The following is a 46,892-nucleotide window of genomic DNA, read 5'->3' on the forward strand; positions in this document are numbered from 1 at the left end:
GACTTGACCAACAAGTTGGCCCATTCTAGTGATTTTGAAAGCTGTTTGTTTTACTGTTTCCGCAACAATATCAAATGGTTCGCCTTTTACTTTTTCGATGGCGCGTTTGACCACACCTGGGCCACTGACGCCGACATTGATAACGCAGTCCGCTTCACCGACACCGTGGAATGCCCCGGCCATAAAAGGGTTATCCTCGACTGCATTTGCAAATACAACGAGTTTCGCGCAACCTAGGCCTTGCGTATCTGCTGTTAAGTCCGCAGTTTCCTTGATTACCTCGCCCATTTGGCGGACAGCATCCATATTGATTCCGGTTCGGGTTGATCCGACATTAACCGATGAGCAAACCCGTTCTGTTTGCGCGAGTGCTTGTGGAATCGAGCGAATCAGGATTTCGTCGCCTTTCGTATAACCTTTTTGAACAAGTGCGGAATAGCCGCCAATAAAATTCACGCCAACTTCTTTTGCTGCGGCATCAAGTGTTTTGGCAAATTCTACGTAGTCAGTATCGGCACTTGATCCAGCGATAATCGCAATCGGTGTGACAGAAATTCGTTTATTAATAATTGGAATGCCAAACTCAGATTCAATCGCTTCACCAACAGCCACTAAATTGCGCGCTTTGGTAACGATTTTTTGATAGATTTTCTTTCGAGCTACTTCGCCGTCGCCGTCCATACAATCTAGCAAAGAAATTCCCATTGTAATCGTCCGGATGTCCAATTTTTCTTCTTCAATCATTCGTATCGTTTCTAAAATTTGATTTGTTTCCATACTAGAATCGCCTCCATCCTAAAGTTTGTGCATTGCGTTGAAAATTTCTTCACGTTGAATATGTATTTTTACTTGGAGGTCCTCGCCTTTACCGGCTAATTCTGCTTTTACTTCATCAAATTCTTTCGTGATTTGGCTAATATCGCACATCATCATCATCGTAAAATATCCATCCATAATCGTTTGAGATACGTCCACAATATTGATGTTCAATTCTGCTAGTTTGTTACTAACACCCGCGATAATACCCACATTATCTTTTCCAATTACAGTAAGTACAGCTCTCACATTCAACACTCCTTTAGTTCGTTAATACGTTCCATTATAGCATAAAAAGTCTAAATCTTGTGAACAATAAAGCAAAATTACTCTACTCGCCAAGAAGTGCAATATGACGCCATTGGCAAGCTATTTTCAAGTGTAATTAATTTACTTTGACTAAGTAAAAATGCTTTGAATTTTTCTGGCAAACCTAAATCGGCTTCCAATTCATTCGTGATAAAATCCTTTACATAACTAATTTCCCAACGGCTATCTTGCATTTTTTCTGAGAAGATACTTGTTTCCGCGCCCATTTTCCAGTTTTGGGATTGGATAATTTCTTGCATATCTATTGGTGTGATGAACGTTCGAATGTTCGACTGGGTGTCTTGTTTGAATGCTTCGTAGGAAGATTGGGTTAGCACGGCTAGCATGTGTGATGTTTGTTTCACGTCGGTAATTCTCGTATCCCATTCCGCGTAGCAAACCCGTTTCGCCCACTTGCTTAGTAATACGAGCATTTGGATTAACTCTGCCTTGGAGCTGAAATACCACGAAGCATGCGATAAAACCGCCACATCAAACGCTTTTTCTAGAAAAGTAATATCGCCCTTTAAAATATCCGTCCCTAGTTTAAAATCAATTTGCGCACCGAGCTGGGATTTTTTCAAATGATCGGTCGCATCACCAATCGTAAATGGAGCACCGTAAGTTCGAGGAGCAATATCAATTCCTTGAACAAAACCATCTTGCCCAACTGCATTAGCAAGTACCGCGGTCGTATCGCCTTGCCCACAGCCAACTTCCAGCACCCGGTCCCCCTTTTCCACTTGCCAAAAATCGACCAGTTTGATGCGATGCTCTGTCTGCGTCCGCTGAATTTCTTTGTCATTTTCGTTTAATAACATACAATCGACTATTTCTTCTAAGTTCATGGTACTCCCCCAATCAAAAAAGTAAAGTTACCCTCTAATTATAGAAGGTAACTCTGATTTTCACACGTCATATTCCAATTCTTTTGTCGCTAAATCAATAAAATCAAGCGGTGTCTTCACTTTTTCGCTATCAAATTGGCTTGTTCCAATCCGTAGTTCTAGTTTCACTCGGTACTTCGCTGCGAAATCTTCGGTGTTGGCTTCAGCAATACGGCTTTTAATTCGGTCGGCAACTAATTTCCCGCCCGGTTCGTCTGTTAGAAGCAAGAGCCCCCAGGTCGCATCATCCTTATCTAACAAATAAAGTACATCACTCGTCCGAATACAGGATTCTAAAATCGCCGAAATATCTTGCAGAGCCAACCGCATTTCTTCTTCGCTTTGGAACCGTTTCAGCTCGCGCCAGTGTCGTACTTTAATAACCATGAGTGATAACGGCAAATCGTAACGGCGCGAAATGCTGGAAAAAATCCGCTCATCATTTTGGAAAGAAACGATATTTTTTAGTAGCGTTTCTTGATCAATCGTTCCTAAATATAAATTTTGCTGCTTGATTTTCGTATTTTCTTCTTGCAGCCGCGACGTATGTCTTGTAAACATCGCACTCGCTACGGTGAAAAGTGGCGTGATAATCAGCCAATAATAGCTGCCAACGCCATACGCAATTTGATTCGCCACAATTTCATAAATAATGTAAGTCGCATAAATGAAAATGTAGAGGACATTTAAAATCAAGCCCAGTGTTAAATTCGTAAAATAGGTGATGATTACAAGCAGAAAAGTAATATTTAAAAAGATAATGTTTCGCAAATATTCATCCGGCGTATTAATCATAAAGCCAATCGTGATGAAACAAAGCAAGATGAAAAATAAAAAGCCGATATCTGCAAATAAGTTATTCGTCATTTTTTTCATTTTTTATTTCTCCCTCACTTCCGGCGATATTTACGTAAGATTAGTAGGACTGCGACAATTAGGATAACAATGGTTAGTAGCGCGAATGCTCCAAACACGGTTACTTCTTTGTTATTACTAATTTTCGTCCCAAAACTTTCTTCTTTTGTGTCGGATGCTTTTTTGAATCGGTAAGAATGGATTGTGTTGTCAGTATCAACAATGGCGCCATCTCCGTAAATTTCTGCTAAGTTGGCTTTTGTTGCGATTAAATCAGAACCTAGCTCGGTTTGTTTTGCGCCCGGGCCAGTAACTGCGAGAATCGGCATGCCATCTGATGTGATTAATTGTACGCTGCCAAGTTGTTTGCCGTAATTTTTTTCGATTGAGATTTTTTCATTGGAAAGGAAATAGCTTCCTGATTTATTGTACTGGAAATATAGGTCGTTATTGGCGTTTTTTATGACAGGGTTGTTGTTCATCGTGCCAACTGCGATAATATTCGAGCCTTCTTTCGGCTTTTTCCAGTTTGTAGCGTGCATCGCAGTTAGGTTGCCTCTATTTCCGTCATGGAAGCGACCTAGTAGATTGAAAATATTTGCTAATGAATTGGTATCTTCGGTTGTAAGCTCATCCGGAACAACAACTACTGCATTGTTAAAGTCGCCATCCGCAATGAATGGATATGGATATTGTTCAAAAAGTAAATCTGTTTCTTCGCTTGTATTCAAGTTAATGACAGATTCTGGTGTGATATATGCCCACGGAATTTCGGAATCTGCAATAAAACCACAATAATTATTCGTTAGTACTAAATCGAAAGCCACAGTAACTGAAAAATCACCTTTTACATTTAAATCGCTTGGAATTTGGAAGGTTACTTTATCGTCATTCGCTTTTTTAGCGGAAAGTTTTTGGCTGCCGATTGGTTTGCCGTTCACTAAAATCGTTACTAACGAATGCTCGAAATCCAAATTTTGCGCGTATCTGAAATCAAGCGATACTTCGGTTCCAGTGGAGGCGCTTCGGTTGGCTGGCATGCTGATAAAGTAATCTTGGGTGATGTGGCCAATTCCCTTTAGTTTATCGCCAGTTGTTGTTAGTTTGGTGTTTTTATCAACATTAGTCGCCGGTGTATCGATTTTTTCGTCCGTTGTTAGCCATTTGGTATTCGTTCCAAGTTGGCTCAAGTAATTTTGGTTGGCGATTAGTTTACCAGCTTTTTTAAGTGCATCGTTTGATTTGGACGTAATCACTAGAGTGTTCGTACTTCCTACTGTCACTACTTGGAAAAGTGCTTGCTTTTCTAGTTTTTTATCGTCTTGTATTTGGGATTTCAGGTCATTTGGCAAATTGTCATAGCTTGAAAAAAGAGTGACATAATTTTTGCCATCGCGCGTTCCAGCTTCTTCGTATTGACCAAAAGCGATATTTTTATCTTCTAACGTGTTCGCCGCAGAAAAGCCAGAAAGTCCTTCAAGTGCTGCGCCAAGTTCCGCGTCGCCTGCTTTGTTCGAAACAGCTACTACGCCTTGTCCACTTTTCACCGTATCAATGCCAGTGAATCGCTCGCCAAAGTCCGCAATTGTGTTTTGAAAAGCTTTATCAGAATAAGATACGTTTATCGCACTCGTTTTATCGAATTGCAACCAGTTTGCCGGCGTGTCATCAATTGTACAACGGCCATCTGGCAAATCAGTGTAGACAAAACTTTCGATGGATAGAACGTTAACCCCTTTTTTTAGCTTATCTTTCGGAATTTCGATTTCAATTTGTCGCGTTCCTTTGTCGGTTTTATCTGGCTTAAAAGAGTAGAACGCAACATCGTTTATTTTCAGCGTCATAGTAGAAACTTCTTTTTCGCTCAGCTGGGTAATTGTGTAAACAAGCTTCACATTTGCGCTCGACACGTCCCAGTAATTTTCCACCGTGAAGTTTTGTTTGGTTGTTGTGAATTTTCCTTGAGCGGTTTTATCTGTTCCAAAAACTGTTTGATAATTTTTATCTGCTGCGAAAACGTCTGGCCTATACAGAAATAGTACGGCGAAAACAAGCAGCCCAATTACAGCTAATTTTTTCATTAGGCACTCTCCTTTTTAGAAACGCTCGGTTTTATACCATTTGGTTTCCCTTTTTAGTACAGTATCTTTTAAGAAAATAAAGAATCCATATGCGGCGACCACCATCCAAAGTTGGCAATAAGTCACATACATCAACATAATAAATAACACATTCGAAAAACTAATTTCCCCTTTTTCAGTGGTGAGCGTAATAAAAGTCCCTGCAACAAAAAGTAAAATAGCAAGTAACCAAAGCGCTCCGCTGAGGCCAGCAAGTGTTGTATGTACAAGTCCAAGCGCATATAAAACAAGTAAAATATCACTAACAATCAAGGAAGTTAATAGTAAAAAGTAAATCGATAAAAAGTACAAAATATCAAAACGAACGCGTCTACCTTCTCGTTTGAAAAGTAGCGGAACGTTTTTCAAAATCACGTAGATATTGCCCTTTGCCCATCTGGAGCGTTGTTTAAACCAGACTGGCAAAGTTTGTGGTTCTTGTTCCCAAGTGACGGCCTTCGCTTGAAATTTAATCCGGTAACCCATCATATAAATCCTGAAACTGATTTCGGTATCTTCGGCGACAGCTTTCACGTCCCAGCCACCGATTTCTTCCAAGAGCGATCTTCTCACGATAAAATTGGTACCCGGGATTGTGCATAGTTTGAATAGCGCCCATCTGCCGGCCTGAGCCATCCACTGAAAGCTTAGCGTTTCGATATTAATGAAGCGTGTGAGCCAGCTGGCGTTTCGATTTCGCGTCCTGAATTTACCAATAACCGCGCCAAGTTTCGCATCATTCGTAATCTCGCCAACCAGAATCCTTAACGCTTGCCGTTCTGGCGTATTATCCGCATCGTAAATCGCCACCAGTTCACCGCGACTTTCCGCAAATCCGATATTGAGTGCATTCGATTTCCCTTTACCACCCGTGATGTTATCGGTATTAATAATTTTCAACAAGCGTGTCGGATTTTTCGCTTGAATGGCCGCCAAAAGTTCTGCGCTATTATCCGACGAATTATCATTGATGACTATAATTTCATAGCGATCAATCGGATATTCAAACGCCAACAGCGACTCCACTGTTTTCACAATAACTTTTCCTTCATTATGGGCCGGCACCATGACAGAAACAAATGGTACTTCCGCTGGTATTTCCGGGACTTTTCGCGCTTCATTTTTCAAATAATAAACGTACCCCGAAACAATCAACACGATATTAATCAACAACAGTCCCCAAATACATACCACCGCGAATAATGCTAAATAATCTGCAACAACCATTTATTTCACCTCATTTCATATATTTTTTCATGTAAAGTCGGTACCCAAAAACAAACAAAATCCCAATAATACCAAGCGAAAGTACAATAACTATCGTGAAAAAGGTATTTTGATAGCCGAAAAACCCTTCTAAACTCCCCGCTTGTTTCACCGTTTTCGCATGTGTTTTAATATATTTCAAATCGCCATCAAGTGTCACAGATTGATTATTGATATACAGCGAACCAGCGCTTGATTCAATCGTATCTTTGCTCGTTTTCACCCTGTGATCTTGAAATCTAAAATCACTAATATTTTCGCCAGCTAGTTTGTCCGCAGCTGCATTTATTTCCTTCTCATTATTGAAAAACGAATAAGTGACCGCAATATCGACCGGGAAATTTTTTCTATCCGTCAGCGTTGCGTAAAAATCACTCGCCACGCTATATGGTGACTTTTCAAATGCGCTGCCGTTGTTTTTTTTCGTCGTATAGATAACTTTTTGGTTCGGCAGTAAAATCCCCGTATTAAATGGAGCAAAGCCTTCAACGCCATACACTTTATCAAAATTCCAGTATAATTCCGCTGTAACCCCAACCGGCACCACATCATTTTCCGCGAAGAAATGCACGGATTTCTGGACGATGCTCTCCAGTTCTCCCGGCGGACTATCTCCGTATGTAACTACTGGAACATTCATCATAATAGTGCCGTTTTTCGCCTGAACATACCGCAAAATCTCCGCATAATTTTTCGCAGCTTGGAAATCTTGATTATAAAAAACCGGCCCCGCACTCACAATAAAAGGAATCCCCTTTGCATAAAATGTATCGGCTGTTTTTTTAAGTAAATCAAAATCAACAAACGGGTTCACATCTGTGATAAGCGCATATTGGTTGGATGTTGTTTTAATCTCGAACACAGCTTTTAATAAATCCATCAATGCAAATTCGCTCGTATTGTCGGCTTGAAACATTGGCGCGTAAGCATAGTTGCCAGCTCGAACGCCGTACGCAGCTTTACCATTTTCCGCCGCATCCATTTCGCCAAACCCTTCTCCTTTAAAAGAAGTAATGAGATTGGTTTCATTGATGAGTTGCGGTTTCCCTGCCAGGCCTGCTTCCGTTTGAAAAATGATAGAAGTATCTGTAACCGGCTTAGTTTTCAGCTGCAATTTATCTGCTAAAAATGTCGGTGGGTTTGCGCCAATATATGCAATTTGCGCCTTGCTTTTAGCTAATTTATCCGCCCATTCAGCTGTTAAGCCATCGTTTTTATTTTGCAACACGATAATTTCGCTCGCTTGACTTAAATCTGGATTTTCACCCCAAGAATAAATCGTCACCCGTTTGCCCAAACTATTTAACATTCGAAGTAGCGAGTCGATATTCCCCTCGTTAGCCGTTCCTTTTGCCAAACTATCATAAAAAACGATGACATCACTATTCGCTTTTGCCGCAACAGGACGTTCACTTACCATTAAAATGACGAGCGCAAGCAGAAGACTAATCATGATTTTTTTACGCATTCCGCTCACCTCGTTTCTTCAAATAAACCTCGAGTAGTGAAGCCGCACCAATTAATATCGTTAAATCAAAACAAACATTAAATAGGAAATTATGCTTCGTCAAATCCGCTTCCCCGTCACCAATAATCGTCACCAAAATCACCGCAAACCCGGAACCAATCAGCAAGACAATCAAATCAAACAGTAGCGTCCCACGAATATTCTTCTCCCGGAAATGTTTAAACGCACTCACCCCATAACAAATCAGAAAAACTAGCGCCCATAAAATTAAAAACGTAAATTTCGCCGGAGCAAATTTTTCTTTCATATCACTATAAGCCGAGAAAAAATGCGTTTTCTCTTTAAATTTATACCCCGTCGCCTTTTCAAAATTCCCCATCTCAAACGGACGAATCGAAAAACTATTTTGCGCCGACAAATCGAGCATTTTCCCGAATTGTTTCGGATTTTCCAAATAATAACTTAAAACCGTGACAAAATTATAATTAGGATAAAATTCCTTTTCCATCAACGGCGAATCCAAATCAACCATTTTATATTTTTGATAAAAATTCGTTCCTTTAAGTAAAGCGAATTCCGAATTCATCCCCATTTCCTCAAGTGATTTCTCCGGATTTTCCGAATCAAGCAACACCCCACGAGTCATGGTTTGATACTGATTTATCGTCACAAACTCCCCGGGAATAAAAGCGTACATCACTACCCCGCTCAAGAAAATCACCAAAAAAGTCGCCGCAGCGGAAATCCGAAACGCCCGATTTTTCCGAATAAAAAATACGAGGATCCCGCAAACCGCAATAACAACTGCAATCGGCGCGTTCTGCTGTTTAGCCGTAATTAAAATAAGTGATGCCACAAAAATCAAACCTAGCATCGCATAATCATTATATTTATGCTGATATAAAAGCAAAAATCCCGCCGAAATATACAGCATCATAATCAAAATAAGTCCTTCACTGAAAAACGAGTTAAAATAAGCTGTATAAGCCGTATCCGCAAAAATAAATACCGTAAGCGCCGCAACGACATACCCCGGCCAGCCTTTCATTTTCGCCGTTAAACCCGCCACCAACAAATAAATCGCCGGCAAAAGAAGTGCTAATTGTAACCCGCCTAAAAAACGTACATCAAAAACCGTGGTTGACCAAAAAAGCTTATTTAAAAGAAGCGCTATTTGGATAAAAATACTTTGCGACGAGTAAATTGCCACTTGATTTTCATTAAAATACTGATAAATCCCAAACTCTTTCACAAAATGCCCAAATTGAAGCGCATCATAATTCGTATTATTCACAAATAATCCATTGCTCGAGAATATCCGGAAAAAGTCTCCATTGTCAGCCATACCAATATACGGCGGCACAAACAGCGCTATAATCGTGATAATAAAAACACAAATAACCGCAAATATTTGCGGTGTTAGATGGTGCCATAGCCACATACTAATGGATTTAATTTTTCCCCTCATGATGCTATCCCCTTCATATTCTCGATATACCATTGTCACAAATTCGACACATTTATATTTCATTATACGAGAATGTTGTCATTTTTTCCATGCTTTTATTCATTTTGTTAAAAGTTGTCGGCTACAACTTATTTTCTTTCAACACTTTTCCACCAAAAGAGTTATAATAAACACAAAATCATGCTTGACTCTCACGCAGCGTCATACTTTATAGTAAAAACAGAAGGAGGAATCATTCATGCAAACAAAAGAATTAGCTGAACTCACTGGTGTTAGTGTGCGCACACTCCACCACTACGACACAATTGGTCTACTCGTCCCACAAAAAGACGATTGGAACGGCTATCGTATCTATTCAGAAAAAGACGTCGACAAATTACAACAAATTCTTTTCTTTAAAGAACTCGATTTCCCTTTGAAAAAAATAAAACAAATTCTTGATGATCCTAACTTTGATAAAGAGGTTGCGCTAGACTTGCAACGCCATTTATTACTAGAGAAAAAACAGCGAATCGAAGCAATGCTTACAACACTCGACCAGACCATCAAGAACGAAAAAGGAGAAATAACAATGACAAACAAAGAAAAATTCACTGGTTTTGATTTTTCTTCCAATCCATATGAAGAAGAAGCAAAAAAACTTTGGGGCGATAAAGTAGTAGAAAAAGCCAATAAAAAAGTTACCAATATGACTGAAAAAGAACAAAACGCCTTAAAAGAGAGCTTTGATGCCGAATTTCGCCATTTAGCTGCTGTTCGAAATTCCAAACCCGAATCCGAAGAAGCCCAACAAGCCGTGGCTCATTTCTTCCACTACTTGAACGATACCCATGGCAACATTTATTCCTTAGAAGCCTTCGCAAACCTTGGAGAAATGTACGTTGCCGATGAACGATTCACTAAAAATATCGACCAATTCGGTGAGGGACTATCCGCCTTTTTAAAAGAAGCAATGCACATTTATGCAAAAAATAATTAAAAAAAGCCACGATTTCCTATCAAGGAATCGTGGTTTTTCATTGGAAAAGTTGAAAAAATCCACATAAAAGAGGATTGGCGTAACGAATAACGGGGTAAATAGTATAAGATTTCATTAATAAGTAGCACTACTATAGAATAAGAAATACAAATACATTTCAAGGGAGGAACTTATGTTTAAACACATCTTACTTTCACTAAATGGGTATAAGATATCCTATTTACGAAATGATGTCATTTCCGGAGTTGGTGTTGCTGCACTGACAATTCCCGTTGCAATGGGCTATGCACAAGTAGCCGGGCTACCGCCTATTTATGGCTTATATGCGTCATTTTTACCGGTACTTGCCTATGTTATTTTCGCCAGTTCGCCGCAACTTGTTTTCGGGATTGATGCAACGGCAAGCGCAATCGCAGGGTCGATAATTTTAGGAACAGCCGGACTTACAGCTGGATCTAAAGAAGCCATTACGCTCGCCCCAATTCTCGCATTCTTTTGTGCCGTGTTTTTAGTTCTTTTCTCCGTATTAAAATTAGGACGGTTTGCAAAATACATATCTGCCCCTGTTCTTAGTGGATTCATTTCTGGACTTAGTGTTTCCATTATAATGGGTCAAATTCCTAAGATAATGGGCCTAAAAGAAAGCGGAGATAGTTTCTTCTCTAGTCTAGGCATTATTTTCGGACAGTTTTTCCAGTCCAATTGGATTTCATTTGCCATGGGTGTCGTGACCATTATTATCGTTATTACGTGCAAAAAAGCTATTCCAAAAATCCCGATGTCGCTCGTCGTTTTAATCCTCGGGACGATGGCAGCTTATTTCTTCAAATTAGATCAATATAATGTTGATATTGTTGGTAAAATCCCCGTCGGATTCCCGTCATTAGCGCTTCCAGATTTTGGCGCTAGTTCATGGGCGCTTGCTATCGGTGGTGGGTTTGTCTGTGCTATCGCTACATTCGCCGGTTCGCTTTTACCAAGTGAAAGTTTTGCGATGCGTAACAAGTATACAATCGATGATAACCGCGAACTATTTGCTTACGGTATTTCCAATTTCGTCGCTGCCTTTTCTGGATGTTCTCCTGCCAGTGCCAGCGTATCAAGAACTGCCGCCAACGAACAATTCCGTGGCAAAACACAAATGGTTTCGATTGTTGCCGCGGTCATTATCGCGCTGATTGTTGCCTTCTTAAGTGGCTTACTTTACTATATGCCACAACCAGTTCTTTCCGGTATCGTGTTCGCTGCGTTAGTTGGGATTATTGATGTGGATGTATTAAAAGGATTGTTCCGCGTTTCTCGTCGTGAGGCAACTGTTTGGATCGTTGCTGCACTTGGAACACTTTTAGTTGGAGTAATTTTCGGGGTACTACTTGGAATTTTCCTATCATTCATTAATGTAGTAAGTCGTTCAATGAAATCACCAATTGCGATCCTTGGCGTGATTGACGGACGTCATGGTTACTTCGACTTAAAACGTAAACCAGAAGCAAAACCAATTCCAAATGTCGTTATTTATCGTTATAGTGCATCGCTCTTCTTCGGGAACTTTAATAAATTCGCAGATGGCCTAAAAGAAGCTGTCCAAGAGGATACTAAATTAGTCATTTTCGAAGCTAGCGCGATTATTAATATCGATACAACCTCTACAGAATCAATGAAAGACTTGCTAAAATGGCTCGACGATAAAGGTATTGAATATTACTTCGCCGACCTCATCGACCATTTGAAAACAAGCTTTAGAAAACACGATCTTGGCTATATTATCGATGACGGCTACACGAAGAAAACCGTGGAAGACGCACTCGATGCTTATAACGCCAAACAAAAATAATAAAACGCTTAGCCGGGCCTAAACTCGACTAAGCGTTTTTCATTTTTACAAAAGCGCAAAAATCCGCGGACTAATTAACCGCACAAACGGCGAAACGATAAAGATTTGCAAAAATAAAGCCACAAAATAATTGCGTAAAATAAGAACGCCTAAATGACTCCATTCGCCTTGGTTTACAATCAGGCTAAGCGTTGACATAAGCACACACATAAACGTAACCATTAATAATTGCATCATAATGATCTTTTTAAATTTCGAAGCATCTTCACTAACCAAAAGGGCGTGCAGACGATACACAATTTTTCCGACAACAAAAAAGTCTAATAAAAATCCAATAAAAAGAAACGGGACAAATGCTTTTAAAACAATCAATAAAGAATCTGTACCAATACCATTTTCAAGAAAGATATTATAAGAGCTCATGCATAAAATCATCAAAGAACACATAATAAGTGTAAAAACGACCTTCTCTTTCATATTACTGTACATAATTTCACCTCCAAAGAACTATCGTAGCAAATTAAAAAATTCTTCGTAAGTGACAATTTTGTTACAAAAAAAGTTTTGCTCGGAAATCCAAGCAAAACTGGCTTTTTAGATCTTCTCATTATCAATCTGGGTTCTTATTTCCCGGGCAATATTTTCAATCGTATATAGCGCCGGCAATTGGGACGTAATATTCGCTTCCTGGTACATTTCTTTATTAATATAATAAGCAATATTCGCGTCAGAAAGCCTCGCAATAGTTGATTTCGCGCTATTAGTAATCGAGATCACTTTACAATTTTGTGCCTTCAACTGGTGAATATAGCGAATAATATCCTCATTTTCCCCTTCCACCGAAATCGCAATCATGCAGATTTTATCCGATAATTTGCTCGATAAATGGTAAAACGGGTGGTTGAGCGGATCTTCAATATGTAGTGCCAGCGTGAACAATGACGAAAAATAAATCGCGCCATATTCAGCAATTACACCCGAGGAACCAACTCCCGCAAATAACACGAGTTCGCGGTCACGAAGAATTTCGACTGCTTTTTGAATTTGCGCTTTAAACTCCGGTTGTGCCGTGCGTTTCAGAAAATCAATATAAGTCGTCTCATCCGCCATATCAATTTGCGCCAACTTCTGCTCTTCCAAATAAAGCTGCAACTTCACGCGAAACTCCGAAAAACCATTACACCCAAATTTTCGGCAAAAACGCAGAATTGTCGTCGTACTCACGTGCGCTTCCGTTGCCAAATCGCGAATTCGCATATACACAACCTTATCTAAATTCGCCACAATATAATTATAAATGTCTAATTCCGTATCATTTAATTCCAAATTCTTATCCAAAAAAAGCATTTCCGCACCTCTTTTCGCTTTATTTTACCATGTAACACCTCGTTACTCAAATGTGACAAGTTCCTATTTAGAAAATCCTTACCTAAACCTAACCAAATACTAGCTATTTCTCCATAAAATTCCTATACTATAACTGTGAGAAGAAAAGGTGATACCAAATAAGTAAGCCTTTTCAAAAAAATATCCTTGGAGGTATAAATAAATGACTAAAGGTATTAAAATCGCGACTATTGGTGGCGGATCAAGTTATACACCCGAACTAATCGAAGGATTTATTAAACGACAAGACGAATTACCAGTTCGTGAACTATGGTTAGTAGACGTAGAAGCTGGTCGTGAAAAATTAGAAATCGTTGGTAATTTAGCAAAACGCATGGTAAAAAAAGCTGGCGTTAACATGGAAATCCATTTAACACTCGACCGCGAAGAAGCTTTAAAAGACGCTGATTTCGTAACAACACAATTACGTGTAGGTTTATTAGATGCACGTGTTAAAGACGAACGTATCCCGAATTCATACGGCGTAGTTGGTCAAGAAACAAACGGACCAGGCGGCATGTTCAAAGGACTTCGCACAATCCCAGTAATTTTAGATATTTGTAAAGATATGGAACGCCTTTGCCCAGATGCTTGGTTAATCAACTTTGCTAACCCTGCTGGAATGGTAACAGAAGCAGTTCTTCGTTACAGTAACCAAAAGAAAGTTGTCGGCTTATGTAACGGCCCTATCGGTATCGAACGCAATATCGCTGAAACTCTTGGCGTAGACGTTTCCGAAATTTACGTAGAGTTCGTTGGTCTAAACCACATGGTATTCGCGAAAACTGTTTACCATAATGGCAAAGACGTAACAAAAGATGTTGTTTTCAAAATGACAGAAGATGAAGCTGGCTCAAGCCTTAAAAACATCAACGCAACTGGTTGGGACAAAACGTTCTTACGTACCCTAAACATGATTCCAATCGACTACTTGCGCTACTACTGGCAAACAAAACAACAACTGGAAGACCAAGCTCGCGCATACGCAGAACATGGTACTCGTGCAGAAGTTGTTAAAAAAGTAGAAGCTGAACTTTTCGAGCTTTACAAACAAGAAGAACTTGCTGAAAAACCAAAACAATTAGAACAACGCGGCGGCGCTTACTACAGTGAAGCAGCATGTAACCTAATTAACTCTATCTACAACGACAAACGCGACATTCAAATCGTTAATACTCGTAACAACGGTGCCATCCTTGATATTGACCCTGATTCCGCAGTAGAAACAAACTGTGTTATTACTCGCCAAGGCCCAATTCCACTAGCAAGCGGACGCCTTCCAATCGCTATCAACGGCATCATCCAAGAAATCAAAACTTTCGAGCGCCTAACAGCCGAAGCAGCAGTTACTGGCGATTACGACAAAGCCCTTTTCGCAATGACAATCAACCCACTAACTCCAAGCGAATCTGTAGCTCGTGAGATTCTTGACGAAATGTTAGAAGCGCATAAAGAGTATTTACCGAATTTCTTTAAATAAGTAGAATGTAGATACAGATCTTTTTAAGTTAATAGTTTTTTGAAAGAGGCATCTTGTGTTGCCTCTTTTTTATGTAATTTCTCACTACTTTAACTTACCATTTCGAGCTTGGGAACAGCGTAAGTTGAGGGATATTGCTAATTATCGAAATGGAAAAGCTCACGAACAAGTTGAAGATGAAGATGGGAAATATACAATTATCAATTCAAAATTTATTTCAACTAATGGAAAAGTTCAACGATATACAAATGAACAAGTTGAACCAATCTTTGATGGAGAGATTGCCATGGTGTTAAGTGACTTGCCAAATGGTAAAGCACTGGCAAAACTCTTTCTTGTGAAAGAAGATGGTAAATATACTTTAAATCAACGAATTGCTGGTATTACTCCAAATGAAAATATTGATCCAATATTTTTGAATTTCAGAATGAATCGAAATAATTATTTTCTAAAATTCGATAGTGGTGTTACTCAAACAAATCTATCAAAATCACAAGTTGAAAATTTTATTGCTTTATATCCAACTTTTGATGAGCAATACAAGATTGGTCTATTTTTTACTCAGTTAGATGACACTATCGCTCTTCATCAGCGTAAGTTAGATGCTTTAAAGCTGATGAAGAAAGGGTTCTTACAGCAAATGTTCCCTAATAATGATAAGGAGATTCCTAACGTGAGGTTTACTGATTTTGATGCTATGTGGGAACAGCGTAAGTTAAAAAGTATTACTGAGAAAATTACTAGAAAAAATAAAGAACTAGAATCTACTTTACCCTTGACAATATCAGCTCAAGATGGCTTAATCGACCAAAATGAATATTTTAATAAAATAGTTGCAAGTCGAAATATTAGAGGTTATTTTTTAGTGAAAAATGGTGAATTTGCATATAATAAATCTTATTCGAAGGGATATCCTTGGGGCGTAGTTAAGAGATTGGATAATTATGATATGGGAGTACTATCAACTCTATATATTATTTTTAAACCAATCAAAATTAATTCAGATTTTCTTACAAAATATTTTGACTCGACTTATTGGTATCGTGCAGTATCACAATTTGCTACAGAGGGTGCCAGAAATCATGGCTTATTAAATATAGCTGCTTCAGATTTTTTTGAAATAGAGCTAAATATACCATTGAATAATGAGGAGCAGAAGAAAATAGGATTATTTTTCCAACAGTTAGAAAATATTTTAATTCTTCACCAAAATAAATTAGAGAAACTAAGTATCCTCAAAAAAACTTATTTAAAAAAAATGTTTATTTAAAAACTAACTCCTAAGATAATAATAAAAGGTGATTAACTCATCTATTTATTATCTTAGGAGGTTTTTTATGAAAGCGAAAAAGAGAAAAGAACAAACATTTCATGAGTATTTTAAAGAATGGGTAGATCTTTATAAAGTTGGAGCAATACGTTCAATTACCCTGCAGAAATACTACGTAACAGAACAAAAAATTCAAGAACTTGCACCAGATTTAAAAATAAAGGATCTAGATCGTTATACTTATCAGCAACTGCTAAATAGTTATGCACTTACTCATGAGAAACAAACTACCATGGATTTCCATCATCATCTGAAAGGAGCTATTTTAGATGCTGTAGATGAAGGTGTGATCAGTCAAAACCCCACAAGAAAAATTGTGATTAAAGGAAAAACACCTCGACCTAAAAAAGCAAAATTTTTAAATCAATTTGAAGTACAAGCGTTATTAAAAGAATTAAATTTAAAGGAGGATATAAATTGGGATTGGTTTATTCTATTAATCATTAAAACTGGGCTTCGATTTTCAGAAGCATTAGCTCTAACCCCTTCAGACTTCGATTTTTCCAAACAAAAAATTATTATTAACAAAACCTGGGATTACAAAATGGTTACTGGTTCTTTTCAGCCGACAAAAAACGAATCTTCCAATAGAAAGATTCAAATTGATTGGCAATTAGCAATGCAATTTTCTCAGTTAATTAAAATGAAAGATTCGGATAAACCGATTTTTGTTAAAAGCAGAGTATTCAATTCTACAATTAATAATCGTTTAAAGGTGTTGTGTGAAAACGCAAATATACCAACTATCACAGTTCATAGTTTACGACATACCCATGCTTCTTTACTGTTATTTGCTGGAGTTTCAATTGCAAGCGTTGCGAATAGGTTAGGGCATTCAAGTATGACTACTACTCAGGAAACATACATTCATATTATTCAGGAATTGGAAAATCAAGATAATGATAAAATTATACGGCATTTATCAATGCTAATGTGAATTAATAAACCCATCTAATCTTCAGCAATTAGATGGGTTTTTATTATATGAACATTCTTTGCAAGTAAACTTTTTTTAGAGAAGAAAGTTTTTCTAATTTACTTTGATGAAGAGTGATAATATTGTCAAGTAGTTTTAACGAAACGCCGATTCTCTCTTGTTCTATTCTGTTCAATGGTTTGTTAATATTTTTTTCTAATAAGTCTGATTTAGTTATCCCTTTAATTGTACTTCCCTGAATATTGTTTAATTCTCTTTGAAGCATTATATATATAGAATAAGTACCAAAATTAGAATCTACTCGTAAGTTAGAAAGGGATAAAAAATCTTGACTAGTCGTGTATTCAAATGGAATAAATGCTAATTTCCCTACACCCACTCTAGTAACTATTGCAATTGAATTAGCCGGAATACACTTAGTTGCTGAGCTTTTTACAGCTGAACCTGTAACATGTTTTTTAGGAATTATATTAAATAAACTATCTATTAATAAATCACCACTTTGTATCCAAGGGATTCTTCCTTGCCAATATTCTGGCACATTAGTCTTAGGGGTCCCCCCTCCATAAGTGTTTCTTGCAAAACTTGAAATCTTACACCGTTCCCATTTCTCATTAAAATCAGCGAATCGTAATCTAGGAACTTTCTCCTCATTATTAGGAAACATTTGCTGTAAGAACCCTTTCTTCATCAGCTTTAAAGCATCTAACTTACGCTGATGAAGAGCGATAGTGTCGTCGAGTTGCTTGAAGAAGGTACCGATTTTTCGTTGTTCTTCAACATGTGGAAGTTTAAATTCAATATTTTTAACTACTTTACTATTCAATTTGGGTTGTGCTGTTCCTGTGTTGTATTTCATATAATCTATTTTTTCTAAGACTTGAACTAAAAAATAGTTACTTCCATCTATCATCCTCATAATGTGAGCATGATTATTTAACCAGAACTTTCCTTGGGTTAAATAAGCTACTGGATAATTCCTCATAGTGATATTTGCTCCATCTTCAGCAAGTAGAACATATTCACCATCAAATATATAGTCATCAACATAATCGATAATCCCCGTAGCACCATAATAGGGGTATTCACCTGAAATCCGAAGACCTGAATCAATGGGAACTCGTTTTCCATCGAATGATTCGGTCACTTCCCCTAACTTACGCTGTTCCCAAGCTTCATAAAAGCCTTTAAAACGGATTATTGGCACACTTTTTTCCAATTTTTTCATCGAAATACCGCCTTAGTAGCTTCAATTATTTCCTTTGTATCCGGAGTAACAGCTAATTCATCTAATAAGCCAAGAAAATCGGTCTCAGATTTTTTAATATCAGCATTTAATGCAACTATTTCATTACCAAGTGCCACCAAATCAATAGCTTCCTCTTCTTCAAAAGTATCCACATATCGAGGAATGTTTAAATTATAATCATTCTCTTTAATTTCATCCAATGTTGCAACATGAGAGTATTTATCTATCTCTTTACGATTAATCACTGTATCAACAATTTTGTCTACATCTTCAGAACGTAAACTGTTTTGCTTTTTCGTTTTCTCAAATTCTTTGCTCGCATCAATAAATAGAACATCTGACTCAATACGATTCTTTCTTAAAATAACAACACAAACAGGAATAGCGGCATTTAAGAATAATTTTTCAGGAAAACCAATTATCGTTTCAATCTGGTGCTTATCAATTAAAGCTTTTCGGATACGCCCCTCAGAAGCTCCACGGAACAATACACCATGTGGTAAAATAATCGCCATGCGTCCATTATCTTCTAAGTGATACAAACAGTGTAATAAAAAGGCATAATCAGCTTTTGTCTTAGGTGAAACACCATATTCCCGCCATCTTGGGTCATCTTCACGATCTTTGTTATTCCAATGTGCTGAATAAGGAGGATTCGCCATTACCGCATCGAACATTCGAGGAGTATCTTTTCCATCCACCACCCCATCTGGCCAATCACTTTCAAGTGTATCAGCATGATTGATATTAATATCATTATATTCAATCCCATGCATCATCAAATTCATTCTTGATAGGCGGTAAGGTGTTGCGTCTTTTTCTTGACCATAATACTTAATCACTCCGCGTCTACCTGAGTTCTTCATATAACTTGCTGTTGTAAGTAAAAGTGAACCGGAACCAACAGTTGGGTCAAAGATAGAAAATTTTTCCATATCTTCTCGACCAAATGTTAAAATTTGAGCCATTACATTAGATATTTCTTTTGGGGTATAGTATTGTCCCATATCAGATGCTAGGACAGTAGCAAATTGTGCAACTAGATACTCATAAATATCTGAAACAGTATCATTACTACCAGATAAATCAAATTCAGGAGAGGATAGCAATTCAATCATAGAAATCATGACACTAGCCCTAGCTTGCGCATTAGCACCTAAATCCGCACTATCAAAGCGCATGCCATCAAAAATTCCTTCAAAATCATTTTTCGCTTCAAATGCAATTTGTTGATTAAAATGCGTAAATGTATCTGTCATCATCCCAATATTGAAACGGTCTGTATCAATTGCTTTTTTCCAGTCTACAAAGAATTCATTTGGTTGAATCGCATATCCAAGATTCTTTTTCATATAATTTAAGGCCTTTACGGAATCTTGAGAATAAACACTCTCCCAATTTTCCCCACGTAATACACTATTTAGCCAATATGTTGCTTTTTCAGATAAGTATTTATAAAACAAAATTCCGAAGATATAGTCTTTATATGCAGTTAAACCAATTTGACCGCGTGTTTGATTGAGCATTGCCCACATTTTTGTTTTTTGTTCAGTTGATAATGCCATTATGTTCGTTCCTTCTTTCTCTTATTATAAATAAAACTCATATTTGCTTATAGCGAATTGAAGAATGCCATTAGCTCTTCTTCAAAATCAGAGGCTTCAAAAAATCCAATATTTTCCTCTTCTTCAATCTCACGCACAATATCCGCTAGCTTTGGATTGTCAATGAGCGTATGCCCTGGTAAGAATAAGTCGAAAGCTTCAACAATACGATTACCATTGACTTTTTGGTTAGCTGCCCAACGGCGAACTTTAAGCTCTCGATGTTCCGTGCGGTATTTCTTACGTGTTTCCTGAAGAGAATCGGTTGTAAAATGTTCTGTAATATTACCTGCTTCAATATCATCCACGATTCCATGGATTTCATGTTGACTTTCTTCATCCATTGGTACGATGTGTTTTTCGATAGCATCTTTATTACTTTTATTTTTTTCATCCATAAAGGTATTCAGAAGCTCAACTAACATATCATAGTCAATTATCTCGTGATGATAAAATTCAATTCCAATCTTTATTTCAGTAAGGTCAGGACGCTCTTCAGGAGGTAATTTCTCCTTAGCATCATATAAACGAGCTTGTAAAGCACCAAATTCATCAATACTTGAAATGTTCAAACGAACCATTCTCCCAGTCGTTTCACCTTGTTCATTTATCTCCTCAATCTCACTTCCAAGCTCGTAGCCCTGTTGAACTAATTGCTGGATCTTGGTTTGAGTAGTTAAAGCAAGACCAACAAATTCTTTTAGATCATTTTGGCCTCGTGGAACCTGACTAAAATCATCGCCAGCAAGCTCTTTCAATCTTAAGACAGCTTCTTCTAGTTCGTTGATTTGATGGCTCTGGGGCTTTGCAAGAATATCGTCATTTTCTAAATCTTTAGGTAGCTGATTTTTTGTCTCTTCTTCCGCTTCTTGAAGAGTATCATTGCCACCTCTCGTATAAATACGTAGCGCATTTTCAACAAATTCGCGCATTTCATCACCTTGGCGATAAAAACGTACTTTCCCATGTGGTTTGCTGTTAAGGTCAAAAGTTCGATTTGTTCTAGAAATCGCCTGTATTAGCATTCCTTCTTTGAGCATTTTGTCCATGTAGATTACGTTGATGAACTTTGAATCAAAGCCCGTTAAAAGCTGATCTGAAACAATTACTAAATCTAATCTATCTTCTTCTTTACCTTGATTATATGGTCTTTTACGTGCTAATCGCTTAGTTATATCCAACATGTAAGCTCGAGCTGGATCCTTTGCGTCTAAAATGCTTGGAACATTGAATTTTTCAGTATAGTCTTTAATCGCAATTTTAAGTGCCTCATTTTGTTCCTTTGTACCATGTTCATTAGACTCATCACGAGAAAATGTCATTGCTACATTTAAATGAGATCCTTTCGATTTGAAAATATTATAGTAATTCACAGCCGCTTGCTTACCCGACACTGCAAACATCGCTTGGAAGGCATTCTCTTCACGCTTACCTGCAATTAAAGCCCCACTAGATGTTTTCGTCCAGTTATCAAGGATATCTTTTACGACTTCTTGACGATAGACATCACTTTGATAAACTTCTTTTTCATAGTCTTTTTCAGAAAAGTCTTCTTGCGGATGTTCAACCACCCAATGAGGTTTGAAATAAGTTACATCAAATCCTAAGACATTTCCATCACCAATAGCATCTTTAATGGTATATGTATGTAGTCGTTTGCCAAAAATATCATGCGTTGAAATTTCTCGAGTTGTCTCGACATCATTTATTTCATCACTGTAAAAGTTCGGAGTACCGGTGAACCCGAACCAAGATGTCTTCTTGAGTGCCTTTTTGATTAACTTTACAGATTCTCCACTCGCACTTCGGTGTGCCTCATCCATAATAATGACATTCCAGTCGTCATTTTCTAAACCTTTTTTAACAGCTTTTGTCAATCCTTGAACTGAAATCAATAAAATTTGCGAGGATCCTTTTCTCTTTAATTCTCTTTTTAATTCTCTTCCATTAACCTTCTTAATACGATTTTTAAAGTGAGTATATGCGAAACTTTTAAAATTTTCGAGCGTTTGGTCTATTAAGTCAATACGATCTACAATGAATAGTACATTTTTAATTCTAGGTGCAGATGCTAAGAGTTGTGCAACCTTAAAGGAAGTAACTGTCTTGCCTGATCCAGTTGTATGCCATATATACCCACCCTCTTTTTGCACAAGACCGCTTGCTTCCATCTCTTTCATCCGTTGTAAAATTTCTCTTGTTGCTTGAATTTGGTAGCTACGCATTACCATAATATTATCATTTGACGCATCCGGGATCATATTAACTGTAACTAAGCGGTGGAGAGCCGGGATACTCATTACTTGATGAATAAATTCAAATGCGTCAGTAATATCTTTATTATTTTCGTCCCGCCAGCCAAACACAAAAGTTTTATTATATTGATCAAATGCATTTGGACGAGCAAAATAATGTGCCGAATGTTGACTCATGATAACTTGAACTTGTACAAAAGCAAATAACCCTTTATACAATCCGTCACCATGATAACCTTTGAATTGTTCAAAAGCACTCCACTGATTTTGTAAATGCTCATCTTTTTCTTCAATATGTACTACTGGAATACCGTTAATAAGTAAAGCTACATCAATTATACGTTTTGTTGTTAATCCTTCAGGTAAATTGTCAAATCTAACTTGATTGACAATTTCATACCGAGAGCGCCCGCCCGCTACATCATCTTCATAAAAAATTTCAACTTCCAAGCTTGAACCATCATCACGAGTAATAGGAATTGACCCTACTCCACCTGCACCCACTAGTAATAATTGAGCGTCATATGGTGTTCTAATACGTTGTAGTTCTTGAAGAATTAATCCAAACTCAATTTCTGACAATGGTACTCCATTGAGTTTATGAGCGTTAGTTTCATTTAAGATATCACGCCAATGCTCTTCAAGTTTTTTAATACTAACATTGGATAAATCTTCCCGATAAGTCCATCCTTCAGTTTCAAGCTTTTTAATTAAAGCTGCTTCAAATTTTGCTTCTGCCACATAAATACGTCCTTTCGCAATTTTGTTATGAACTATTACTGTAATTTTCTCTATATCATACTTCATAGTCCCAATAAAAAATTTAGCTTATGCTGTTTTTCAGTGTAAGTATTGCATTTACACTTGTTATTATATCATGTATTAAAGTTATTGTTTAAAAATTATATCAATTCAGCTCCTTAACTATATTTTATTACTCTTTTCTTTATAGACTTAAAATTATTGGTTGAAAAATAAAGAAAATGCTCTAAAAATCTAGAGCATTTTCTTTCCAAAGTTATATCCGCCAATCCGTCATATTATTCTCCAAATAATCAATCCCAAACGCCAAAAGCCCAATCCGATAATCCGTCGTAAACTTACGCGACAACACAAGCTCCGGCAAAACCGCATACGGATAAACCCGCTTCAACTCCTCCGTCAATTCCTCCATAAAATCCTTCTGCCCAAAATAAAAATTCGTATACAAAACAATCGTTTCCGGATCATAAAAACTCATCGTCAGCAGCACCATTTTACGAATATGCGCTTTAATTTCATCCACCGAAAAGTCAAAATTATCCCAGTCCACCTGCAGCGGCATATGCTTAATCTCCCCAGCCAGCCCATTCTGCCCTTTCAAAATCTCGCCATTCATCAAAAGTCCTGCACCCGGCGGAAAACGTTCCGGATAATAAAGTCCCACAATATTCTCCTCTTTAACCGGCTTATTTTTATACCCCAAAATCGCCGCATTCGTATCCGTTTCAACCAACACCGGCAAATTCACTTCCTCCTCCAGAGTCTCCCGCAATTGCACATTTAAAAGTAGCGGAAAGTCCATCGCGCGCAGCTTACCGCCAATCTCAATCCCAGGCACCCCAATCACAACGCAAGAAATCTTCGGAAAAGCGCAAACAAGATCTTTCGTATTCCGTTTCAGCGCATTAATATCCAAATCCTCACCAGACATATCCTCCACAAACTCCGGCTCACCAAGCAAATTATAGACCGAAAAAGAATAAGTGATTTTCTTCCACTTTTCTTGCAAACTAATAACCAGCACCTGCTGAAAATTAGGATTAATTTTATACGAAACCGCTCTTCTTCCACCAGTCGCAACCGAATTATCTTGTTCCAAAATCTCTTCATTTTCTGCTAAATCATGAATCAACTTATTCACTGTAACTACACTAAGCCCAGTCACTTCAGCAATTTCCGCTTTTGTCATCGCACCTTGTTGTCGTAAAATCGACTTGATATTTTTCTTATTCAATTCTTTTAAATCACGAGGAATCGCCATCATCAATCGCTCCATTCGCAAAGTTAATAAACAAACTTTATAAACTATATTCACTATTAGTTTAACCACTCTGACCCCATTTGTCAAAACAAAAAAAGAACCCCTCATTACGAGAAGTTCTCTTCACTTTTATTATTTAGCTTTACGAATAAACAACGAGCACACAAGCCCAATACACGCCATAATTAGCCCGAAAACAAAGGCATTTTGGATTCCGGCCGTCAGTGAAGCAACCATTTGTTCAGGTCCCATCCCTTGCGCCGTTTCCATATAAGCTTTTTGCCCAGCAGACATGATCGTAATCGCAACAGCCGTTCCAATCGCGCCGGAAACTTGTTGCAACGTGTTCATAATCGCCGTACCATCAGGATATAATTTTGGTGGTAATTGGTTTAATCCGTTCGTTTGCGCCGGCATCATAACCATCGAAATCCCAATCATTAACACCGAATGAAGCACGATGATGGTTAATGCAGATGTTCCAACTTCTATTCTCGTTAAGAAAAATAGTGCCACAACCGCTACGATAAACCCTGGAATAACAAGTGCGCGTGGACCGTATGCATCGAACAAACGCCCAGTAAATGGTGACATTAAACCATTCAGCACCCCACCCGGAAGTAATACTAGTCCCGCCGAAAATGCCGCGAGCGCTAAACTATTTTGCAAGTATAGCGGTAGTAAAATCATCGTCGAAAGAATCATCATAAAGCTGATAAATACTAAAATAAGTCCTAAAGTGAACATCGGGTATTTAAATACTTTCAAGTCCATTAAAGGTTTTTCCATTGTTAGTTGGCGCCAAACAAAAAGTCCAAGCGCAAGTCCACCAACGATAATTGAAACTAATACCGTCGCGCTTCCCCAACCATTTTCTCCCGCACTACTAAAGGCAAACACAACTCCACCAAAACCTAGCGTCGAAAGAATAATCGATAAAATATCAATTTTCGGCTTCGTAACAACCGAAACATTTTGCATAAATTTCATTCCGAATAATAACGCAATAATAAGGAATGGCAAGGAAATCCAGAAAATCCAGTTCCAAGTCAAGTTTTCTAAAATAAGTCCTGAGATTGTCGGACCAACTGCTGGTGCAAACATAATTACCAGCCCAATCATCCCCATTGCCGAGCCGCGTTTATGCTCTGGGAAAATCAGTAAAATCGTGTTAAACATTAATGGTAGTAATAGCGCCGTACCTACTGCCTGCACTACACGCCCAATCATTAACATCGCAAACGTTGGCGAAAGCGCCGCAATCAGCGTACCAGCAATCGAAAAACTTACCGCTGTGAAAAATAATCCTCGTGTCGTAAACCATTGTAAAAGTAATCCCGAAATCGGTACTAATATTCCAAGCGTTAGCAAATAACCTGTCGTAAGCCACTGCACTGTCGCTGAACTAATATCAAACACCTGAATCAAATCACTAAGCGCCATGTTAAGAGCAGTTTCACTGAATAGCCCAATGAACCCCGCCATCAAAAATGAGGCAATAATCGGTATCGGCCGAATCTTCTGCCCACCTGTTGCTTCTTGTTGCATATAATTTCCCCCTTTTTAGACTAAAAATTAAGTAGTCTACGTTTGATATTACGGAGATTTCGCCAATAAGTCAACGTTTCAAGCTCTATTTTTACGAAAAATTTACAAGCTATGCTATACTTCGAAGTAGAAAAGAGGGATTTTTCATGGCCATTTTAGCATTTATTTTAACCTTCATCGTAATGATCGAGCATATTTATATAATGATTTTAGAAATGTTTTTCGCCAACACCAAACTCGCAGCCAAAACATTTGGTGTGGAGAAGGAACTGCTTGCGAATAAGAAAGTACAGACGCTGTTTGCGAATCAAGGGCTTTATAATGGGTTTCTTGCGGCAGGGCTTGTGTGGGGATTGTTTTTCGCTGGGGCTGGAATGGCGGAAACTGTGCAGATTTTCTTTTTGAGTTGTGTGGTTGTGGCGGCGCTGTTTGGCGGGCTGACTTCTTCTAAAGGGATTTTGGTGAAGCAGGGTTTGCCGGCAGTTTTGGCGTTGGTTGTGGTTTTGTTGGTTTAGAGGAGTGTAGGAAAAGGCTTGGATTGGATCTGAGCCTTTTTTACTTTATAGAAAAAATTACTGCTTTTGAAAAATAAAATCCCCTAATTTTTTTCTAATTAGTATCAAAATTAGACTTGTAACCGCTTTCCATCCATGATAAAATCGTCCTATAAACAAAATAACCTTATTTAGGAATGTAACCAACTTGGGCATAACCTAGATAAATCAAAAATTGGCTTTTTGGGCGAATTTTCGATTTATCTAGGTTTTTATTTTGCTAAAAAAACAAAAAAGGAGAACAAGATGAAGAAAAATATTTTTAAATTGATGATGGCTTTATGCGCAGTACTGCTAATTGCAGGTTGTGGTAACAGCACAGATGCAGACAAAAAGGAAACAAAAGAAACTAAAGAAGACGGCACTGTAACATTTTATGTAGTACGTCACGGTAAAACAATGTTAAACACAACTGACCGCGTACAAGGTTGGTCTGATGCAGTTCTTACTCCAGCTGGTGAAAAAGTAGTTACAAGTGCTGGTAAAGGATTAAAAGACGTTGATTTCTCTGCAGCTTACAGCAGTGACAGTGGTCGTGCTATCCAAACTGCAAACTTAATTTTAAAAGAAAGTGCTAAATCTGCTGATAAAGAAGTACAGACTGATGCACGTTTCCGTGAATTCAATTTTGGTTCTTATGAAGGCGATTTAAATGAAAATATGTGGACTGATATTGCGAAAAGCCAAGGTAAAACTTTAGAAGAATGGCAAAAAGCTGGTATCTCTCCAAAAGGCTTCGCGGATAGCGTAGCTGCTCTTGATAAAACTCGTGTTAAAGAAGGCGAAAACTGGCCTGCTGAAGATTATGCAACTATCCAAGCTCGTCTAAAAGATGGTTTAACAGAAGTTGCTAAAAAAGAAAGCAAAAATGGCGATAGCAATGTATTACTAGTTTCCCACGGACTAAGCATTGGCGCGCTACTTGATACTATCGAACCAGGTTATAAACTTCCTGCTGCTGGTATCAAAAATGCAAGTGTAACTAAAATCACTTACAAAGATGGTAAATTCACTATTGGTGATGTAAATGATTTAAGCTATGTTGAAAATGGTTCTAAATAAATAGTTCAATTAAAAGCCCAAAATATATATTTTGGGCTTTTGTTTTACTAAATAAAGACTTGTTTTTCTCCCATACAATTACTATACTTAGAGAAAAAGGAACCACGGAGGACATTTAGTTGAAGAAACTTACTTATATTATTATCACTGGTGTGGCACTTGTTTTTATTGTCGGCGCTTTTTGGATTACTAATTCCACCAACAAAACGGAACAAAAAGCTACTCCAACCGAGATACCTAAAAAAACAAAGCCAGCTAATGTTAAAACCATTTCAACACAAGCTAAGAAAACTTTGAATGCCCTAGCAAGTTCAGGAGCAGACAAAGCGTCTATTTCCGATTTAAATCAATTAATTAAAGAACTAAAATCCTATCCCGCCGAAGAAAATAAATCCGGCGAATATCTTCAAAATCTAACAGCTTGCTTAGAGGCCGTTGAATCATATACAACTGGCAAAGCAGATGAAAAAGCGCTTGGTAAAGTATATCCAACCTTTCTCGCAAGCGAACAAAAACTATCAGCTGTCGAAAAAACAACGCAATATGAATGGTTTTATGCCGCAGCAGCAACAAACCAACAAGGATTAAAAGAAAAAGGTGTTGTCACTTTAACCATGGTTGGCGATAACTCATTCGGAACCTATCCAGAAACACCCGAACACCTTAAATTCGATAATGTATTCAAAAAAAATAAAGGCGACAATACTTATGTTTTTAAAAACTGTCTTCCTTGGTTCAAATCAGATGACTACACAGTAATAAACGCCGAAAGTGCCTTTACAAACGCAACAAAAGCCGAAAATAAAATGTGGCGTATCAAAAGCGATCCCGCTCACGTAGCCTTTTTGCCAGCAAGTGGTGTCGATGCAGCCAATCTTGCAAACAACCACACAATGGATTATTTCCAAGTCGGTTATGACGAAACATTAAAAGCATTTAAAGACAACAATATTCCAGTCTTCAATGCAGACGCTCCACTTGAAACAACGATTAAAGGCATGAAAACGGTCATGCTTGGCTACGATTGCCGCATGAGTCAGCAATCCCCTGCCTATCTCGAAAGAATTGTAAAAGACGTTAAAAAATACAAAAAAGAAGATACACTAGTTATCGTCAATATGCACTGGGGTGTCGAATACCGCGAAACGCCAACGAATTATCAAACCGAATTTGGCCACGCGATTTTAGATGCTGGTGCTGATATAATTATGGGCTCTCACCCGCACCGTCTTGAAAGTGTAGAAAAATATAAAGATAAGTACATCGTTTATAGTATGGGCGACTTCGCGTTTGGAGCGGATCCAACTCTACTTTCGCGCATGACTTCGATGTTCCAACTTCGCTTTACAAAAGAAGATAATAAAATTGTTCTAAAAGATATTTCCATCGTTCCTACTTATGAAAATTCAGATGGTAGTACAACGGAAAATAATTACCAGCCGCTTCCCGTGTTTGGCGAGGATGCTAAAAAAATTGTCGACGAACTTAACCGCATCAGTAAACCAATTGAAGGCGGCGTAACTGAATACACTTACTTTGATCCATTTTGATAAGCAAAAGAGTGGCTATCTTCCATTTAAGAAGATAGCCACTCTTTTTTATCTAGCTATTAATGTGTCACAAATTGCATGGGCCATAATATAAGAAGAAACGCTCCCTAATACTAGTTTTTCTACTCGGTTCATCCCGGTCGCTCCGCAAATGATTAAATCTGCTTGAAACTCTGCAGGAATATCGGTAGAAAGCAAGATTTTCGGATTTCCTTTAGCCACAAAAGTTTCAACATGTTCCACTCCTGCTGCTCTGGCTTTGTCGGCATACTCATTGACGCTCGTTTTTAGTTCGAGTTCGGCTTTTTCTTCCAAGCTACCATCATAAGAAACATTTGGAGAAAAGGCACGTAAATCGACAATACTTGCAATTCCAAGTACCCCTTCTAGTTTGAGTGCCAATTCCAGTCCTTTTTCAAAAGCTAATTTGGCTGGTTCAGAGCCATCCACTGCTACAAGAATGCGATGATATTTTTCCATCATATAAACCCTCCTACAACTTTTCTTATAGTATTCAATACCCTATAAAAATGATTTTAGGCCTATCATTCGTTGATTTTGCGAATCGTTTCACATATTTTAGGATTTCCTTTTTCTGAACATAATTAGTGCGATGAAACTAAGCATAATTCCGGCTAACGGTGATGCGCTCATTCCTTTATCGCCAGTTTTCGGAAGTGCTTTCGTCTCTGGTTGTTTTGTATTTTCTGTTTTCGCCACGTTATTTTCTTTTGTTGTTAATGAGGCTGGTTCTGTCGCCGCTTTCGCTGGTGCTTGGTCTTCAGAGTTTTCGCTAATGATGTCTGGGATTGTGTTGTTTTTGTCTGTTTCCTCTTGAGGTGTGGGTTTTACTTCTGGGGTTGGAATTACTGTTGCATCGTTGCCGGCAGTTACTGTTACAATCACGGTTACAGGATCTGCTTTTTGGCCACGTTCATTTTCAGCATTTAAAGTTACGGTGTATTCGCCTGAGGTGTTTAAATCTACTACTTTATCAAAATCGCTTGTTAAAATGGCATTTCCAGTGACTGAACTATGGATTTCTGCCAAAAATTCATCTGCGGATTTCGTTGTTTTTTGCTTATAAGAAATTTTTGGATTTGCTGTAATAACTGGTTTTTCATGAACGGTTACTTTCACTTTTACGGGTGACGCTTTAAGTCCAGCAGCATTTTCCGCATTCAATGTAACCATATATTCGCCCGGCACATCGAGCTTCACAACTTGGTCAAAATCGCTTGTCACAGTTGTTCCGTCATCTGTTTTCGCTTGTATATCTTTTAAAAATTGTGCTTCTGAAATGGCGTCATATTGGTTGTAATCAAAACTTTCATCGGCCGTTAAATCAAGCGTGTGGCTAATATCAAAATATTGATCGTATGTTCCGCTTGAAATGGTATAAGACGTCATGCTTGGCGGTGTTGGGTAGCTACCTGTCGGGAAATCATAACGCGCATTATATTCAATTTCGGTTAGATTATCGATTTCTTCTTTTGTTACGCCACTAACGGTAATGCCATCATCGGTAATTGTCAGACGTGAGCTCGGAAGCGCCACATCGTTAAATCCTAAATACGTATTACTTGCGGAAGTCGATTTTGAAAAAGGTGCGACGGTTCCATCAAAACTAGTTAAAGGATTTGGCATCATCGAGAATGGTAAATATAACGTTTGGTTTGCTTCGTTAAAATCCAGTTTGCTTGATTTAAGCGTAATGCGCGGATTTGTTCTTCCGGTATTTTGCCCGAAAGCTGCGAGTGCTTTTAAATTTCCGTTTTTAAAACTTTCAAAATCATTTAATGGTCTAAAATCATCAATTCCGTCAAACTGCACGAAAAGCGTTGTCAATGCTGGTAAAGATGCGAGCGCTGAAATATCCGTGATTTTCATGGAGTTTTGCGCGTAGATATAGGTTAATTTCGGTAATTTATTGAAATTTTTGAAGACATTATGTGTAACTTCGCTTCCGCTAATGCTAATGCTTTGTAAATTAACAAGTCCATTTAAATCTACGAAAAGACTGTCTACTACGTTATCGCCGCCAACTGTTATGTAAGTCAAAGATGTTTGGTTTTTTATCGGTGCGAGTGTAGTGATTTTGGTGTTATTGAGTGAAAGCGTGACAAGATTATCAGCTTCTTCTAAACCGGTTAAATCTGTAAAAGTGTTTCCAGAAAGTGTCACGGTTTGGATTGTGTTCATTTGCGTTTTCGTTATTGGAGCATCACTTGCTTGTTTGAGTAAGCCATTGAGATAGGCTCTTAAATTTGTATCTGGAATAGTAATATTATTATTCGTTTCTTCTGCGTGAGCTGCTGTGGGAGGATATATCATTATGAACATACAAATCATCGCAAGAAATATTTTCAGTGCTTTTTTCATATAAAGTCTCCTTAGTGGTTAATTTCTTCCCAAAGTATAACCGCCTAAAAAGCAACTCTCAATACGTTTTCGTAATATATTTCACGTTTGATTTGCTTTAATATTCATATTATTCAATCTTATTTTTAAGTAAATGGCTTTAAATCAATAAAGAAAGCGTTTTTTTATCCAAATAAAAGAAATTCGAAAATTCCATTAACGTAACATTTTGTACACAAACGTCTGTTTTGGAATACTAATATTACACAAATCTATTTAGTTTTAGTTAAATAATTATCATTTTAAAGCCAGAAAATGCTCTAAAAAAGTGATGCTCTAACCGCTATTGCTTTTCCTTATTTATGCTATACTGTTGATATTGACAGAAAAAGGGGTATATTTATGAACAATGAGCAAAACATGAATCAACAAATTGCTTTATTTTACTTCGGTTATAAGGCTTTTACAGAGACAGCTGATTTAATTATTGCCAAACATTCACTAAAAAGATTGCATCATCGTATTTTATTTTTCACAGCGCGGATGCCTGGCCTTACCATTAATGAACTTTTAACATTTTTAGAAATATCCAAACAAGCCTTACACCAACCACTCGCGGAACTCAAAGAGCGCGAACTCCTCACGATTGAACAAGGTACACGCGACAAACGCCAACGCTGTATTTTCCTAACGACAGCTGGCAAAGACCTAGAAAACGAACTCGGCGCCGCACAACGCAAACAAATGGCAGAAATTTTCGCCGACTCCTCAGATATGGACGGAAAGCATTTCACAGAAGTAATGGAAGGCTATGCAAAAAACCGACCGGGCGCCGCTTTAATAAAAGATTTTAAGGAGTGATTTATGATGGAACAAATTCTATTTATCCAAACTGGCTTTGGCGTCGATGTCCATGGTCAAAATATAACAAAAGCAGCTGAACGTGCTGTGCGGAACGCGATTTTTACTAACTCGATGCCCGGAATTCAAGGGCTTTTACCAGATGGCGACTTGCAAAATATGGTCGTTAATATCAAATTGGCATTACCATGTGACGCAGATAAGCTCGATGAAGATACGATTCGCGCGATTATCCCTTATGGTACCGTGACTATCGAGAAAATGGCTGGCGGAATGATGACAACGAGCGGCATTTTCTTGGAGGACAAAGAGGATAAGAACGATTTAATGTATATCGTCAACGCATCTGTTGAAACTGGATATTAAAGAAAAAACCATCTGATTAGTCAGATGGTTTTTGTATCTATTAAATAGTCCAAAATGGCTTCAAGCATTTGTTTATTATCTTCTGGAACATCCTCCACCCGCATTTCTGCAAGGCTTTGAACATATTGGCCCGGTGTGATAAATTCCTCATCAATCTGCAAAATCGTCTCAATCCCAGCCTTTTCCATTTCAAAGTGAAATTGTAAGCCGATAATGTTTTCAGCATACAGAAAAGCTTGATTTAAACAGCCTTCGCTCGAAAATAAACGTGTCGCGCCAGCTGGTAACGAAAATGTGTCTTGATGCCAGTGGAAAACATGGAGTGATTCTGGGAAAAATAGTAGCTTGTCAGAAGTTCTTTTGACCGGGAACCAACCCACTTCTTTTTCTTTATTTACCGTAATTTCACTTCCGAATGTTGCGGCAATTTGTTGCGCGCCGAGACAAACACCGAAAATAGGTTTGTTTTGTTCGCTTAATCGCTTTATTAGAGCACGTTCGTCAGCCAACCATGGGAATTCCGCGGTATCATTTATCCCCATCGGCCCACCAAGAACGATTAAAAAATCCGAGTCATTTGGAACATGAGCATTTTCTTCAAATAATAAATGTATTTTTAACTGATGCTGATTCTCTTTCGCCCAATTCGCTATAAGTCCAGGTCCTTCATGCGGCACATGTTGCAATACATCAATAATCAATTTATCAGCTCCTGTCATTTTTTTCTATTATGACGGAATTTTTTGATTTGTGCAACTGCGCTTTTTAGCAGGTATTTGGATCTATTCATTTATATTTTGCGGAAATTTGTTGTTTGATTGCTTGGTAGTTTTCTACATCATCCGGATTTTCTGAGATAAAATCGTATTTTTGTACTTCCCCGAGTGTATTAAAATCAGCGAGTACGGATTGGGCTTCTTTTTTGTTTTTGCTGAATTTGCCGTAACCCATGCTAGTAATGGGATGGATGTCTTTATCTGTTTTGCCGAGGAACATGGTGTATGTTTGCTCTTTTTCTAGTGCAATGTAGTTTTCGACAGCGACGTATTTGCCTGAGCTTAAGTACCATGGTTCTGAAATGTCTATTTTATCACCTTTTTCTAGGTCGCCTTTGTAGGAAGCTAAAATTTCTACTTCACTAATTGTGTTGCTTTCTTTGCCAATGTCTTTATTTTGCAGCAGCTTTACTTTGACTATGTTATTGCTGTTATTTGCTAGTTCTTTCATGTTTTTGGGGATGTTATAATCTGCTCGGATGGTGATTGTTTTGGAGATTTTGGTGTCTTTTGTTACTTTTTCGCTTGGAGAGGAGCAGCTTGCCAGGATAATTGTTAGGAGTAGTATTGGGATTAGGGTCTTTTTCAATTTTAAATCCTCCTTTTATGTATGTGGTATTGGCTTCTCTTTGAGTTTAGCATAGGTTGGGCGTGTGGTGTAGTTGGAGGTTCAGAGGAAATTGGGGGTTTTTGGTGTGTTTGTTGCGGAATTGTTAACGAGGGGGATAAAAAATAAGCCTAAATCCTGTTGGTTGGCTTTTTTGTATAGGAAATAGAAATGATTTACATTTCACGATAAGTATCTAAAACGGTGTCTACATAATTTTTCTCTGATGTCCCATTACTATTTACATTTCACAATAAGTAACTAAAACATAGCTAAAGTGGAAAGTGTTATCGCGAAACTAAGAGATTTACATTTCACAATAAGTATCTAAAACTCAACAGCCGTTTGTTTCCACGCTGCCCAAGCATCTATTTACATTTCACAATAAGTATCTAAAACGTCGTCCATAGACACCTTTGCATCACAATAACCGAGATTTACATTTCACAATAAGTAACTAAAACATACATCCGCACAGGATTTGATTTAAAGTCCATTTTATTTACATTTCACAATAAGTATCTAAAACCCTGCGAGCTCTTGCTCTTTCGCAAGTTTACTCATTATTTACATTTCACAATAAGTATCTAAAACAAACATGGACACAGATAGTTTTACGGTAAGATATATATTTACATTTCACAATAAGTATCTAAAACGTGTACAAATAAATTCTGTTGATTTGCGTGGTATCGTATTTACATTTCACAATAAGTATCTAAAACCCGCTAACTTTTCTTCTTACTCCCATCTTACCTCAAAAGCCTATTTCTGTCGACCGACTGAAAACCAATGAAAATCCATCCTTCTCTACATGGTTTTCAAAACCAAAAACCACCAAACTCCCCTCACCCCAACCATTCCCATCTTTCTGTCGATCCCCAGCCTTTTTCATGCTACCAAAGGTCGACAAACAACCAAACACAAAAAAACAGCAACTCTAAAAGTTACTGTTTTCTTCATTAATCCTTAAAACAACGGATGCAACGAGCGATTTTCTTGAACGCCTTCGATTGCGCGGCCTAAGATACGGCCGATAGAAATGGTTGTTAGTTTGTCGAATTGTTTATCTTCTGGAAGGTCGATAGAGTCAGATGTGATGACTTCTTTGATATTAGAATTTTGTAAACGTTCGGTTGCGTTTCCGGCCATGACGGAGTGAGTTGCGCAAGCGATGACTTCTACGGCACCTTTTTCTAATAAAATATCAGCTGAAGTGGTGGCACGGACGCCGGTATCGATAATATCATCGACAACGATTGCGACTTTGCCTTTTACATCACCAATGACACTCATGATTTCGTCTTCATGCGGTCTTGGTTTACGGTTTAAAATAGCGATTGGCGCGTTTAGTCGGTCGGCGATTCTGCGGGCGCGAACTACGCCGCTGTGATCTGGCGCGACTACGACAACGTCTTTTTCGCCGTAATTTTCTATCAAATAATCACCAATTAGCGGAATTGCTGAAAGATGATCGATTGGAATGTTGAAAAAGCCTTGAATTTGAGCTGCGTGTAAATCTACTGTGATTAAACGGTCTGCTCCAGCTCTTTGAATTAAATTGGCCATTAATTTGGCGGTAATTGGTTCTCTTGAGCGTGCTTTTCTGTCCTGACGAGCATAGCCATAATAAGGCATAATTATATTGATTGAGTGAACGGAAGCGCGTTTTAAGGCATCTACCATGATTAAAAGTTCCATTAGGCGTTCGTTGACGTTTGAGTTCATCGATTGAACTACATACGCGTTCGTTCCGCGGATACTTTCCTCAATATTAATTTTCACTTCTCCATCACTGAACTTTTGGAGCTCCACCTCACATAAAGGTATATCTAGATAATCTGCAATTTTTGTCGCAAGTGGTCTCTCACTCGTCACAGAAAAAAGTTTCATTTTGCCTGCCATTGCTATCTCCTTCCGCCGTACTGATTTCTTCTCCTTATTATTATATAGAACTGTCTAGGCATTGTCTACTAGCTAAAATGTTTCACAAATCAAAAAAGGTCGAAAAAGCAATTAGCGCTCTTTCAACCTTTTTATTTATGTCAGCCTCTTAATTCGGCTTGGATTTCTTTGAGTTTTTTTGGAGTTACGTCATCGCCAAGTGGGTCAATAATCGTTACATGATGTAAATTATCTTGGACTGTCCCTCTGATTTTTTTCAAGTATTCTTGACGAAGGGCAGCTTGTCTTTCTTTTTCAAAAGCAGTTAATCCTTCACTTTTTTGTTTTGCAGCAAGTTCATTAATATTTTTTAATAACAATTTCATGCTATCCCTCCTATCATTTTAAAGTTACTTTTAATAAGTAACTAACCAAATTATAATATAAAGGTCAATAAAAGTCAAACTTCTTTTCCGGGTCGCGTATTCTTCTTTTTTTGCGTTCGTATATAAGATCCATTAATGCCCCCGAACCAAGCAGGACGCCAATAATGATAAAAATGAACCCAACTAGCTGTGGGATTCTAATTGCTTCACCAAGGAAAAGCAACGCGCCAATTAATGAAAATAACGGATTAAAATTCATAAAAATGGCGGAGCGTGATGGGCCAATTTTCCCGACCGCATAGTTATAAACGAAATTACCAAAGGCTGTCGCAACTACTGCTGATACAACGAAAAGTAGCCAAAGTTTCCACGAGTGAACCGCCATTAATTCTGACATACCAGCAGGCTCCATGAAACGACTTACGGCAAACAACATAACCGAGCCAAGAAATAGCATATATCCGGTCATCAGCCCTGTGTCCATCGATCCTGCGAGCTTTTTAATAATAATGAAACTAAATGCCTGGGAAGCCATCGCGATAAAAATATAGATATCTCCAATCGAAATCCCACTTACGCCCGTCCCATTAGAAAGCACAACCAAACTCACCCCAAAAATCCCCGCTAAAAACCCAACCGCTCGCCAAGCTCCAATTCGTTCACGGAGAAAAATGACAGAAAAAATCGCCACAACAATTGGTGCAGAACCAAGAATAAGCCCCGCATTCGTCCCAGTCGTCAGCTTTAAACCATTCGATAAGAAAAAATGATGGATAACAATATTAAAAATACTTGCGAGAAAAATTAAGCCAAATTCCCGTTTTGTAGGCAGTCGCAATTTTTTTGTTATAAATAAGATAATGATAACCGTAATTGCTGCGGTGAAAATCCGAAAAGACGTCATCGTAACCGTTGGAAAATAGCTAACTAACACCTTCGTCATCGTTACGTTAAAGCCCCAACTCGCCATCACTGCAATTAATAAAAAATAAAGTCCTATTGGTGCTTTCTCTTTTTGCAAAACAAACACTCCTTTTTTATAGAAAAATGCCCCTTAAATTACTTTAAGGGGCATTTCATAGCGTCATCTTCCGCAGCTTTCCACAAAGCTATAACGCGGAAAATGGGGCAGTGATACTTAAGTCACTGCTTGTAGGCTCATCGCATAGACCCAACTATAGCATGGATAAATTTTTCTGTAAAGGGTTATTTGGTGAATTCTAACCAAATCGACGCAATTCTTTCATGTCCTGCTTTGGTTGGGTGAACGCCGTCTTCTGCTAAATAAGTCGGGCCATGTTTGATAGCGAGCGCGTTCATTAATCCATCAAGCGGAATAAGTGTTGCGCCAAATTCTGCTGCAAGTTCGCGCACAGCTCCAATTTTCGGATCGAGATCGCCGCGCCATTCTTTTCGGTCTTCCGGATAAGGTAATACAAACGGCTCCATCAAAACAAGTTCCGCATTTGTTTCTTCTTTAATCCGGCTCAAAATCACACGATACACTTCTTTAAATGCCGTCACCGAAGTATCTTCCCATCTGCTAAAACTAAACCACGTATCATTTATCCCAATCATGATTGTTACGACATCGGGAGCAAGCGAAAGCGCATCTGCCTCAATACGACGATGTAAATCCGCCACTCGGTTCGCACTAACGCCACGATTTATAACCGTTACATCTTCTTTTCCAAGCTGATCTGCAATCATTTTCACATAACCATGCCCTAATTCCTGGTCATTTTCAAAATCGCGCCCAGCATCTGTCACACTATCACCTAAAAAAAGCAACTTCTTCATTCGGTCCGTCTCCTTTAAATTTCCTGATGTCTTATTATAACAAAAAAACCTTAAACTTAGACGATTAATCTAAATTTAAGGTTTTTGACTTCATTAAAATTGTTTATGCAGTAAATCAAGCACATGACGCAATTCATTAACATCAATTTGCCCAGGAGCCGATGCTTTTTTCGCAGCGCCAAATGTCATTGCGGAGCCAAATACTTCTCCAGCAAGACGGCTAATGACACCAGTTCCCGCCATCGACATCGTAATGATTGGTTGGCTCGCTTTTTCAGATACGGTATTTGTTGCATCTAATAAAGTTAGTACGTCCGCAGCAGATTTTGGCATTACGGCGATTTTCGGAAGATCCGCGCCGAGTGCTTCCATGCGAGTTAAACGAGAAACGATTTCTTCTTTCGCAGGTGTTTTATCAAAATCATGGTTCGACATCACTACTTTTACATTGTTCTTGTGAGCTGTTTCAATTAAGCGTAAAACGTCCGCTTCTTCATTGAAAAGTTCCACGTCAACTAAATCAATTTTGCCAGTTCCAGCTAGAGTTTCATTTAATTCAAAATAAAATTCGTCACTGACAGCTAATTCGCCGCCCTCTTTTGCACTTCGGAAAGTGAATAAAATCGGTGTTTCTGGTAAAATTGCGCGAATTTCGCCAAGTGCAGCTTCCACTTTAGCTAAATCTTTTACGTCTTCAAAAAAGTCAACGCGCCATTCGACAACGTCCAAATCAATTGTTTGTAACATTTCTGCTTCTTCTTTAAGCGCAGCAACCGTTTTACCGACCATTGGTACACAAATTTTTGGCGCACCTTCACCAAACGTAACATTCTTTACGACTACTTTATTCATGTATAATTCTCCTCATTCGATATTATGTTTTAAGATTAGCGATAACCTTGTTCTTTTGCAAGTTTTTAAAATAGGATTTCTTTAATGTAATCTACTGGCATTTCTTTGTGTGTCCAAATTTCGAAAGCTTTCGCACCTTGCCAAAGCATCATTCCTAAGCCGTTAAGTGTTTGACAGCCTTGTTCTTCGGCGATTTCAAGCAATCTTGTTTTGGTTGGTTTGTAGACAACATCCGAAACGATTAATTCTGGACGAAGCATATCCGCACTTGGTAAAAGTGTTTCGCCTTCGAAAGGTTTCATCCCAACGCCAGTGGCATTCGTGAAAATAACACTTTCAGCGATTTCTTTACGTAATTGTTCGTGGTCTTCGATATCAAATAATTGTGCTTTACAATCTGTTTTCGAATTGATTTTTTCTACTGTTTTTTCTGCATTCGCGTAAAAATCGTCTTTTCTGTTGAAAATAGAGATTTCTTTTACGCCGTCAAGAGCAGCTTGGATGCAGATAGCCGTTGCCGCACCACCAGCGCCACAAATCGTCATTTTTTTGCCGATAATGTCATGTCCAGCTTCTTTTAAAGCTCGCATGTAGCCCGTTCCGTCTGTAATGTGGCCAGTTAACACGCCGTCATCATTAACAACTGTATTGACCGCCCCAACAAGTTCAGCGGCTGGAGAAAGTTTATCTAAGTATTTATGAATGTTTGTTTTGTTTGGCATGGAAACGTTCCAGCCACGTAAGTTCATTGCGCGAAATCCTTGTACAACGTCTTTCAGTTCTTTGTCCCCAACTTCAAAAGCAAGGTATACATAATCAAGCCCCAATTTTGCAAAAGCTTCGTTATGCATGGTTGGTGATAAACTGTGTCTGATTGGAGTGGCGATTAAACCGATTAATTCTGTGTGTCCTGTAATTCTTTCCGTGATTTTGCTTGTCATAATAACATCGTTCCTTTCCAAATTAAGGTTTATTTGTGAAAATGTGAACTTATATAAAGAGCGAATGTGGCAAAGCGGAGTCCGCCTTGCCAGTTCGGATTACAAAGAGCCAATTTTTTCTAATGTAGTTAAAATATTTCTTCCTTCGCGAACGCCTTCCAAGATTTTTCTTGTTGCAGCGCTGTCGCCAATATTTACGATTTCAATTTGTTTTTCTTTGCCGTAAGCCGCAAGTTCTTCCATAAGTGGGCGTTCTGGTCGCATTCCTAGGCAGACGAAGCCGTAATCAAATGGAATCTCGGCGTCTACTCCGTCATGTTTCACTTTGAAATGATCTGCTGCTACTTCCGTCAGTGCTGTTTCTGTTTGCACATCGACGTGGTTTTTCTCAATAATATCCATCATCGAAAGTCGCGTAATCATATCCAAGTCTTTACCAAGGATTGGCATCATTTCTACAATTGTAACATCCGAGCCGCGTTCTGAGAAGTACTCGACCACATCAAGTCCAACTGCACCACCGCCGATAACTGCAACTTTTTTGTTACTAAATTCGGTAAAGTCATCGATATTCGAAATAAGTCCGAAAATCGAATGAACTTTACTACCTTCTTTGTCAATCACGTCAAGCAAACCTTTAATTGGTGGAAGTAATGGTTTGGATCCTGTGGCATTTACTACCACATCAGGATTAAATGTATCAATAAGCGCAGTATCAGCTTTAGTGCCTGTAATAACTTTCAAATTGGTTAATTTTTCTGCTCGGTTCGCTAAATAATTAGGGAAATCGGCAATTCTACTTTTATCTGGAAGGTTAGCAATTGCTCGCGCCAAGCCACCAGTTTGTTCATTTGCTTCAATTAGCGTTGTGTTACAGCCAACTTCGGCCGCCGTACAAGCTGCTTCAAGTCCTGCTGTTCCGCCGCCAATTACGACAACATTTGTAGGACGAGTTACTTTTGTTTCTTTGTATTTATCTTCATGAATAATATCTGGATTTACAGTACAGCGAATTGGTTTCGATTTCGAAATCCGGTGATCCGCGCAACCGATATTACAAGAAATACATTTTCGAAGCATGTCTTCTTGACCAGTTGCCACTTTGTTCACCCAGTTAGGCTCAGCAATTAAGCCGCGTCCCATCGCAAGTAAGTCAGCGTATCCTTCTGACAAAATTTTCTCGGCCGCTTTTGGACTGCGAATGTTTCCCGAAGTAATCGTTGGTTTGTTAAATTTATCTTTTACCGCTTTTGCAAGGTAGCTTCTCCAGCCATCTTCCAAGTTCATTTGGTCAATTTGTAAGTATAAATTATCGTTAATTGCCGCTGATACATTCAAAATATCCGCTTCTTCTTGGCAATAATCTAGCAGTTCCAAAATATCTTCTAAATGGTTGCCGCCTTCTGTAAATTCATCTGCACTAAAACGCAGCACGATTGGGAAAAATGGGCCAACTTCCGCGCGGACTTTTTCCAAAATTAGTTTGACGATACGGGCGCGATTTTCAGGCGTTCCACCAAATTCGTCTGTCCGTTTGTTGTAAAGTGGCGATAAGAATTGGCATAGCAAGTATGAGTGTCCGCCGTGGATTTCGACTGCATCAAAGCCAGCTTGTTGGGCGCGTCTCGCTGCATCGCCGTATTTATTGACGATTTCATAAATTTCTTCGACAGTAAGCGGACGAGGCACAGTGCCGCCTTTTTTAGATGGAATATCTGACGCAGAAACTGGTTGAAGTCCGTTCAAACGTGCTGGATAAGCAGATGCACCGGCGTGGTTGATTTGGATTGATACACAAGTTCCATGTTTATGAAGACGTTCTGTTAATTTGTAAAATCCAGGAATATACTGGTCATTGTCAATTCGAAGTTGGGTTGTTCCGTTTGTACCATAAGGAAAATCTACACAAGCGTTTTCAATAGTGATCAGACCTGTGCCACCTTTTGCGCGTTGTTCGTAGTAATTCATATGTTCTTCTAAAAATTCGCCATTTAATCCAGCTAGGTTTGTTCCCATTGGCGGCATAATTACACGGTTTTTAATCGTCATTCGTTTTACAGTTAGTGGTTCAAAAATACTCGGATAATCTGTCATAATAAGCCTCCTGCGACTATAATCTCAGCAAATGATTTGTTACATTATTCACGTTCAATAATGCACAATCTTATTTCTCTTTCATTATAAGGCAGGAATAATTATTAATCTAATGTATATTTTTCGATTTATCCATAGATTTTTTCTATACAATCGCTTACAATAGAGTTATCAAGGCATTCCGAGGAGGTTAACCGATGAACTTGCGTCAACTATACTACTTTAAAAAATTGGCCGAACGAGAGCATTACACGATTGCAGCCGCCGAACTCTCCATTACCCAGCCTAGCCTAAGCCACTCTATCGCAGAACTTGAGCGCGAACTTGGCGTATATTTATTCGAAAAACAAGGCCGCAACATCCGTTTAACAAAATACGGTCGCTTCTATTTAACCTATGTGGAAAAATCACTCGCCGAACTAGAAAAAGGCGAAAAATTGTTACATGAATTAACTAGTCCTTCTCACGGAAATATTGATTTAGGCTTTATTTACACAATGGGCGCGCACACGGTTCCCGAACTCGTCCAAAATTTCACCAAAGTCGAAAGCCATAAAGACATCACATTTTCCTTTTTTCAAGGAGCGACAAAATCGATTATTCCCGACTTAAAAAATGAAAAATTCGACCTAGCGATTTGCTCCTACGTCGAAAATGAACCCGATATTGAGTTTTTACCATTAACCAAACAAGAGTTAGTCATTGTCGTTTCTGAAAACCATCCACTTGCTAAATATGATTCGATTGATTTAAAAGACACTGCCGATTATTCGTACATTTTCTTTTCTGACACGAGTGGCCTTAGACCGCTCATTGATTCCCTTTTTGCTGAAATAAATATCCAGCCAAAAATCGGCTGTTATGTCGAGGAAGATACCGCAATGGTTGGGCTTGTGAGCGTCGATTACGGCATTTCGATTATGCCCAAAATCTCGTCATTATCACATTATAACGTCAAAGTATTATCCATCAACGAACCAAAACATGACCGTTTTATCTACCTAGCCAGCCTGAAAAATCACTACATTTCGCCAGCATCCAAGGCTTTCAAAGACTTCGCATTACGCTACGGCGAAAAACATTTCCTATAAAAAAGGAGCCAAATAGATGGCTCCTTTTTTATTTAAAAGTAAATACTTCCCGCTTCGGCATCTGCATTAAATCGGTACAAATCGCCAACTTTTTCTAAATACGGTAAATACTCGATATTCTCCATAAATTCTACTTCATCCGGCAAAATCCCCGGCTTCGTGCAACCCTCTAGCGTTTGGTAAAGTATCTCTGCTGAGAAAGTTTCCGGCAAGAAATCGCGAATCGCCGTCGTCAGTAAAAATTCTTCTGTAATCGCACTAAATGCTTTTTTCAGCATATCTAAATGGTCAAAAGCAAGCGGTAGTTCCAGTGCTTCCGTCATTGGGAAAAGCCCGATATCCACCGCATCATCCCCAGCCGCGCGTTTCTCTAAAGCTTCTGGTGGCACAATCGCATAAAACGCCCGCGAAATAATCCAACCGCGCGGATCACGCCCCGGTTTATCAAACACACCAAAAGGAATCAGCGGAATATTCGTCAAACTTGTTTCTTCTTCTAGTTCACGCTCAGCCGCTTGGTCCGCAGATTCATTTTCATCCACAAATCCGCCCGGAACCGCCCATTTTCCGCCTTCGATATTTGGTTTGCCTTCCGCATTTGTGCTGCTTCGTTTAATTAATAAAATATGTAAGGTTGGTTTCCCGTTCAACTCTTTTACTGTCGTCAAAATCATATCACTCGTATAGCCATCTGGTGTTCGAAACTCTTTTGCATTATACTTTTTCAGCGCATCTTCTTTGTTCACAAATTCTTCTGTCATTTTAAAATCAGACTCCTTTTTGTGTATTTAGCTCTTTCCATTATAGTATCATAAAAAAAAGAATTTGTTCCAATCGCTGGAACAAATCCTCTTATTTTTCGATAATTGTGCGACCTTTATAAGTGCCATCTGGTGAGATGCGGTGTGACATACGGTATTCGCCTGTTTCACTATCGCGACTCAAACCTGGTGCTGTTAAGCCTTTATGCGTACGGCGCTTGTTTTTCTTCGCTTTGGACGTACGTCTAGCTGGAACTGCCATCTTGCTCGCCTCCTTATTTCTTACACTTGTTTCATTGTAACGCTAATCACCCGAAACATCAATCTTACAAATCCGCCAAATCCTTCACCCATTCATTCAAAGGACGACGCGTTTTTGCCTCAGGAACATCAGCTAAACTACTTAAATGCAAAGTCCCGACAATTTTTTGCTCAGCAGGAATACCTAAATCATCCGCAAACTTCGCATCAAAAATAAACCGATTCGTCCGCCAAATCATCCCAATCCCCGCTTCCCAGCCAAGCAATTGGATATTTTGGATAAACGCACTAGTTGCTCCGATTGATTCGAAATCCTTCTTCCCGTGCCCGATAATGTTCGTCGTCACGATGAGTAAGTACGGCGGCGTAATAATTTTCTTCGCATAGCCCGCTTTTAAATCCGCAACCTCTGCTTCGGAAAAAGTAACCCCTTGTTCGCGCTCATTGAAAGCGATAATTTTCTCGATGTAACGTTCTTTTTCAGCAAGCGTGTGCAGTACATAAACATTCCACGGCTCTACTTTGCTATGAAAAGGTGCAAAGGCTGCTTGCTCTAAAATAGTGTTGACTGTTTCTCTTGAAATTGGCGCGTCGTTCGCTTTTTTAATGCTGCGACGTTCCATAATTGTTTTTTCAATCATGTTTAATTCCCCCTTAAATGATAAACGTTATCATTTAGAGGATTATAGCATGATTGGATTGTGGGTTGCTAGTAAAGGGGCTTTTGTGGTGGATTCTGAGTTTTTTTATTGTGCTTAAAAGCTTTTCTCTCTCCGCTTTCCAGTCCATAACAATCTTTTTAAACTCAAATATAGATAGATTTATTGTTGGATTTAACTCATCATCATCCAACAGTCCATCGAAAGCGTCATAAATCATACATTCATTTTTCCGAATTTCTACTATGCTTCTTTCTGTTCCGATTTCCTCAAATTCACTCTCGCCATTTTCGATTTTATTATTTTTATCCAAAATATCCTCTAACGTAATTGATGAAAAATCTATATTTAACAAGTCCCCCAATCCAGTATATTGTTCTCCTGAAAAGTGTATAACCGGAACTTTTCCAAACCCTTTTTTCTCAAAAACTTTATAACTTATTTCCATTAATGCTTCACCTTTAATGTTATTTACGAATAAAATAGTTCCTACATCTAAAGCAATGTGACTATTAATTTAGATAGCCTATCTTACTCTCTCTTTCTCAGCCGCCAACCAGTTTTTATGTGATAAAACTACTTTAGATAAATATTCCTCTGTATAAAATTCTTGAGGCGTAAGCTGGTTTTCAACACCTTGAAATTGAAAAGGCATACCCACTGGAGATTTCAAATCCAGCCAAAACTCACTGATTTCCAACAAAGCATCAACGTAGCCCTTATCCATAATGCTATTTAATAAATCATTAACTAAAACCCATCTCCATCTATAGTAACTTTTCAAATCATTTTCACTAGATTCATCAACTAAATCCAGAAGCCTAAATATTTCAATCTCATCATATGGTTTAAATAGACTTCCTAGCTCCCATAAGTAAGGGTTTTCTTCATTTTCATTTTTAGTCAAATAGGCTAATATGTATTTCATTACGACTTCATCATTCCATATCGGTTGTAAGTAGAAATCCCTATCTAAAAAGCCAAACCTACCTAATTTAAGCTCATTCCATGAAAAAGGAATATCATTTTCTTTAAATTTCGTTATATCCATTTTTTATTGACACTCCCATTTAACTTAGGATTTCTGAGAAACTTTTTTGTGTATATTTTTAAATTGAAAAAGAACGTTCATTTTTAAAATGGATACTCATTTATCTTTCATGAATTTATTTGTTCTTTTGTTGCCGGAATCATCTCTTTAGGTCTTTCAATAAATTGACCATTTTCCATTGTAATCAAACAATTATCACACGTTTTATAGATTTTACTTCTATCTGTAGATGAAGCAATTTTTAAATTTGCATCCTGACAACTCGGGCATAGTTCATCTGTCATAAATGTGGCTATATCCCATACCATATGAATTACATTGCTACAAATTTCTTTTTCGTCCGCTCTGATTAGCGTTTCTGAATACCCTAGTACTAAACCTTCCAAATTATCATCTGTAGTTCCTAAAAAGAATTCACTTTCTTTGAATTGTTCAATACTATTTAAACTATCTTCTAAAATATACTTTCTAAAGATTTTATCGTGATTATTTATAAATAAAATGAGCTTTCCAAAAAATAATGGTAGTTTGTTGTTATCAAATTTTCTATATAGATCAATTATTTCTTCGTTCATTGTATACCTCCTAGGGTTTTGGTATTGGATAAGCAGTAATTAAATTACCCGCTTTGTCTGTTAAAATCCGAATATAGTTGGTTGGCTTCCCTCCGTTATCAGGTATACTAGGTTTTATAGTACCCGCAGTTTCACCAATATTAATTATTCTTTCAAACTGATTTCCAGGAATTTCTTTAACTTCTATTTTCACAGTTTCTTTACTTGATAAAATATTTTTAAGTTTATCCTGACTAATGGTAAACTGACCAGCATTTCTATTTGGATTAAAATGTCTATCGACTATATGATTGAAACCTGCATTACCTGAAGAGCTAAATCTTGTAGGGCCATTGGCTATATTTATTCTAGACTGAGCTATACCAATACTTGATTTCGGTAGAGCCGATTCACTAGCATTTTTAATTTCCTCCAATTCACTTTTTGATATAGAAAGCTTCTTTCCTCGATATTTTTTCGTCGTGTAGCCAAAAACTAATGAGGTTAAAATGCCAAAACTTTGCGCTTTGCTTATTTCTTGACCAGTTATCGGATCTTTATTTTGCTTCAGTGATTCTAGTGTGGCTTTTAACAGCTCGCCTTCTTC

Annotated in this window: 43 protein-coding genes, 1 pseudogene and 1 CRISPR repeat array (1 of these 45 running past the window's edge); of the genes and pseudogenes, 11 read left to right on the forward strand and 33 right to left on the reverse strand. The window is 38.2% G+C overall.

Annotated elements, in window-relative coordinates:
• The 8 genes from HCJ55_RS12735 to wsfD all read right to left on the reverse strand — a co-directional run.
• A protein-coding gene (locus tag HCJ55_RS12735; protein ID WP_039387087.1) for a PFL family protein crosses the window boundary here: on the reverse strand, positions 1–777 show its 5' portion. The gene continues 579 nt to the left of window position 1, outside the view; the window shows 777 of its 1,356 coding nt (coding positions 1–777); it begins with the start codon at positions 775–777; its stop codon lies beyond the left edge, outside the window.
• 18 nt (positions 778–795) lie between these two features.
• Complete coding sequence (locus HCJ55_RS12740; RefSeq protein ID WP_008946962.1) at positions 796–1,065, reverse strand: ACT domain-containing protein; 270 nt, start codon at positions 1,063–1,065, stop codon at positions 796–798.
• 77 nt (positions 1,066–1,142) lie between these two features.
• Positions 1,143–1,973, reverse strand: coding sequence for a class I SAM-dependent methyltransferase (locus HCJ55_RS12745; protein WP_185518467.1), 831 nt, complete (start codon positions 1,971–1,973; stop codon positions 1,143–1,145).
• Positions 1,974–2,033: 60 nt separating this feature from the next.
• Positions 2,034–2,888 carry a diguanylate cyclase domain-containing protein gene (locus HCJ55_RS12750; protein WP_185518469.1) on the reverse strand — a complete coding sequence of 285 codons (855 nt, stop codon included), beginning with the start codon at positions 2,886–2,888 and terminating at the stop codon, positions 2,034–2,036.
• Between the two features lie 14 nt (positions 2,889–2,902).
• Positions 2,903–4,948, reverse strand: coding sequence for a cellulose biosynthesis cyclic di-GMP-binding regulatory protein BcsB (locus HCJ55_RS12755; RefSeq protein WP_185518471.1), 2,046 nt, complete (start codon positions 4,946–4,948; stop codon positions 2,903–2,905).
• A gap of 15 nt (positions 4,949–4,963) precedes the next feature.
• On the reverse strand, positions 4,964–6,214 hold the full coding sequence (locus HCJ55_RS12760) for a glycosyltransferase family 2 protein (RefSeq protein WP_185518473.1): 1,251 nt from the start codon (positions 6,212–6,214) through the stop codon (positions 4,964–4,966).
• Positions 6,215–6,224: 10 nt separating this feature from the next.
• On the reverse strand, positions 6,225–7,721 hold the full coding sequence (locus HCJ55_RS12765; protein ID WP_185518475.1) for a DUF2334 domain-containing protein: 1,497 nt from the start codon (positions 7,719–7,721) through the stop codon (positions 6,225–6,227).
• A complete protein-coding gene (gene wsfD, locus HCJ55_RS12770; RefSeq protein WP_185518476.1) occupies positions 7,714–9,189 on the reverse strand; it encodes a glycan biosynthesis hexose transferase WsfD in 1,476 nt (491 codons plus the stop codon). Before wsfD ends, HCJ55_RS12765 begins: the two co-directional genes overlap by 8 nt.
• 238 nt (positions 9,190–9,427) lie before the next feature.
• Here wsfD and HCJ55_RS12775 point away from each other — a divergent pair, with 238 nt between their 5' ends.
• Both HCJ55_RS12775 and HCJ55_RS12780 read left to right on the forward strand, forming a co-directional pair.
• Positions 9,428–10,168: a MerR family transcriptional regulator gene (locus tag HCJ55_RS12775; RefSeq protein WP_185506700.1), complete on the forward strand. Its 741-nt coding sequence runs from the start codon at positions 9,428–9,430 to the stop codon at positions 10,166–10,168.
• Positions 10,169–10,340: 172 nt separating this feature from the next.
• The gene (locus tag HCJ55_RS12780; RefSeq protein ID WP_185518478.1) at positions 10,341–12,002 is read left to right on the forward strand and encodes a SulP family inorganic anion transporter; all 1,662 of its coding nucleotides are present in this window, start codon (positions 10,341–10,343) and stop codon (positions 12,000–12,002) included.
• A gap of 45 nt (positions 12,003–12,047) precedes the next feature.
• Here HCJ55_RS12780 and HCJ55_RS12785 read toward each other — a convergent pair whose 3' ends face one another.
• On the reverse strand, positions 12,048–12,491 hold the full coding sequence (locus HCJ55_RS12785) for a DUF2798 domain-containing protein (protein ID WP_120138280.1): 444 nt from the start codon (positions 12,489–12,491) through the stop codon (positions 12,048–12,050).
• A gap of 105 nt (positions 12,492–12,596) precedes the next feature.
• Positions 12,597–13,349 carry a MurR/RpiR family transcriptional regulator gene (locus tag HCJ55_RS12790; protein ID WP_185503116.1) on the reverse strand — a complete coding sequence of 251 codons (753 nt, stop codon included), beginning with the start codon at positions 13,347–13,349 and terminating at the stop codon, positions 12,597–12,599.
• 202 nt (positions 13,350–13,551) lie between these two features.
• On the opposite strand from HCJ55_RS12790, the gene HCJ55_RS12795 reads away from it, so the two are divergent.
• The 3 genes from HCJ55_RS12795 (at position 13,552) to HCJ55_RS12805 (ending at position 17,135) form a co-directional block, all read left to right on the forward strand.
• A complete protein-coding gene (locus tag HCJ55_RS12795; RefSeq protein ID WP_026749764.1) occupies positions 13,552–14,868 on the forward strand; it encodes a 6-phospho-beta-glucosidase in 1,317 nt (438 codons plus the stop codon).
• A 55-nt stretch (positions 14,869–14,923) separates the two neighbouring features.
• Positions 14,924–16,138: a restriction endonuclease subunit S gene (locus tag HCJ55_RS12800; protein ID WP_311773399.1), complete on the forward strand. Its 1,215-nt coding sequence runs from the start codon at positions 14,924–14,926 to the stop codon at positions 16,136–16,138.
• 67 nt (positions 16,139–16,205) lie between these two features.
• Complete coding sequence (locus HCJ55_RS12805) at positions 16,206–17,135, forward strand: site-specific integrase (protein ID WP_185518482.1); 930 nt, start codon at positions 16,206–16,208, stop codon at positions 17,133–17,135.
• Positions 17,136–17,178: 43 nt separating this feature from the next.
• On the opposite strand, the gene HCJ55_RS12810 is transcribed toward HCJ55_RS12805, so the two are convergent.
• The 5 genes from HCJ55_RS12810 to HCJ55_RS12830 form a co-directional block, all read right to left on the reverse strand.
• Entirely contained in the window at positions 17,179–18,363 is a 1,185-nt protein-coding gene (locus HCJ55_RS12810; protein ID WP_185518484.1) for a restriction endonuclease subunit S, read from the reverse strand.
• On the reverse strand, positions 18,360–19,949 hold the full coding sequence (locus tag HCJ55_RS12815) for a type I restriction-modification system subunit M (protein WP_185518486.1): 1,590 nt from the start codon (positions 19,947–19,949) through the stop codon (positions 18,360–18,362). Before HCJ55_RS12815 ends, HCJ55_RS12810 begins: the two co-directional genes overlap by 4 nt.
• 47 nt (positions 19,950–19,996) lie before the next feature.
• Positions 19,997–22,984 carry a type I restriction endonuclease subunit R gene (locus HCJ55_RS12820; RefSeq protein WP_185518488.1) on the reverse strand — a complete coding sequence of 996 codons (2,988 nt, stop codon included), beginning with the start codon at positions 22,982–22,984 and terminating at the stop codon, positions 19,997–19,999.
• A gap of 277 nt (positions 22,985–23,261) precedes the next feature.
• Positions 23,262–24,266 carry an ROK family transcriptional regulator gene (locus HCJ55_RS12825; RefSeq protein ID WP_185518529.1) on the reverse strand — a complete coding sequence of 335 codons (1,005 nt, stop codon included), beginning with the start codon at positions 24,264–24,266 and terminating at the stop codon, positions 23,262–23,264.
• 132 nt (positions 24,267–24,398) lie between these two features.
• On the reverse strand, positions 24,399–25,814 hold the full coding sequence (locus HCJ55_RS12830; protein WP_185504452.1) for a DHA2 family efflux MFS transporter permease subunit: 1,416 nt from the start codon (positions 25,812–25,814) through the stop codon (positions 24,399–24,401).
• Positions 25,815–25,960: 146 nt separating this feature from the next.
• Between HCJ55_RS12830 and HCJ55_RS12835 the strand changes: the two genes are divergently transcribed.
• The 3 genes from HCJ55_RS12835 (at position 25,961) to HCJ55_RS12845 (ending at position 28,980) form a co-directional block, all read left to right on the forward strand.
• Positions 25,961–26,329 carry a DUF1304 domain-containing protein gene (locus HCJ55_RS12835; protein WP_008946948.1) on the forward strand — a complete coding sequence of 123 codons (369 nt, stop codon included), beginning with the start codon at positions 25,961–25,963 and terminating at the stop codon, positions 26,327–26,329.
• A 285-nt stretch (positions 26,330–26,614) separates the two neighbouring features.
• Positions 26,615–27,430 carry a histidine phosphatase family protein gene (locus tag HCJ55_RS12840; RefSeq protein WP_185503108.1) on the forward strand — a complete coding sequence of 272 codons (816 nt, stop codon included), beginning with the start codon at positions 26,615–26,617 and terminating at the stop codon, positions 27,428–27,430.
• A 119-nt stretch (positions 27,431–27,549) separates the two neighbouring features.
• The gene (locus HCJ55_RS12845; RefSeq protein ID WP_185518490.1) at positions 27,550–28,980 is read left to right on the forward strand and encodes a CapA family protein; all 1,431 of its coding nucleotides are present in this window, start codon (positions 27,550–27,552) and stop codon (positions 28,978–28,980) included.
• A 48-nt stretch (positions 28,981–29,028) separates the two neighbouring features.
• Here HCJ55_RS12845 and HCJ55_RS12850 read toward each other — a convergent pair whose 3' ends face one another.
• Positions 29,029–29,460 (reverse strand): universal stress protein, encoded by a 432-nt coding sequence (locus HCJ55_RS12850; RefSeq protein WP_185518531.1) that lies wholly within the window; start codon positions 29,458–29,460, stop codon positions 29,029–29,031.
• Positions 29,461–29,559: 99 nt separating this feature from the next.
• Positions 29,560–31,362, reverse strand: a complete 1,803-nt coding sequence (locus HCJ55_RS12855; protein ID WP_185518492.1) for a LapB repeat-containing protein — start codon at positions 31,360–31,362, stop codon at positions 29,560–29,562.
• A gap of 381 nt (positions 31,363–31,743) precedes the next feature.
• Here HCJ55_RS12855 and HCJ55_RS12860 point away from each other — a divergent pair, with 381 nt between their 5' ends.
• Positions 31,744–32,202 carry a MarR family transcriptional regulator gene (locus HCJ55_RS12860; protein WP_185518494.1) on the forward strand — a complete coding sequence of 153 codons (459 nt, stop codon included), beginning with the start codon at positions 31,744–31,746 and terminating at the stop codon, positions 32,200–32,202.
• A gap of 6 nt (positions 32,203–32,208) precedes the next feature.
• Positions 32,209–32,568 (forward strand): Lin0512 family protein, encoded by a 360-nt coding sequence (locus HCJ55_RS12865; protein WP_181334177.1) that lies wholly within the window; start codon positions 32,209–32,211, stop codon positions 32,566–32,568.
• 20 nt (positions 32,569–32,588) lie between these two features.
• Here the strand turns inward: HCJ55_RS12865 and HCJ55_RS12870 are convergent, their stop codons facing one another.
• The 9 genes from HCJ55_RS12870 to HCJ55_RS12910 all read right to left on the reverse strand — a co-directional run bounded on the left by HCJ55_RS12870 (position 32,589) and on the right by HCJ55_RS12910 (position 41,908).
• A complete protein-coding gene (locus HCJ55_RS12870; RefSeq protein WP_185518496.1) occupies positions 32,589–33,269 on the reverse strand; it encodes a type 1 glutamine amidotransferase in 681 nt (226 codons plus the stop codon).
• Between the two features lie 85 nt (positions 33,270–33,354).
• Entirely contained in the window at positions 33,355–33,933 is a 579-nt protein-coding gene (locus tag HCJ55_RS12875; RefSeq protein ID WP_185518498.1) for a hypothetical protein, read from the reverse strand.
• Positions 33,934–34,124: 191 nt separating this feature from the next.
• Positions 34,125–34,676: a CRISPR direct-repeat array (repeat unit 30 nt; unit sequence TATTTACATTTCACAATAAGTATCTAAAAC).
• 244 nt (positions 34,677–34,920) lie between these two features.
• Positions 34,921–35,856 (reverse strand): ribose-phosphate diphosphokinase, encoded by a 936-nt coding sequence (locus HCJ55_RS12880; protein WP_003725720.1) that lies wholly within the window; start codon positions 35,854–35,856, stop codon positions 34,921–34,923.
• Between the two features lie 140 nt (positions 35,857–35,996).
• Positions 35,997–36,221 (reverse strand): DUF896 domain-containing protein, encoded by a 225-nt coding sequence (locus HCJ55_RS12885; RefSeq protein WP_003721282.1) that lies wholly within the window; start codon positions 36,219–36,221, stop codon positions 35,997–35,999.
• 64 nt (positions 36,222–36,285) lie between these two features.
• Positions 36,286–37,242, reverse strand: coding sequence for a DMT family transporter (locus tag HCJ55_RS12890; RefSeq protein WP_185518500.1), 957 nt, complete (start codon positions 37,240–37,242; stop codon positions 36,286–36,288).
• A gap of 185 nt (positions 37,243–37,427) precedes the next feature.
• Positions 37,428–38,021: an SGNH/GDSL hydrolase family protein gene (locus tag HCJ55_RS12895; protein ID WP_185518502.1), complete on the reverse strand. Its 594-nt coding sequence runs from the start codon at positions 38,019–38,021 to the stop codon at positions 37,428–37,430.
• A 93-nt stretch (positions 38,022–38,114) separates the two neighbouring features.
• Positions 38,115–38,873, reverse strand: a complete 759-nt coding sequence (gene aroD, locus HCJ55_RS12900; RefSeq protein WP_185518504.1) for a type I 3-dehydroquinate dehydratase — start codon at positions 38,871–38,873, stop codon at positions 38,115–38,117.
• A 65-nt stretch (positions 38,874–38,938) separates the two neighbouring features.
• Positions 38,939–39,814: a shikimate dehydrogenase gene (locus HCJ55_RS12905; RefSeq protein ID WP_023547987.1), complete on the reverse strand. Its 876-nt coding sequence runs from the start codon at positions 39,812–39,814 to the stop codon at positions 38,939–38,941.
• Positions 39,815–39,913: 99 nt separating this feature from the next.
• The gene (locus HCJ55_RS12910; protein ID WP_185518507.1) at positions 39,914–41,908 is read right to left on the reverse strand and encodes an NAD(P)/FAD-dependent oxidoreductase; all 1,995 of its coding nucleotides are present in this window, start codon (positions 41,906–41,908) and stop codon (positions 39,914–39,916) included.
• A 197-nt stretch (positions 41,909–42,105) separates the two neighbouring features.
• On the opposite strand from HCJ55_RS12910, the gene HCJ55_RS12915 reads away from it, so the two are divergent.
• Entirely contained in the window at positions 42,106–42,999 is an 894-nt protein-coding gene (locus HCJ55_RS12915; protein ID WP_185506687.1) for a LysR family transcriptional regulator, read from the forward strand.
• A gap of 32 nt (positions 43,000–43,031) precedes the next feature.
• Here the strand turns inward: HCJ55_RS12915 and HCJ55_RS12920 are convergent, their stop codons facing one another.
• From HCJ55_RS12920 to HCJ55_RS12950, 7 genes and pseudogenes are all read right to left on the reverse strand, one after another.
• Positions 43,032–43,760: an NUDIX domain-containing protein gene (locus tag HCJ55_RS12920; protein ID WP_185518509.1), complete on the reverse strand. Its 729-nt coding sequence runs from the start codon at positions 43,758–43,760 to the stop codon at positions 43,032–43,034.
• Positions 43,761–43,851: 91 nt separating this feature from the next.
• Positions 43,852–44,022 (reverse strand): 50S ribosomal protein L32, encoded by a 171-nt coding sequence (gene rpmF / locus HCJ55_RS12925; RefSeq protein ID WP_003718584.1) that lies wholly within the window; start codon positions 44,020–44,022, stop codon positions 43,852–43,854.
• Positions 44,023–44,086: 64 nt separating this feature from the next.
• Positions 44,087–44,662: a nitroreductase family protein gene (locus tag HCJ55_RS12930; protein ID WP_185518511.1), complete on the reverse strand. Its 576-nt coding sequence runs from the start codon at positions 44,660–44,662 to the stop codon at positions 44,087–44,089.
• 34 nt (positions 44,663–44,696) lie between these two features.
• Positions 44,697–45,128, reverse strand: coding sequence for a hypothetical protein (locus tag HCJ55_RS12935; protein WP_260451400.1), 432 nt, complete (start codon positions 45,126–45,128; stop codon positions 44,697–44,699).
• A 78-nt stretch (positions 45,129–45,206) separates the two neighbouring features.
• On the reverse strand, positions 45,207–45,731 hold the full coding sequence (locus HCJ55_RS12940) for a DUF2247 family protein (RefSeq protein WP_185518513.1): 525 nt from the start codon (positions 45,729–45,731) through the stop codon (positions 45,207–45,209).
• Positions 45,732–45,838: 107 nt separating this feature from the next.
• Entirely contained in the window at positions 45,839–46,306 is a 468-nt protein-coding gene (locus HCJ55_RS12945) for a hypothetical protein (protein ID WP_185518515.1), read from the reverse strand.
• 10 nt (positions 46,307–46,316) lie between these two features.
• A pseudogene (locus HCJ55_RS12950) lies at positions 46,317–46,892 on the reverse strand (T7SS effector LXG polymorphic toxin); the annotation flags it as partial.

The sequence above is a fragment of the Listeria marthii genome (genome assembly GCF_014227425.1).
GTDB lineage: Bacteria > Bacillota > Bacilli > Lactobacillales > Listeriaceae > Listeria > Listeria marthii.

Coding starts and splice junctions, on each gene's coding strand:
- rpmF (WP_003718584.1), bottom strand. CDS start 44,022: ATGGCAGTTCCAGCTAGACGTACGTCCAAAGCGAAGAAAAACAAGCGC.
- aroD (WP_185518504.1), bottom strand. CDS start 38,873: ATGAATAAAGTAGTCGTAAAGAATGTTACGTTTGGTGAAGGTGCGCCA.
- HCJ55_RS12910 (WP_185518507.1), bottom strand. CDS start 41,908: ATGACAGATTATCCGAGTATTTTTGAACCACTAACTGTAAAACGAATG.
- HCJ55_RS12840 (WP_185503108.1), top strand. CDS start 26,615: ATGAAGAAAAATATTTTTAAATTGATGATGGCTTTATGCGCAGTACTG.
- HCJ55_RS12880 (WP_003725720.1), bottom strand. CDS start 35,856: ATGGCAGGCAAAATGAAACTTTTTTCTGTGACGAGTGAGAGACCACTT.
- HCJ55_RS12825 (WP_185518529.1), bottom strand. CDS start 24,266: ATGGCGATTCCTCGTGATTTAAAAGAATTGAATAAGAAAAATATCAAG.
- HCJ55_RS12905 (WP_023547987.1), bottom strand. CDS start 39,814: ATGACAAGCAAAATCACGGAAAGAATTACAGGACACACAGAATTAATC.
- wsfD (WP_185518476.1), bottom strand. CDS start 9,189: ATGAGGGGAAAAATTAAATCCATTAGTATGTGGCTATGGCACCATCTA.
- HCJ55_RS12860 (WP_185518494.1), top strand. CDS start 31,744: ATGAACAATGAGCAAAACATGAATCAACAAATTGCTTTATTTTACTTC.
- HCJ55_RS12750 (WP_185518469.1), bottom strand. CDS start 2,888: ATGAAAAAAATGACGAATAACTTATTTGCAGATATCGGCTTTTTATTT.
- HCJ55_RS12760 (WP_185518473.1), bottom strand. CDS start 6,214: ATGGTTGTTGCAGATTATTTAGCATTATTCGCGGTGGTATGTATTTGG.
- HCJ55_RS12790 (WP_185503116.1), bottom strand. CDS start 13,349: ATGCTTTTTTTGGATAAGAATTTGGAATTAAATGATACGGAATTAGAC.
- HCJ55_RS12805 (WP_185518482.1), top strand. CDS start 16,206: ATGAAAGCGAAAAAGAGAAAAGAACAAACATTTCATGAGTATTTTAAA.
- HCJ55_RS12815 (WP_185518486.1), bottom strand. CDS start 19,949: ATGGCATTATCAACTGAACAAAAAACAAAAATGTGGGCAATGCTCAAT.
- HCJ55_RS12835 (WP_008946948.1), top strand. CDS start 25,961: ATGGCCATTTTAGCATTTATTTTAACCTTCATCGTAATGATCGAGCAT.
- HCJ55_RS12895 (WP_185518502.1), bottom strand. CDS start 38,021: ATGAAGAAGTTGCTTTTTTTAGGTGATAGTGTGACAGATGCTGGGCGC.
- HCJ55_RS12885 (WP_003721282.1), bottom strand. CDS start 36,221: ATGAAATTGTTATTAAAAAATATTAATGAACTTGCTGCAAAACAAAAA.
- HCJ55_RS12945 (WP_185518515.1), bottom strand. CDS start 46,306: ATGAACGAAGAAATAATTGATCTATATAGAAAATTTGATAACAACAAA.
- HCJ55_RS12775 (WP_185506700.1), top strand. CDS start 9,428: ATGCAAACAAAAGAATTAGCTGAACTCACTGGTGTTAGTGTGCGCACA.
- HCJ55_RS12830 (WP_185504452.1), bottom strand. CDS start 25,814: ATGCAACAAGAAGCAACAGGTGGGCAGAAGATTCGGCCGATACCGATT.
- HCJ55_RS12855 (WP_185518492.1), bottom strand. CDS start 31,362: ATGAAAAAAGCACTGAAAATATTTCTTGCGATGATTTGTATGTTCATA.
- HCJ55_RS12795 (WP_026749764.1), top strand. CDS start 13,552: ATGACTAAAGGTATTAAAATCGCGACTATTGGTGGCGGATCAAGTTAT.
- HCJ55_RS12810 (WP_185518484.1), bottom strand. CDS start 18,363: ATGAAAAAATTGGAAAAAAGTGTGCCAATAATCCGTTTTAAAGGCTTT.
- HCJ55_RS12785 (WP_120138280.1), bottom strand. CDS start 12,491: ATGTACAGTAATATGAAAGAGAAGGTCGTTTTTACACTTATTATGTGT.
- HCJ55_RS12745 (WP_185518467.1), bottom strand. CDS start 1,973: ATGAACTTAGAAGAAATAGTCGATTGTATGTTATTAAACGAAAATGAC.
- HCJ55_RS12865 (WP_181334177.1), top strand. CDS start 32,209: ATGGAACAAATTCTATTTATCCAAACTGGCTTTGGCGTCGATGTCCAT.
- HCJ55_RS12935 (WP_260451400.1), bottom strand. CDS start 45,128: ATGGAAATAAGTTATAAAGTTTTTGAGAAAAAAGGGTTTGGAAAAGTT.
- HCJ55_RS12920 (WP_185518509.1), bottom strand. CDS start 43,760: ATGACAGAAGAATTTGTGAACAAAGAAGATGCGCTGAAAAAGTATAAT.
- HCJ55_RS12850 (WP_185518531.1), bottom strand. CDS start 29,460: ATGGAAAAATATCATCGCATTCTTGTAGCAGTGGATGGCTCTGAACCA.
- HCJ55_RS12755 (WP_185518471.1), bottom strand. CDS start 4,948: ATGAAAAAATTAGCTGTAATTGGGCTGCTTGTTTTCGCCGTACTATTT.
- HCJ55_RS12940 (WP_185518513.1), bottom strand. CDS start 45,731: ATGGATATAACGAAATTTAAAGAAAATGATATTCCTTTTTCATGGAAT.
- HCJ55_RS12765 (WP_185518475.1), bottom strand. CDS start 7,721: ATGCGTAAAAAAATCATGATTAGTCTTCTGCTTGCGCTCGTCATTTTA.
- HCJ55_RS12915 (WP_185506687.1), top strand. CDS start 42,106: ATGAACTTGCGTCAACTATACTACTTTAAAAAATTGGCCGAACGAGAG.
- HCJ55_RS12930 (WP_185518511.1), bottom strand. CDS start 44,662: ATGATTGAAAAAACAATTATGGAACGTCGCAGCATTAAAAAAGCGAAC.
- HCJ55_RS12780 (WP_185518478.1), top strand. CDS start 10,341: ATGTTTAAACACATCTTACTTTCACTAAATGGGTATAAGATATCCTAT.